Origin of the sequence: Streptomyces sp. LUP30, assembly GCF_001746365.1 — a bacterium.
In the GTDB taxonomy this organism is placed as follows: domain Bacteria; phylum Actinomycetota; class Actinomycetes; order Streptomycetales; family Streptomycetaceae; genus Streptomyces.
The window spans coordinates 56,881-112,715 of sequence record NZ_MJAJ01000001.1; the positions used below are offsets into that span (position 1 = coordinate 56,881).

53 protein-coding genes and 12 pseudogenes (2 of these 65 only partly in view) are annotated in these 55,835 nt (G+C 68.8%); 35 read left to right on the forward strand and 30 right to left on the reverse strand.

Translation table 11 applies throughout. From position 1 onward, the window contains the following. Nucleotides 1–1,583, reverse strand: partial view of a hypothetical protein gene (locus BG482_RS00275; protein WP_176741284.1) — the 5' portion only. Its footprint begins 1,144 nt before the window's first position; 1,583 of the gene's 2,727 nt are visible here — the first part of the coding sequence; it begins with the start codon at nt 1,581–1,583; the stop codon falls past the left edge of the window. Between the two features lie 563 nt (nt 1,584–2,146). On the opposite strand from BG482_RS00275, the gene BG482_RS00280 reads away from it, so the two are divergent. The 6 genes and pseudogenes from BG482_RS00280 to BG482_RS44675 all read left to right on the forward strand — a co-directional run bounded on the left by BG482_RS00280 (nt 2,147) and on the right by BG482_RS44675 (nt 5,825). Beyond that, nucleotides 2,147–2,839: a metal-dependent hydrolase gene (locus BG482_RS00280; RefSeq protein ID WP_069766750.1), complete on the forward strand. Its 693-nt coding sequence runs from the start codon at nt 2,147–2,149 to the stop codon at nt 2,837–2,839. Further along, the gene (locus BG482_RS00285) at nt 2,836–3,411 is read left to right on the forward strand and encodes a helix-turn-helix domain-containing protein (RefSeq protein ID WP_069766751.1); all 576 of its coding nucleotides are present in this window, start codon (nt 2,836–2,838) and stop codon (nt 3,409–3,411) included. Before BG482_RS00280 ends, BG482_RS00285 begins: the two co-directional genes overlap by 4 nt. Before the next feature lie 15 nt (nt 3,412–3,426). Then, on the forward strand, nt 3,427–4,485 hold the full coding sequence (locus BG482_RS00290; protein WP_176741263.1) for a low specificity L-threonine aldolase: 1,059 nt from the start codon (nt 3,427–3,429) through the stop codon (nt 4,483–4,485). 121 nt (nt 4,486–4,606) lie between these two features. After that, nucleotides 4,607–4,861 (forward strand): annotated as a pseudogene (locus BG482_RS40005) (ATP-dependent DNA ligase); the annotation flags it as partial. Between the two features lie 199 nt (nt 4,862–5,060). Beyond that, complete coding sequence (locus BG482_RS44670; protein WP_256096177.1) at nt 5,061–5,306, forward strand: hypothetical protein; 246 nt, start codon at nt 5,061–5,063, stop codon at nt 5,304–5,306. A gap of 219 nt (nt 5,307–5,525) precedes the next feature. Next, nucleotides 5,526–5,825, forward strand: coding sequence for a DUF6207 family protein (locus BG482_RS44675; RefSeq protein ID WP_256096167.1), 300 nt, complete (start codon nt 5,526–5,528; stop codon nt 5,823–5,825). Here the strand turns inward: BG482_RS44675 and BG482_RS00300 are convergent. Beyond that, entirely contained in the window at nt 5,794–6,645 is an 852-nt protein-coding gene (locus BG482_RS00300; protein ID WP_069766753.1) for an alpha/beta fold hydrolase, read from the reverse strand. The genes BG482_RS44675 and BG482_RS00300 overlap by 32 nt on opposite strands. Nucleotides 6,646–6,821: 176 nt before the next feature. Between BG482_RS00300 and BG482_RS00305 the strand changes: the two genes are divergently transcribed. The 4 genes from BG482_RS00305 (at nt 6,822) to BG482_RS40020 (ending at nt 9,691) form a co-directional block, all read left to right on the forward strand. Next, nucleotides 6,822–7,433: a TetR/AcrR family transcriptional regulator gene (locus tag BG482_RS00305; protein ID WP_069766754.1), complete on the forward strand. Its 612-nt coding sequence runs from the start codon at nt 6,822–6,824 to the stop codon at nt 7,431–7,433. Nucleotides 7,434–7,865: 432 nt separating this feature from the next. Then, nucleotides 7,866–8,039 carry a hypothetical protein gene (locus BG482_RS43625; RefSeq protein ID WP_176741264.1) on the forward strand — a complete coding sequence of 58 codons (174 nt, stop codon included), beginning with the start codon at nt 7,866–7,868 and terminating at the stop codon, nt 8,037–8,039. Between the two features lie 572 nt (nt 8,040–8,611). Next, the gene (locus tag BG482_RS00310) at nt 8,612–9,190 is read left to right on the forward strand and encodes a hypothetical protein (RefSeq protein ID WP_069767030.1); all 579 of its coding nucleotides are present in this window, start codon (nt 8,612–8,614) and stop codon (nt 9,188–9,190) included. 324 nt (nt 9,191–9,514) lie between these two features. Next, the gene (locus BG482_RS40020; protein WP_218108750.1) at nt 9,515–9,691 is read left to right on the forward strand and encodes a hypothetical protein; all 177 of its coding nucleotides are present in this window, start codon (nt 9,515–9,517) and stop codon (nt 9,689–9,691) included. A gap of 406 nt (nt 9,692–10,097) precedes the next feature. Here the strand turns inward: BG482_RS40020 and BG482_RS00315 are convergent, their stop codons facing one another. Next, nucleotides 10,098–11,558, reverse strand: coding sequence for an MFS transporter (locus tag BG482_RS00315; RefSeq protein ID WP_069766755.1), 1,461 nt, complete (start codon nt 11,556–11,558; stop codon nt 10,098–10,100). Nucleotides 11,559–11,732: 174 nt separating this feature from the next. Here BG482_RS00315 and BG482_RS00320 point away from each other — a divergent pair, with 174 nt between their 5' ends. Continuing rightward, nucleotides 11,733–12,383 carry a TetR/AcrR family transcriptional regulator gene (locus tag BG482_RS00320; protein WP_069767031.1) on the forward strand — a complete coding sequence of 217 codons (651 nt, stop codon included), beginning with the start codon at nt 11,733–11,735 and terminating at the stop codon, nt 12,381–12,383. Nucleotides 12,384–12,965: 582 nt separating this feature from the next. On the opposite strand, the gene BG482_RS43630 is transcribed toward BG482_RS00320, so the two are convergent. From BG482_RS43630 to BG482_RS00335, 3 genes are all read right to left on the reverse strand, one after another. Next, nucleotides 12,966–13,187, reverse strand: coding sequence for a hypothetical protein (locus tag BG482_RS43630; RefSeq protein ID WP_069766756.1), 222 nt, complete (start codon nt 13,185–13,187; stop codon nt 12,966–12,968). Nucleotides 13,188–13,511: 324 nt separating this feature from the next. Then, nucleotides 13,512–14,180, reverse strand: a complete 669-nt coding sequence (locus BG482_RS00330; protein ID WP_176741265.1) for a hypothetical protein — start codon at nt 14,178–14,180, stop codon at nt 13,512–13,514. Between the two features lie 19 nt (nt 14,181–14,199). Next, nucleotides 14,200–14,538, reverse strand: coding sequence for a hypothetical protein (locus tag BG482_RS00335; protein WP_176741266.1), 339 nt, complete (start codon nt 14,536–14,538; stop codon nt 14,200–14,202). 542 nt (nt 14,539–15,080) lie between these two features. On the opposite strand from BG482_RS00335, the gene BG482_RS00340 reads away from it, so the two are divergent. The 5 genes from BG482_RS00340 (at nt 15,081) to BG482_RS45900 (ending at nt 20,742) form a co-directional block, all read left to right on the forward strand. Further along, the gene (locus BG482_RS00340) at nt 15,081–16,166 is read left to right on the forward strand and encodes a polyprenyl synthetase family protein (RefSeq protein WP_069766757.1); all 1,086 of its coding nucleotides are present in this window, start codon (nt 15,081–15,083) and stop codon (nt 16,164–16,166) included. Nucleotides 16,167–16,381: 215 nt separating this feature from the next. Next, nucleotides 16,382–17,482, forward strand: coding sequence for a hypothetical protein (locus tag BG482_RS00345; RefSeq protein WP_069766758.1), 1,101 nt, complete (start codon nt 16,382–16,384; stop codon nt 17,480–17,482). 30 nt (nt 17,483–17,512) lie between these two features. Continuing rightward, nucleotides 17,513–18,625 (forward strand): aromatic ring-hydroxylating dioxygenase subunit alpha, encoded by a 1,113-nt coding sequence (locus BG482_RS00350; RefSeq protein WP_069766759.1) that lies wholly within the window; start codon nt 17,513–17,515, stop codon nt 18,623–18,625. A gap of 514 nt (nt 18,626–19,139) precedes the next feature. Further along, a complete protein-coding gene (locus tag BG482_RS40030; RefSeq protein WP_079141457.1) occupies nt 19,140–20,111 on the forward strand; it encodes a Rieske 2Fe-2S domain-containing protein in 972 nt (323 codons plus the stop codon). Further along, on the forward strand, nt 20,047–20,742 hold the full coding sequence (locus BG482_RS45900) for a saccharopine dehydrogenase C-terminal domain-containing protein (protein WP_079141458.1): 696 nt from the start codon (nt 20,047–20,049) through the stop codon (nt 20,740–20,742). Before BG482_RS40030 ends, BG482_RS45900 begins: the two co-directional genes overlap by 65 nt. Nucleotides 20,743–20,833: 91 nt before the next feature. Here BG482_RS45900 and BG482_RS00355 read toward each other — a convergent pair. From BG482_RS00355 to BG482_RS00365, 3 genes and pseudogenes are all read right to left on the reverse strand, one after another. Beyond that, nucleotides 20,834–21,096 (reverse strand): annotated as a pseudogene (locus tag BG482_RS00355) (IS3 family transposase); the annotation flags it as partial. A 530-nt stretch (nt 21,097–21,626) separates the two neighbouring features. Continuing rightward, entirely contained in the window at nt 21,627–22,463 is an 837-nt protein-coding gene (locus tag BG482_RS00360) for a hypothetical protein (protein ID WP_069766761.1), read from the reverse strand. Nucleotides 22,464–22,561: 98 nt separating this feature from the next. After that, nucleotides 22,562–23,344, reverse strand: coding sequence for an MBL fold metallo-hydrolase (locus BG482_RS00365; RefSeq protein WP_069766762.1), 783 nt, complete (start codon nt 23,342–23,344; stop codon nt 22,562–22,564). Between the two features lie 256 nt (nt 23,345–23,600). Between BG482_RS00365 and BG482_RS00370 the strand changes: the two genes are divergently transcribed. The 3 genes and pseudogenes from BG482_RS00370 to BG482_RS45905 form a co-directional block, all read left to right on the forward strand. After that, nucleotides 23,601–24,461, forward strand: coding sequence for an AraC family transcriptional regulator (locus BG482_RS00370; protein WP_256096132.1), 861 nt, complete (start codon nt 23,601–23,603; stop codon nt 24,459–24,461). Between the two features lie 172 nt (nt 24,462–24,633). Further along, a pseudogene (locus BG482_RS44680) lies at nt 24,634–24,793 on the forward strand (phosphotyrosine protein phosphatase); the annotation flags it as partial. Next, nucleotides 24,790–24,936, forward strand: a pseudogene (locus tag BG482_RS45905) (FAD-dependent oxidoreductase); the annotation flags it as partial. The pseudogenes BG482_RS44680 and BG482_RS45905, both read left to right, overlap by 4 nt. Nucleotides 24,937–25,468: 532 nt before the next feature. Here the strand turns inward: BG482_RS45905 and BG482_RS00380 are convergent. Then, nucleotides 25,469–25,678, reverse strand: coding sequence for a hypothetical protein (locus BG482_RS00380; RefSeq protein ID WP_069766764.1), 210 nt, complete (start codon nt 25,676–25,678; stop codon nt 25,469–25,471). Between the two features lie 203 nt (nt 25,679–25,881). Between BG482_RS00380 and BG482_RS00385 the strand changes: the two genes are divergently transcribed. Both BG482_RS00385 and BG482_RS00390 read left to right on the forward strand, forming a co-directional pair. Continuing rightward, the gene (locus tag BG482_RS00385; RefSeq protein WP_069766765.1) at nt 25,882–26,421 is read left to right on the forward strand and encodes a hypothetical protein; all 540 of its coding nucleotides are present in this window, start codon (nt 25,882–25,884) and stop codon (nt 26,419–26,421) included. A gap of 201 nt (nt 26,422–26,622) precedes the next feature. Continuing rightward, nucleotides 26,623–27,054: a hypothetical protein gene (locus BG482_RS00390; RefSeq protein WP_069766766.1), complete on the forward strand. Its 432-nt coding sequence runs from the start codon at nt 26,623–26,625 to the stop codon at nt 27,052–27,054. A gap of 131 nt (nt 27,055–27,185) precedes the next feature. Here the strand turns inward: BG482_RS00390 and BG482_RS40050 are convergent, their stop codons facing one another. From BG482_RS40050 to BG482_RS00395, 4 genes are all read right to left on the reverse strand, one after another. Then, nucleotides 27,186–27,473, reverse strand: a complete 288-nt coding sequence (locus tag BG482_RS40050) for a hypothetical protein (protein WP_079141459.1) — start codon at nt 27,471–27,473, stop codon at nt 27,186–27,188. Between the two features lie 198 nt (nt 27,474–27,671). After that, nucleotides 27,672–27,830, reverse strand: a complete 159-nt coding sequence (locus tag BG482_RS43635) for a hypothetical protein (RefSeq protein WP_176741268.1) — start codon at nt 27,828–27,830, stop codon at nt 27,672–27,674. Then, complete coding sequence (locus tag BG482_RS44690) at nt 27,802–28,008, reverse strand: hypothetical protein (RefSeq protein ID WP_370745727.1); 207 nt, start codon at nt 28,006–28,008, stop codon at nt 27,802–27,804. The genes BG482_RS43635 and BG482_RS44690 overlap by 29 nt, the downstream gene beginning before the upstream one ends. 121 nt (nt 28,009–28,129) lie before the next feature. Continuing rightward, nucleotides 28,130–28,975 carry a transposase gene (locus BG482_RS00395; RefSeq protein WP_256096168.1) on the reverse strand — a complete coding sequence of 282 codons (846 nt, stop codon included), beginning with the start codon at nt 28,973–28,975 and terminating at the stop codon, nt 28,130–28,132. Between the two features lie 274 nt (nt 28,976–29,249). Between BG482_RS00395 and BG482_RS00400 the strand changes: the two genes are divergently transcribed. Further along, the gene (locus tag BG482_RS00400) at nt 29,250–29,654 is read left to right on the forward strand and encodes a hypothetical protein (protein WP_069766768.1); all 405 of its coding nucleotides are present in this window, start codon (nt 29,250–29,252) and stop codon (nt 29,652–29,654) included. 174 nt (nt 29,655–29,828) lie between these two features. Here the strand turns inward: BG482_RS00400 and BG482_RS40060 are convergent. Then, a pseudogene (locus BG482_RS40060) lies at nt 29,829–29,966 on the reverse strand (IS5/IS1182 family transposase); the annotation flags it as partial. A gap of 43 nt (nt 29,967–30,009) precedes the next feature. Next, entirely contained in the window at nt 30,010–30,921 is a 912-nt protein-coding gene (locus tag BG482_RS00405) for an immunity 49 family protein (RefSeq protein ID WP_069766769.1), read from the reverse strand. 195 nt (nt 30,922–31,116) lie between these two features. On the opposite strand from BG482_RS00405, the gene BG482_RS00410 reads away from it, so the two are divergent. Continuing rightward, nucleotides 31,117–31,431, forward strand: coding sequence for a hypothetical protein (locus BG482_RS00410; RefSeq protein ID WP_069766770.1), 315 nt, complete (start codon nt 31,117–31,119; stop codon nt 31,429–31,431). 290 nt (nt 31,432–31,721) lie between these two features. On the opposite strand, the gene BG482_RS00415 is transcribed toward BG482_RS00410, so the two are convergent. Then, nucleotides 31,722–32,573: a sugar nucleotide-binding protein gene (locus BG482_RS00415; RefSeq protein ID WP_069767032.1), complete on the reverse strand. Its 852-nt coding sequence runs from the start codon at nt 32,571–32,573 to the stop codon at nt 31,722–31,724. 276 nt (nt 32,574–32,849) lie between these two features. On the opposite strand from BG482_RS00415, the pseudogene BG482_RS00420 reads away from it, so the two are divergent. The 3 pseudogenes from BG482_RS00420 to BG482_RS00425 form a co-directional block, all read left to right on the forward strand. After that, nucleotides 32,850–33,125: pseudogene (locus tag BG482_RS00420) on the forward strand (transcriptional regulator); the annotation flags it as partial. Between the two features lie 89 nt (nt 33,126–33,214). Next, nucleotides 33,215–33,408: pseudogene (locus BG482_RS44695) on the forward strand (XRE family transcriptional regulator); the annotation flags it as partial. Then, nucleotides 33,407–34,049: pseudogene (locus BG482_RS00425) on the forward strand (transposase); the annotation flags it as partial. The pseudogenes BG482_RS44695 and BG482_RS00425, both read left to right, overlap by 2 nt. A 153-nt stretch (nt 34,050–34,202) precedes the next feature. Here the strand turns inward: BG482_RS00425 and BG482_RS00430 are convergent. The 3 genes and pseudogenes from BG482_RS00430 to BG482_RS43640 all read right to left on the reverse strand — a co-directional run. Beyond that, entirely contained in the window at nt 34,203–34,742 is a 540-nt protein-coding gene (locus BG482_RS00430) for an SRPBCC family protein (protein WP_069766772.1), read from the reverse strand. A gap of 158 nt (nt 34,743–34,900) precedes the next feature. Continuing rightward, nucleotides 34,901–35,818: a ketopantoate reductase family protein gene (locus BG482_RS42130; protein WP_069767033.1), complete on the reverse strand. Its 918-nt coding sequence runs from the start codon at nt 35,816–35,818 to the stop codon at nt 34,901–34,903. After that, a pseudogene (locus BG482_RS43640) lies at nt 35,810–36,352 on the reverse strand (DUF6817 domain-containing protein); the annotation flags it as partial. The gene BG482_RS42130 and the pseudogene BG482_RS43640, both read right to left, overlap by 9 nt. A 182-nt stretch (nt 36,353–36,534) precedes the next feature. Between BG482_RS43640 and BG482_RS00440 the strand changes: the two are divergent. Both BG482_RS00440 and BG482_RS00445 read left to right on the forward strand, forming a co-directional pair. Then, nucleotides 36,535–37,446, forward strand: a complete 912-nt coding sequence (locus BG482_RS00440) for a LysR family transcriptional regulator (protein WP_069766773.1) — start codon at nt 36,535–36,537, stop codon at nt 37,444–37,446. 193 nt (nt 37,447–37,639) lie between these two features. Next, entirely contained in the window at nt 37,640–38,137 is a 498-nt protein-coding gene (locus tag BG482_RS00445; RefSeq protein ID WP_069766774.1) for a hypothetical protein, read from the forward strand. 8 nt (nt 38,138–38,145) lie between these two features. On the opposite strand, the gene BG482_RS00450 is transcribed toward BG482_RS00445, so the two are convergent. Then, nucleotides 38,146–39,744: an ISL3 family transposase gene (locus tag BG482_RS00450; protein WP_069766775.1), complete on the reverse strand. Its 1,599-nt coding sequence runs from the start codon at nt 39,742–39,744 to the stop codon at nt 38,146–38,148. Nucleotides 39,745–40,003: 259 nt separating this feature from the next. Here BG482_RS00450 and BG482_RS00455 point away from each other — a divergent pair, with 259 nt between their 5' ends. After that, nucleotides 40,004–41,035 carry a hypothetical protein gene (locus BG482_RS00455; protein ID WP_256096134.1) on the forward strand — a complete coding sequence of 344 codons (1,032 nt, stop codon included), beginning with the start codon at nt 40,004–40,006 and terminating at the stop codon, nt 41,033–41,035. Nucleotides 41,036–41,454: 419 nt separating this feature from the next. On the opposite strand, the gene BG482_RS00460 is transcribed toward BG482_RS00455, so the two are convergent. Both BG482_RS00460 and BG482_RS00465 read right to left on the reverse strand, forming a co-directional pair. After that, entirely contained in the window at nt 41,455–42,225 is a 771-nt protein-coding gene (locus BG482_RS00460; protein ID WP_079141461.1) for a MerR family transcriptional regulator, read from the reverse strand. 4 nt (nt 42,226–42,229) lie between these two features. Then, a complete protein-coding gene (locus tag BG482_RS00465) occupies nt 42,230–43,051 on the reverse strand; it encodes an alpha/beta fold hydrolase (RefSeq protein WP_069766778.1) in 822 nt (273 codons plus the stop codon). 214 nt (nt 43,052–43,265) lie between these two features. Between BG482_RS00465 and BG482_RS00470 the strand changes: the two are divergent. The 4 genes and pseudogenes from BG482_RS00470 to BG482_RS40080 all read left to right on the forward strand — a co-directional run. Then, nucleotides 43,266–43,890, forward strand: a pseudogene (locus BG482_RS00470) (ISAzo13 family transposase); the annotation flags it as partial. 1,119 nt (nt 43,891–45,009) lie between these two features. Continuing rightward, entirely contained in the window at nt 45,010–45,852 is an 843-nt protein-coding gene (locus BG482_RS00475) for a hypothetical protein (RefSeq protein ID WP_370745728.1), read from the forward strand. Nucleotides 45,853–45,948: 96 nt separating this feature from the next. Continuing rightward, nucleotides 45,949–46,260: pseudogene (locus BG482_RS40075) on the forward strand (hypothetical protein); the annotation flags it as partial. Nucleotides 46,261–46,321: 61 nt separating this feature from the next. Continuing rightward, a pseudogene (locus BG482_RS40080) lies at nt 46,322–46,583 on the forward strand (transposase); the annotation flags it as partial. Nucleotides 46,584–46,599: 16 nt separating this feature from the next. On the opposite strand, the gene BG482_RS00485 reads toward BG482_RS40080, so the two are convergent. The 3 genes from BG482_RS00485 to BG482_RS43645 all read right to left on the reverse strand — a co-directional run bounded on the left by BG482_RS00485 (nt 46,600) and on the right by BG482_RS43645 (nt 49,771). Beyond that, entirely contained in the window at nt 46,600–47,376 is a 777-nt protein-coding gene (locus tag BG482_RS00485) for a hypothetical protein (protein ID WP_069766780.1), read from the reverse strand. Nucleotides 47,377–47,868: 492 nt separating this feature from the next. Further along, nucleotides 47,869–48,363 (reverse strand): hypothetical protein, encoded by a 495-nt coding sequence (locus tag BG482_RS00490; protein WP_176741269.1) that lies wholly within the window; start codon nt 48,361–48,363, stop codon nt 47,869–47,871. 76 nt (nt 48,364–48,439) lie between these two features. After that, the gene (locus tag BG482_RS43645; RefSeq protein WP_069766782.1) at nt 48,440–49,771 is read right to left on the reverse strand and encodes a hypothetical protein; all 1,332 of its coding nucleotides are present in this window, start codon (nt 49,769–49,771) and stop codon (nt 48,440–48,442) included. Between the two features lie 615 nt (nt 49,772–50,386). Between BG482_RS43645 and BG482_RS00500 the strand changes: the two genes are divergently transcribed. Both BG482_RS00500 and BG482_RS00505 read left to right on the forward strand, forming a co-directional pair. After that, complete coding sequence (locus BG482_RS00500; RefSeq protein WP_069766783.1) at nt 50,387–51,325, forward strand: ADP-ribosylglycohydrolase family protein; 939 nt, start codon at nt 50,387–50,389, stop codon at nt 51,323–51,325. Between the two features lie 774 nt (nt 51,326–52,099). Then, nucleotides 52,100–52,813, forward strand: coding sequence for a hypothetical protein (locus BG482_RS00505; protein ID WP_079141465.1), 714 nt, complete (start codon nt 52,100–52,102; stop codon nt 52,811–52,813). A 37-nt stretch (nt 52,814–52,850) separates the two neighbouring features. Here BG482_RS00505 and BG482_RS44705 read toward each other — a convergent pair whose 3' ends face one another. The 4 genes from BG482_RS44705 to BG482_RS43650 all read right to left on the reverse strand — a co-directional run. Next, the gene (locus BG482_RS44705) at nt 52,851–53,417 is read right to left on the reverse strand and encodes a hypothetical protein (RefSeq protein ID WP_256096135.1); all 567 of its coding nucleotides are present in this window, start codon (nt 53,415–53,417) and stop codon (nt 52,851–52,853) included. 40 nt (nt 53,418–53,457) lie between these two features. Further along, nucleotides 53,458–54,423 (reverse strand): M48 family metallopeptidase, encoded by a 966-nt coding sequence (locus BG482_RS00510; RefSeq protein WP_176741270.1) that lies wholly within the window; start codon nt 54,421–54,423, stop codon nt 53,458–53,460. Between the two features lie 183 nt (nt 54,424–54,606). Next, nucleotides 54,607–54,810: a hypothetical protein gene (locus tag BG482_RS44490; RefSeq protein ID WP_141746508.1), complete on the reverse strand. Its 204-nt coding sequence runs from the start codon at nt 54,808–54,810 to the stop codon at nt 54,607–54,609. Between the two features lie 379 nt (nt 54,811–55,189). Continuing rightward, on the reverse strand, nt 55,190–55,835 hold the final stretch of the coding sequence (locus BG482_RS43650) for a peptidoglycan-binding protein (RefSeq protein WP_176741271.1). It continues 4,124 nt past the right edge of the window; 646 of the gene's 4,770 nt are visible here — the last part of the coding sequence; the start codon falls outside the window, past its right edge; it ends in the stop codon at nt 55,190–55,192.

The window sequence follows — 55,835 nt, forward strand, 5'->3', positions numbered from 1 at the left end:
ACGAAGTGCGGTGACGATCCGGGGTTCTCCGGGTCCAGACAGGCCACGGCCGGGTCGGGGTCGATCGCCGAACACAGCCGGGCGCCGGTCACCCTCGCCCCGCCGTCCGGCAAGAAACCGCCGCCGCGGCGGCCGCCCACGGCGTGGGTCAGTACCCGGGCCGGGTCCGCGGATGCGGCCCGCCTGCCGGAACCGTCGAGCAGCGGACGCACTCGGTCGTCCCCGTTGAGGAAGAGCCGGGCCGCGGCGGCGATGTACGTGGCGCCCGCCTTGCGCTGCTGGGCGGCGGTCAGCCGAGTGGCGGCATCCGGTGCGCACACCGGGTCGGGCTGCTCCGGGTCGGCCCTGAAGTCGTCCCTGGCCGGTGCGACGGCCTCGCCCGGCGTCCACTCGCCGTTGAAGTAGTTGTGGTTGGCGCCGATCAGGTACACCGCGCTGTGCAGTGCCGTGCCCCGGCCGATCCCGCGCGTGCCGTCGACGAAGTCCTCGCCCTGCAGGTCCGACACGTCGCCGTCACAGCCCGGCAGGAGCGTCACGGACGGCACGTCGGCGACGGGATTCTGGCCGAAGATCGTGGGTGCGATCAGCACGGTCCCGCGCACCTTCCAGCGCACCGGGCCCGGGGAGCCGTCCTCGGCGGGCGGCGGCGGGTAGAGGCTGTCCATGGCGGCCCGGTTGACGCCCTCGCCGCCGCGCGAGTGACCGACGAGCAGGACCCGCGACAGGTCGGCCTTCGGTGCCCCGCGTATGACGGCCGGGGCGGAGGAGCGATGGGCGGACCAGTCGGCCCAGTGGGCGAGGTGCTGCCGTACGAGCGAGGAACGCGCCTGAGCGCCGGCGTCCTCGGTCTCCGAGTCCTGGGCGTTGATGCCGTTCGCGGAGATCGACACCGTCACATAGCCCTGCGAAGCCAGCAGTTGCTGGTCGCGCAGGTAGCCCAGATAGCTCGGAATGGGCTGGTAGCCGTTCGCGCAGGGCCAGTCGGCGTTCACGTCGTCCCCGGAGCCCGGCTTGTAGCAGGTGTCGTGGCGACCGTGCAGGAACAGCGCCAGCGGCCGACTGCCGGTCGCCCCCTTCGGCGCCACCACTTGGGCGCTCATCTCCACGGGGGAGGCGTACCCCGGCAGGCGGACCGGGGCGAGGTCGTACGCGCCGGTCACCGTCCGGTACGAGCCGGGTCTGCCCGGGTCCACGCCGTTCGCGGGCGCGGGCACGGGCGTCCGGCCCTTGTACGAGGGGAACTTTTGCATGCCGTCGGGCGCCGCGTCCAGTCGGCGCCCGGCGGCAGTCACCCGTAGGCCCGTCAGCCGCTCCGTCCGCATCTCGCCGAGGGCGAGCCGGAAGGTCCGCCCGTCCCTCGCCTGCTCCGGCGCCCCGAGCAGCCGGTCACCCGCACGGAACTCGACCCGCGCATCCCCCAGGGGGACGGTCTTCGGCGCACGCCACACCAGCTCACGCGTCCCGCCCTCCCCGTCGATCCGCCAGCCCGATGGGAGTGGCTCGGCCTTGGTCGTCGTCAACGGCCATGCCTGTCGCGGCAGTTGTGCGTGTGCCGGTCCGGGCGAGCCCGCCAGGGCCGCCATCACCGCCACGGCGGTCGCACATATTCGCCGGGCACGGATCAATGATCCTCTCCTCACAACCCTGTGCGCAGACGTCCCGTCGGTCCCGGGCGTCTCTCGCGTCACCTAGGACGGGGAGGGGTGCGCCGGGGTTGTCTGCGCGGGGGCCGGAGGCCGGAGGCCGTAGGCCGACGAACCCAGTCCGGACGCGCGCCTGCCGCCCGGTGGGCACAGCCCGCAGATGTCCCGCTGGCGACCGATCTCGTCCGACTCGGCGCGGGTCGGCGCCCTGGTCGCGGTTGCCGTCCTCGCGTACGGCGTCCTTCGAGCGGCGGCCCCCGCCTGACGTCGCCGCCCCACTGACGGCGGCTTGGCGCGGCGGTCCCGGCCGACGCGCAATCGGCTGAGCGCGCCCCGATCCCCGGCCGCGGCCGCTCCGCCCATCCGGCCCCGCCCTTTCCTCCTTCACTCTGGCCAAGGGACATGAGCAGAGCAGCCGCTGACGCTCGCGAAGGAAGCCGCGCTGGACAAGGCCATGGCTGCCCGCCAGACCTGCCCCGGCCCCTGCGGCCGGCGCTGAGCCCATGCAGGTCCCCGCCTACTACGCGAACACGTACGAGGAGCAGGCCCATACCCAGGTGGCTGCCATAGGCGAGCGCGACGGTGCGCCGTGGGTGGCGGTGAGGCACTGTTTGTTTCATCCGCAGGGCGGGGGCCAGCCCACCGACCGCGGATGGGTGGACGGCCACGAGATCACCCCAGTGCGCGACCACGATTCCGGGCTGGTCGTGGCCGTGGCGGCGGGGGAGGCCGCGCTGCCGGTCTTCTCGGTCGGGCAGCCGGTCGAGGCCCGCATCGACCTGCCGCTGCGTATCGCGCATGCCGCGCTGCATACGGCTGGTCACCTGATCGAGGCGGCCGGGCGAGAGCAGGGGTGGGTGCTGGCCGCGAACAACCACTTCCCGGGCCAGGCCCGGATCGAGTTCGCCGCGCCGACACCCGACGCCCGCCTGGACACACCGGAGGGCCGAGAGGAGGCCACCGAGACCCTGCGGACGGCGGTCGCCAAGGCCATCGCGCAGGACCTGCCCGTGACCTGGGACAACGACACCGAGGGGCGGCGCATCGTGCATCTGTCCGATCCGCACTCGGCGCCGTGCGGCGGGACCCATGTGCGCAGCCTCGGTGATCTCGCTGACGTCGTACTGCCGACTCTGAAGGTCAAGAAGGGCCGGATCCGCGTCTCCTACAGCGCCGCCCACCGGGAGCGCTCATGACGCCGCCGCCGGGTGAGCGCCGGCCGGCCAGCAGTACCGCGATCGCGGTCGGGGCGCAGATCAGCCGGCGCCGCGAGCAGCGCGGGATGAGCGGTGCTGAGCTGGCCCGCCGGGCGGGCCTGAGCAAGGCGACGCTGTCTCAGCTGGAGGCCGGGCGGGGCAATCCGACCATCGAGACCCTCGACGCCCTCGCGGTCGCCCTGCGCATCCCGCTGACCGACCTCCTCGCCCGGGACACCGACCCGGCGCCGGTGTTCGTGGCCGGCACCGACCTGGCCGACGGAGAGGTCGGACGCGAGCTGCTGCGCCGTATCAGCAGCGGCAACAGCCTGGAGATCTGGCGGCTGCGCATGCCCCCCGGCACGCATCTGGACGGCGTGCCGCACGCCACCGGCACCATCGAGCACCTGCTCGTCTCCTCCGGTCGCCTTACCGCCGGACCCTCCGAGGCCCCCACCGACCTGTGCTCCGGTGACCTGCTCGCCTTCGCGGGCGACGCCCCGCACATCTACCGCACCGGACCGGAGGCGGCCGACGTCACCGTCGTCATCGCCTCCCCGATCATCAGCTGAGAGACACCCCTGACCATGAGCATCACGGCCCCCACCGCACTCCAGCGGATATTCACCAGCGACAACACCGCCGGCGCCTCGCCCGAGATCGTCCAGGCCCACGCCGCCGCGGCCGCCGGACAGGACCTGCCCTACGGCGCGGACCGTCACACGGCCTCCGCTCGGGCCCGCTTCGCCGAGATCTTCGGACGCGACGTCGATGTGCTGCCCGTCTCCACCGGGTCCGCGGCCAATGCCCTGAGCCTGGCCGCCCTCACCCCGCCCTGGGGCAGCGTGCTGTGCCACCGCGACAGCCACATCAACACCGACGAATGCGGCGCCCCGGAGTTCTTCACCAGCGGGGCCAAGCTCGTCGGTCTGCCCGGCGACGACGCCAAGATCGACGCGGAGCAGCTGCACGCCGCCGCCAGCCGCAAGGTGGGGGATGTGCACAGCGTGCAGCCCTCGGTCGTCAGCATCACCCAGGCGACCGAGACCGGCGCCCTCTACAGCCTTGACGAGATCCGCAGCCTGGGCCTTCTTGCCAAGGACGCCGGCCTGCGGGTCCACATGGACGGGGCCCGCTTCGCCAACGCGGTTGCCGCCCTGGGCTGCACGCCGGCCGAGCTGACCTGGCAGGCTGGCGTCGACGTGTTGTCCTTCGGGGCGACCAAGAACGGCGCCATGACCGCCGACGCCATCGTCGTCTTCGACCCTGCCCTGACCCCGGAACTGTCCTTCAGGGCCAAGCGCGCCGGCCAGCTCACCTCCAAGATGCGCTTCCAGTCCGCCCAGCTGGATGCCTACCTCACCGACGGCCTGTGGCTGCGCAACGCCGCCCACGCCAACATGATGGCCGAACGCCTGGGCACCGGGCTCAAGGCCATTCCCTGCGCCGGTCTTCTGCACGCCGTCGAGGCCAACATCCTCTTCTGCCGCCTCCCCCAGACGGTCATCGACCAGCTTCTGGCCGAGGGATTCACCTTCTACCACGACCGCTGGGAGCCGGGCGTCTGCCGCTTCGTCACCTCTTTCTCCACCACCGAGCACGACGTCGACACTCTCGTTGAGGCCGTACGCCGTCTCGCCATCTGACGCTCGGCAGAGTGGAGGCCCCGGGTCACCATCGTGCCGGCATGCGAGGCGGTGGTGATCACCAAGCCCCACCGCTCCTTGCCGAGTCTGTGCCGGACAAACCCGCCGCCGAACCAGCACAATGCGACCGCTGGCGCGCAGGTTCATCCTCCGAGACGACCCGGATTCTGAGATCCCGCCCGCTTTCGCGTTCGATCTGCTGCGCCTCTCTGGGACGGACACCACCTCCTGGCCGTATCGGCAGCGCAGGGCCGCGCTGGAGTCCGTGTTCGCCGCCCGCCAGCTCATCGCGCCGTGGGCGCTGTGTCCGTCGACCACCGAGGCCGACATCGTGCGCGAGTGGCTGACGTGGGCCTCGGTCGGGATAGAGGGAGTGGTCTTCAAGAGGCTCAACGACGCCTACCACCCGTCGGCGAGGAGCTGGCAGAAATACAAGGTCCGCGAGACGAGCGAGGCGATCGTCTGCGCGATCACCGGCCCTCTGGCCGTTCCCCGCACGCTGCTGCTCGGCAGGTACGACGACCAAGAACGCCTTCAGTACGTCGGCCGCACCACCACCCTCGCCCGGACGGCAGATGCTGCGGTCGCCGGCCCGCTCGCTGCAGGGCGGCGCGGTCATCCATGGACAGGCTGGTCGTTCTCCGCCGGGTGGGGGCAGCCAGGAAAAGCTGAACGTCACGCTGGTGGAACCCGAGCTGGTGGCAGAAGTCGGCGTCGACGTCGCCCGCGACGCCTCCGGCCGGTGGCGGCATCCCGCACGCTGGCACCGCGCCCGCCCCGACATCACCCCCGCCGACGTCCACACCTTCACACCGCTGTAGCACGACCTCCGGGCTGCACCGCCCCGCTCACGCACGCGCCATCAACCACCAGCGCATCGACCTGCCTTGGTCGGGTCTGTGGTCGGGGTATCCACCGCCGTGGTCGGGGTCGCCGCGCAGCTTCTCTGTAGCTGGTCGGTGCCGGCACTCCTACACAGACGGGTGAAGGCCGCCCGAGCCGAGAACCTTGACCGGTGCTGGCGCGTAATGCCGTACATGATGCCGATTCATCCCACCCACGTGGAACAGCCCGGCCTGGCCGTCATCGAGGTCGCGGCCGCCGACGACACCACCGCCTGGGCCGTCCAGGACCTGCTCGCCAAGCACTGTGCGATCGCGCCGGCCGACCGCACCATCCGCGAACCCGGCGAGCCCGGCGTCCGGCGTCCGGCGTCCGGCGTCCGGCGTCCGGCGTCCGGCGTCCGGCGTCCGGCGTCCGGCTGCGCATGTTCCTCGACCTGCGCCAGTTGCCCGACACATAGCCCCATTACTCGGCGAGGAAGTTGGTCACCTGGGTGACGAACTCCTTGGCGTACTGGAAGAGGAAGGCGTGGCCTGCGCCGGCGTAGAGGACGAGGGTGGCGTTCTGCAGGTGCTGGACTGCGACATAGGAGGCCAGGGCAGGGATCATCACGTCGTCCACTCCGTTGGCGTACAGCACGGGCTGCGTGATGGCTTCCAGGCCAGCCTGCACCTGCTCCCACGGGGTCGACCCGCTCTTGGCTAGGGCGGTGAGCTGGCCCGCGGCCGCCTCTTCGGATACATAGGGGCGCCCGTTGGGGAACCGGGTGGAGACGTGGGCGATGTGCCGCCGGCCGGCGGCGGTAGCCGCCTCGGTCTCCGGGTAGAGCAGGTAGATCATGTCGTCCGCGTCAGCCTTCGGCTTGGTCGCGATGCCGAGGACCTTCTCGGTCAGCTCCGGCACGCCGGGCACCTGGCCGCCGGGGGTGCTGCTCGCGACGATGAGCTTGCGCACCAGGTCGGGACGCTTGAGGACGACGTGCTGGGCGACGATGCCGCCCAGGGACCAGCCGAGCAGGTCGGCCTGGGCGAGGCCGAGGGCCTCGATGAACTCGATGGCACCATCAGCGAAGCCCTCGATGGAGTCACTCGGGGTGCCGTCGGTGTAGCCGGTGCCGACGTTGTCGAACAGGATCACGTCGTGGTCGGCGGCCAGGAGGTCCAGGAACTCCGGGTCCCACCAGTCGAGGGTGCCGCGGAAGCGGTTCAGCAGGACCAGCGGGGTGCCCCCCTGTGGGCCCAGTCGCCGGTAGGCGAACGACGCGGAGGAGCTCTCCACGGTCAGATCGTCGGCCTTGTCTGCCAGAAACGTGCTCATGACCTGGTTCTCTTTCCTGTCTGGCGCACTTGCCGGTGGAGGTGAAGGGGGGTGGTCGTCCGCTCGCGGCGACGATTGCGCATCCTCGGCCCACCGATTAAGTAAGACGCTCGGTTTACTTAAGGGGACCGTAGCACGCGCGTCGGGCTATGTAAAACGATCGGTATCCTTAAGCCATGACCGAACCCATCCCCGTACGGCGGCGCCGCGGTCGCGGCGCCCGCGAGCGGATCCTCAAAGCGGCGACCGAACTGTTCACCGCCCAGGGGATCAACGCGACCGGAATGGACCAGCTGTCGACCGTCGCCAACGTCTCCAAGCGCACCCTGTACACGCACTTCCCCAGCAAGGACGAGCTCGTCCAGGCATACCTACAGGCACTGGAGGACAGCGACCTCCCGCCCCTTGGGTACCCCGACGGGCCTGCGCTGGACCCGCGAGCGCAGCTCCTCGCCGTCTTCGACTGGGAGCCGCCGGAGCCGACCGCACCGCTGCGAGGCTGCCCGTTCCTGAACGCCAGCATCGAGGTGCCCGACCCCGACCACCCCGTGCACCAGCTGGCCGCGGCGCACAAGAGAGAATTCGCCCGCCGCATTGCCAGCATGGCGCGACATGCCGGGATCTCTGACCCGGAAACCCTCGGCGAGCAGCTCGCCCTGCTCTACGACGGCGGGGCCGCCCGCGCCGTAGCGCTCAACAGCGGTCAGACCGCCGCTTGTGCCCGATCCATCGCGGAGCTCCTGATCGACACCGCCCTTGCCGCCGGTGACCCGGCATCTCCCCGATGAGGCCGACAGCCTGCGCCCGGCCACGTGCGTGGCATGACCAGCGCCCGCAGAAAGTGCGGCGGCCGGTCTCGGAGCCGTCGCCGACCTGGGATTCGTCGGGCGGGACGACAGCGCCCCAGACACCGACCCGCCGGTGCTCACCGGCTGCAAGGCGGCACGGAACAGGCGCCTGACTCGTGGTCAGAGGCTGTCCTACAAGGCGCTGGCGGCCGTGGGGGCCCCGGTCGAGCACGGCTTCGCGCACGTACTGTCCGGCGGCGCCCGGTTCGTCGTGCTGGGAACGACAAGCTGCCGAGCAGAACACGGCTGAGGCCGGGCATCCGGCCTCAGCCGTTCGCCACAAGCCCAACAGCTCCTCTCCCCGGCCCGTCCGGCGTCCTCGGACACCAGACCAGCCTAGGGCCACAAGGCTACTGAGAACCGGGGATCAGATTGAGCGGGAACGCCTCGGCCGCCGTGGCGCTGGTGGTGGGTTACCTGGTGGGCCGGGTGCGGCCGTGGCGGCGGCTGGACGACTGGGCTGAGGACCAGGTGCGGTTCATCGGAGCATGGGTGCGAGGCGGCACGGTCCGCCAGGCCATCGTCGTCCTGGTCCCCCCGGCTTGACCTGGCCGACCCCGACCTCACCCACCGGACACTTGCGGTACGCCGAAGTGAAGGCATTCACCTCGTCTACCTCGACGACCTGAGAACCGACCTGGTGGCCGACTGGCTGCGCGAGCGCCGCCGCCGCTGGCCCCAGGCCACCAATCCGCACCTGCTCATCACCTCCCAGACCTACCGGCACCCGGCCTCTCCCCAGATCAGCTACTGCGCGATACGGGCCGCGTTCGACCAGATCGGGCTACTGCCACGGCAGGAGTGGATGCAGGCACGATGGGATTCCCAGCGCCATGCCTGGCGGACGCACGGGAGCGTGCAACGGCCAGCCAGCGCAGGTGGCCCCAACTGGGCCCCTGTACGCCTGCGCAGGAAGGCTGAGTTAGCTGGTCGACACTCCAAACACGCCCAGTGTGTCGACGGTCAGGTAATTCCCCACCGTGAGCGTCAACTTCCCCGACCGCACGTTCGAGCGAGGCCGAGATCTCCTGCGACGGGTGATCCGCATGTGGTTCGCTCCGGTCGGCTCATCTGATACGAGCTGGCTTGCGTCCCGTCTCATGCCTCAGAATCTCGGCGTGGCAGACACGGGACCTACCGAAGAAGAGACACCGGACGGGCTGTTGGGCTGGTGCCTGGTCGCGAACGTGGCGCGAGAAACCGCGCACGGTGAGAGCGGCCTGGACATCCAGCGCGGCACGAAGCACTTCCCGGTAGGTGCCCTGCTGTGGATTCCGCCTGTCCGCTGGGACCCGGGCCACTGCCGCTGGCCTGCGGTGGGCCGACACCGACGCAACAGCCGCCGGTACATCAACATCGTCGTACGCGCGCAGGACCTGGAGAACTTCCGGGTCAAGGGTGTCTACAGCGAAGGTCTGGTCCGCAGCCTGAACGGTCACCTGCACGACCCCGCGACCCCGCGGACCCTGCAGAACCCGTGGACCCGTGAGCGGGCCCAAAAATGGGCGGACGGCTGGAACCAACCCCGGGAGCCCATCCGCATCGACGGCCACTCCCACCCGTGGATCTCCGTTCCCAACCCTCCGCCGGCAGAGCTCCAGGTCGACGGTGAGACCCTGCACCTTGCCCACTACGGCACCAGGGGAGCCCACTACAGCCGCACCCCCCCTCCCATGGAAGGGAACCTCGAGCCCTGAGCGAGACCTTCGAACCTGCGATCGGGGAAGTTGACGCCGTTGGTGGGGAATTACGTGACGTTCCACAGCGACAGCCGAGGCCCGCATGTCAGAGGGCGGGACGGTCCCGTGGCAGCTGAAGCAGACGAACTTGGGGCCGGCTCGCTGGCGACGAGGACTTCCATGACGACGGTTAAGCGTGGACAGCGCAGACGCTGTGTCCGCATAGTCGGGATCGTCGGCACGCGGGATCACACGGGGCACGACGTGGTCTGACTGCAGGCCGGGTGCTATTACCGGGTCGGCGAGCAGCGCCGCCGGGAGGCCATCGACAGGATCACCGCGATGCAGTTCGACCGGCACGGTAACCGGATCTGGCGGAGGGCGAAGGCCCTGCTGGATTCCGAGCACGGCCGCCACGCGGTCGGGGAGGTCGCCGTGCCGTACGGGGTGTGCACCGAGCCGTCGAGCGTTGCGGCCGGGGGGCACGACTGCCCCGTCCGCTTCCCCAGTGTGGGCTGAGGGCAGCGAGCGCTCCCGCGCACCCTCGCTTTGGGGCCGCCGGGCTTCCCTCTCCTGGCTTTTGCCGAGTTGCGGGTGCGGCGGCGTTGACTCTGTCATCCACGCGGGCAGCTGGTTCTCGCGCTGCTCCAAACTCTCCTCATCAATGTCCACCACGGCTTCGGTCTGGTGCAGCATGTTCCCGATCAGGAGGTCGGTGTCGATGGCGCGGCTCTGCTCGTTGTCCGTCATTCCTGCTGCCGGCGCGCCCCCACGGACTCGAAGAGGCGTCAGGGCCCGGAGCGCGAAACGCTCCCGGGGCAGAGGCCGAAGCACGTGCACACCAGGGTTCCATCTACGCGGCCGGGGTGGATGGGTCGGCGTCCGGCCGCCGCACGCTCGCTCGACCGGCCGCGGCCGCGATGGTTCAGGCCGGCTCTTCGACGGAGTGGGAGTCGGTGAGCGTGAGCGCACCGCCTGCCGCGATCAGACCGACGATCACCGCGAGTACGGCGTACGTGATCCGCTCGCCTCGGAAGAAGGACTGCACGAGGTCGCTGCTCCATGCGCCCGCGGGCAGTTGGGTGGTGACTAGTGCGGCGATCAGGGTGCCGACGACAGCGGTGCCGACGCTGGTCCCGATCTCCTGAGCGGTGTCGTTGAGGGCGGTGCCGATCGACGTGCGGTTGGCCGGCATCGCGTCGACCAGGGCGATGGCACAGATCGTCATGACGGTGCGCAGCCCGATCGTCATCACGACCATGGAGACGGCGATGGCGGCGTACCCGTGGTCGACGCCCCAGGCGAGGCCGGCCAGGGCAGCGGCCAGGCAGGCCGCGCCGACCAGGCAGGCGACCCGGTGCCCGAACCGCTTGCCGAGCCATTCCGACAGCGGCGTCGCGACGATCATGGTCACGATGATCGGCAGGTTCGCGAGGCCTGCGCGTACGGGGCTCCAACCGTAGGCGTACTGGAAGTGGAGGATGAGCCCGAACATCACGCCGGCCATCGCGATGGACGTGCCGGTCTGGGCGATGGCCGCGCCGCGGACGGTGCCGCTGGAAAAGATCTTGAGGTCCAGCATGGGCGCTGCGCTGCGGCGCTCGTGCCACACGAACGCGACGCCCGTCGCCACGGCACCGAGGATCGACGTGACGGTGGCAGAGGAGAGCCAGCCGTGCTCGATGCCGCTGGTCAGGGAGTAACAGGCCAGGCCGATGGTCAGGAGGCTGAGGACGGCACCCGGCAGATCGAGCCGGTCCCTGGTCAGGTCCTCGGGCCGGTCGGCGGCTACCCCGAGGCGCACGCCGATGGCCGCGACCAGCGCGATCGGCGCGTTGACGACCAGCAGCCACTCCCAGCGCACATGGGCGAGGGCCGTGCCGCCCAGCAGCGGGCCGAGGACGAAGCCGGACATGCCGACGACGATCATCAGGGTCATCGCGCGCATGCGCAGCGCTTGGTCGTCGAAGAGCCGGAAGACGAGGGAGTTGGTGATGGGCGCCATGGCGGCGGCGGCGATGCCAAGCCCTGCACGCAGCGCGATGAGCTGCCCTGCGGAGTTGACGGCGGCGACGCAGAGGCTGAGCAGCCCGAACATGGCGAGGCCGACGAGCAGCACCCGCCGTCGCCCGAGCCTGTCGGCGAGCGACCCTGCCGTGAGGAGGAGGCCGCCGAAGGTCAGCGAGTAGGCGCCGGTGACCCATTGCAGAGCGGTCGTGCCGCTGCCGAGGTCGCGGCCGATGGTGGGGAGCGCGATCGAGAGCAGCGTGTTGTCGACCATCTCGACGAAGAAGGCCAGGCAGAGCGCGGCCAGGGGGACCCAGGCTGCGCGCAGCGACGGATAGGTGCGGCTTGAAGGTGGAGCGAAATCGGTGACGGCGGTCATGGCCGGCCCCCTCCCTGAACGTCGCAACGAACGACGTTCGATATTGGAACGTGGTTCGATACTAGAACGACGTTCGATATGAGGGCAAGCTGTGATTGGATGGATGCCATGACAGGCCCGCGAATGCTCCCCTCCGAAGGCTCTCCCCGTGGGCGCAAGCGTGCTTCGCACTCGCTGGAGGCTGTCCTCGGCGCAGCCGTGGCCCTGCTCGACGAGGCGGGCGCACCGGCACTGACCTTCCGCGCGCTCGCCGCCCGTCTCGGCACCGGTGTCGGCACCATCTACTGGTACGTCTCAAACAAGGAGGAACTGCTCGACCGCGCCACCGACCACGCGATCGGGGAGGCCCTGGCCCTCGTCGAGGGGCATCCGGAGAGCGACGACCCGATCGCCGACCTCCGTGCAATGGCCATCACGCTGTTCGACGCGATCGTCGACCGGCCCTGGCTGACGGCGTACTTCATGCGCAACACCGACGTGCAGGGCAACTCGCTGCGGCTGTACGAGAAGCTCGGCCAGCAGACCCTCCGCCTCGACCTCACGCCGCGGCAACGTTTCCACGCAGTGTCGGCGATCACGGGCGTTGTCATCGGCACGGCCGCCGACCTGGGCGCGGAGATCCCTCAGGAAGTGCTCGACGGCCACATGGACCGCGACGCGTACCTCGACCGCTTCGTCGAGCAGTGGCGGTCGCTCGACAGCGTCGAATTTCCGTTCGTGCAGCAGATCGCCGACGAATTCGCTGGGCACGACGACAGGGACCAGTTTGTCGCCGCACTGGAGCTGACTTTGTCAGGCCTCCGCCTTCAGGCCGGAACCAAGTGACCCAAAACCTCGCTGAGCCGCCGTTCGCGCGCCGGCCCGACCACCAACCTGCACCCGGCCGTCGAGCAGCGGCAAAAGTTCATGCCGATCGTCATCACCGTGAGGCAGCGAGGTGATTCCCCACGCTCCGAGAGTAGGAGCGGCCCCCACCTCCAGCGCCTGGTCGCTGCCACCATGGATCAGTAGGGCCGAATCGACGTGCTGGTGAACAACGCGAGGCGTTGAGGGATGCGGGGCGGAGCATCGGCGATCCGCTCGCTGACCGTCGGCACGGAGGTCGCCCCCCGCCAGAACGGCGCACGCGGTCAGTGCGAGCACGATAACCAGAGCGCGCGTACGCCGCCTGGGTCTCTGGCCGGGAAGCGATGGGTGCGTCTGCGGGCACGGTCTTCCACGTCGATCACGGGGCATGGAGAACCCCATGATCTTGGAAGCCCTGCCTGTCACGTTCCGGTGGCACAACCGAGGACAGATCGTCACGAACCAGGCGTTCCAGTGGTCGGGGCGACCACCGCGAAATCCGGGTAATCCACAGGCCGGAACGTGATCGGTAGTTCCTCCGTACGCTGCTGCCCGAGTCGATCACACGGGGGTGTGCAGGATGCGGTACGGCGTGGTGGTGGATGAGCTCGCGGTCGAGGTCTTGGCGCAGCTGCCGGACAACCGGGCCCGCCAGGAGGTGATGGCGCTCGTGAGGTCGCGCGGATGGACCCGCGGACCTGGCCCGACGTACGGGACCCGGGATCCGTGGAGGAGATCCGGCAGGCGTTCGGCCGACAGTGCTGAATCCAGTACATGCCGCATGCCGGGGCGATCGAGGTCCGTGACATCGGGTGGGTGGGCTGACGCCTGGCCCCCTGCTGACGCGAGGGGCCCACGCCACTGACACGGGGCGGGCCAGCCGCTGACACGAGAGCGAGAGAGCCGCGGCTTCAGCGCAAGCGGTAGCCGAGGAGCGCGAGGCGGCGACCGCTGCGCGGTGCTGGTAGGCGCGCAGCCCTCAGCGGTGGCGGAGTTCCTCGGACCAGGTACGGAGCTGGTCTTCGAGGGTGAGGTTGTCGCCGCGGGCCACGGTCTGGAGCAGCTGCGCGCACACGGTCGCTTCGGCGGCTAGGCCGGCCGGGCTGCTTAGGGCGGGGAAGGCGGCGCGGACGCGGGCGGCGACGTCCTCCTGGAGCAGCGTGTAGGCGTAGAGCGTGGCGGCGTCGAAGCCTTCCGGAGCGCGCCCCAGCCCTCCCAGTCCAGAAGCCGCAGGGGCGCCGCGGTGAGGTTCGCCCAGTGCAGGTCGGAGTGGGCGGCGCTCCAGCGGGTCACGGCCGGGGCCGGGATGCCCACGAACTCGGGGATCGCCCGGTCCATGTACTGCTGGCGTACGGCGACGCGGTCGGTGTCGACGGCCGCCACCTTCTCCAGTGCCCCGGCGAGGTCCTGCCACCAGGAGTCCGGCAGTTGGAGGTCGTGCTGGAGGACCGGGTCGTCGGACAGGACCGGCTGGTCGACGCGGGCCGACAGTTCTGCCCGGTAGGCGGTGGTGTCGTCGACGGCGTCGTGGACAGCCAGGAGGGCGGGCCGGCGCCCGTCGAGGTCTCCGAAGGCGTGCTGTGCGTCGAGGGCTCCGTCCCACAGCTTCCCCGACGCCTTGTCCTCCGGTGAGGACACACGCCGCAGCCACGCTCGTTGCCCGGTGGCGGTGCGGGCCGGAGCACCCAGGGTGCGCCCGGCCCAACCCCAGAACTCCCCGCCCGGCTCGACTCGTACGTCCAGAGCCTGGGCAGCGCGGGCGTGGCGGGCGCGCATCCGCTGTTCGGTGCCCGGGTCAGGGGGAGGCGAGTACACCAGTGATCTCCCACAACTTGGCAGCGTTCAGCGAGGGTTGGGCGACGGCGCTGGCCGCCTGACTCCAGTGTGGCGCACCGGAGGCGGCCACAAGGACGTCCGTCACTCCTGGGCATGAAGCGACCGCGAGGACGCACGCCTGTGCGGGAGTCAGGCCCGGACGGATGAGGTCGGCGAGCTCCTGGTCGACCATGCCGGGGAGCTCACCGCCGTGCAGCGGCGCCGACGCCATCACCCGCAGACCCGCCCCCGCTGCGGCCGGGAGCGGCCCCCGGCCGTCAAGGGCCTGGACGATCGGCGCCATCATCACCAGGCTCACCGGCGGTGAAGGCACCGCGGGTGAACGACAAGCGGGTCGACGGCGAGACGGGCGAGCGCAAGCGGTTCTCGTCCAGGATCCTCGCTCCTGGTGCCGGAAGGTCGAAACAGCCCCGTGCATGCCCACCAGTCATGCTGCCGCACTGGGAAATTCCGAGATCCCCGACAAGGTCGAGCTGAGGGGGCGTGCACTACCGCAGGGCGACATGGACTTGGGCGCCGGAGCACGAACTGAGGCTCGGCTCTTAGCCGTAGGAGTTGAGTGCGTCGTGTGCCCCAACAACGCGCCTGTCGCGCACGCAATGCCGAGGGGATCCTTCGGTTGTGTCTCGGAGACGAGGGGATGGGTTCCCTCTTGGCCATGTGCACTGCGCTACGCCTCCGCGTGCTGCTGGTGACGCTCCCGCTGTCGAGAGGGTGTCCGGCCGGAAGATGAGCTGAGGTGCAGGGGGAGTCAACCGGCGACCCGTGAGCTGGAGCAACTACCGGATCTGCCGTTGCGGCGCCGGCATCGCCACGATGCCTGGAGGAGAGTGAGGGCACATGACCGGCACCGCCGTGATCGCCGAACCGCCCCAGTCGGCCGCCATCCGCAGATGGGTCGCCACGGTCCTGGACGACTTCTTACGGTGCAAGACCCGCGCAGCCATGGACCTGCGGATGCCCGCCGAGGTTGCCTGGACGCTGCGCGACTTCCTGGCTGCTGGCGGAAAGAGGCTGCGGCCCCTGCTGTGTGTGATCGGCTGGCAGGCCGCCGGAGGCCACGGCACCCCCGCGTTCGTGGTGAAAGCCGCCGCGTCGTTGGAGATGTTCCATGCCTTCGCCCTTATTCACGACGACGTCATGGACAACAGCGACAGCCGCCGGGGTGCCCCTACTGTCCACCGCCGCCTCGCCCGTCACCAGGATGTCTCCCGCAACGCTCCATCCGCCGAGCGCCTCGGTACCAGCTCGGCCATCCTCATCGGTGATCTCGCCTTGGCCTGGTCGGATGAGCTCCTGCACAACGCAGGACTCACCTCCAGTCAACTGGCCGCCGTGCTGCCGCTGCTCCATGTCATGCGCACCGAGGTGATGTACGGCCAGTACCTGGACGTCACCGCCGCTGGCCGCCCCACGTGCGACGTGGATCGCGCGTGGCAGATCGTCCGGTATAAGACGGCCAAGTACACCATCGAGCGGCCTCTGCACATCGGAGCCGCCCTCGCCGGTGCACCGCCCGCGATGCACGAAACACTGAGCGCTTACGCCCTTCCCCTCGGCGAGGCCTTCCAACTGCGCGACGACATCCTCGGCGTGTTCGGCGATCCGTCAACCACCGGAAAGCCCTGCCTCGACGACCTGCGCGATGGCAAAAACACCGTCCTGATCGCCCTCGCACTGCAGCGCGCAACTCCTGGGCAGCGGAGCACGCTGCAGACCCTGCTGGGCAACCCGGAACTGGATGGGGCCGGAGCCGACCGCATCCGCCAGGTGCTGATCTCCAGCGGTGCACGGGACGAGTTGGAACGGATGATCAATGGTCGGCGCGCGCAGGCCGTGCGCGCGCTGGATGCGGCGCCGTACCCACTGGCCGCCACCGCTGCCCTGCGACAGCTGGCCCATACCGCCACCGCGAGGACCTCATGACCACTCCACCTTCGCCACTCGCTGCAGCGACCTGCCCGGTGAAACGGACGGCCAACTGCCTGGGCGGGACCTGCCCTGCCGCCGGGGCGAGAGCCGGTGGAGGAGGTGATGCGGAACCGGCGGCACAAGACCTTGACCCCCGTCGATGAGGCAGGCGTGCCTGCGGCCGACCTCGCGACGCTTGGAGCGTTCCTCATGACCGGAAGGGCTCTCCCATGACGTACGACGACGCAAGATTGGCCATCCCGCCTTTCTACTGCCCCATCGAGGGGGGCCGCCACCCCGAAGCAAAAGCGGTCGAGCAACTATGCACCGAGTGGATCGACGCGTTCGGCTTCTGCCGGAACGAAGCGGAACGCACCTGGCTCCTCGCCACCCGCTCTGCCGACTTCTGTGCCCGCTTCGCCCCTGCGAGCACTGCCGAGGGGCTGCTGGTATACGCGCTGTGGGTGTATTGGGCGTTCGCGTTCGACGATGCGTTCTGCGACGAGGGGCCGATGAGCCACGACCCAGGTGCCTTCGGTATCTACGCCGGGGAAGTACAGCGCGTGTGGGAGACCTCACTGTCCGCCGTCGCCGCACCGCCGCTGTCCACCGACCCGTACAAGGCGGCCCTCTGCGACATCGGGCGGCGGACCCGGGTCTTGTCCACTGCCACCCAACAGCGGAGGCTGATCGACAACCATCGTCGCTGGCTGTTCGGAGTGCAGTGGCAGATCGGGAACCGGGCGGCAGGGCAGACCCCAGACCTGAACGGCTACTTGGGGATGCGGCTTGGCTCGTGCGCCGGAGCACTCACCATCGGGTGGACGGAGATAGCCAACGGCGTCGAGGTGCCACCGGAGGAGATGGACTCCGCTGCGGTGCAGGCTCTCACCGAAATGGCCGGAACGATCGCCGCGATGGACAACGACCGGCACTCACTGCCCAAAGATGTACACCGCAACCTGGCCGACCAGAATTTCGCCACTGTCGTGGCGCGCGCTCACAGCCTGCCGCTGGAACGGGCAGTTGGAGAAGCGGTCGCGATCCGCGACCGGATCATGTTGCGGTTCCTGGAACTGCGTGACCATATCCAGCCCGTAGCCGGCCCCGCACTGCGCCAATACCTGGATGATCTCGGGCACGCCATCCGAGGAAATGCCGACTGGGGTATGCGGGTGACCCGCTACCACAACCACGCCAGCCGGGCCGAAGTCCCCGAACTCCTCTACAACGAGGACCCCATCGACTGGGCCGACGAACCGGCCAGCAGGCGCGCAGACCCGTTGCCTTATCCCACACTCTCCTGGTGGTGGGACGACCTGCAGGTGTGACCGACGGCTCCGCTTCAAGGGAGGAAGGCCATGTTCTGGTCCACAATCCGCACGCACCACATCCGCTCCCATCCCGCATCGCCCGCATATACGGACGGCGACAGCCCGCTCCCCTACCCTGACGGCTGGTTCTGCATGGGCCCCTCCTCCTCCGTCAGGACGGGCGGGGTCATCACCCGGAAGCTGACCGGGCAGGACGTGGTTCTGTACCGCACCCGCAGCGGCCTCCTGCACGCAATCCGCCCCTACTGCCCGCATTTGGGCGCCCACCTGGGGCGGGGAGGCACCGTGGAGGGCGAGGACCTCGTCTGCCCCTTCCACAAGTTCGCCTACGGTCCCGACGGCGCCTGCACGCGAACCACCTACGAGGGCAAGACACCGAAAATCTCCCTGACGGTACTGCCGGTGCGGGAGGCGACGGGCCTGATCTGGGTCTGGCACCACCGCGACGGCGCTCCTCCCACGTGGGAGATCCCCGACCTGCCGTACGACGGGTACACAGCCCCGGTCTGCTCGGTCACCGAGCTCGCCGGACATCCACAGGAGATCGGCGAGAACGTCTTCGACACCGGACACGTCGCCACCCTTCACGGCGGCATCGCCGCCGCGGCCAGCGCCCCCTTCCCGCCGACCGAGGAAGGCCCGTCCTGCCGGACCGTTCTGCGCCTGACGATCCGTGTCCCCGTCGTGGGGACCGTGCGGACAGAGGATTACAAGATCGTCCTGCACGGGTTGGGCGACATCATGGCTGAGGCCCGGATGCCGTTGGGTATCACCTTCCGGTTCTGGGGCAACCCCACTCCCGTTGCCCCATGGCGGATCCACTTGTGGCTTGCGGTCAGCGTCCGCGTCCCCTGGCCCTGGTTTGTGCCCCGGCCGCTGCGGGGTCCTGCTGCTCGGCTGATCGCACGGCTCGCCCTGTCGTTCCACGCGTCGCAGTTCACCTATCCCGAGCAGCGAGGCGATGTCCCGATCTGGAGTACGAAGAGGTACTTGCCCCGCCCCCGGCTCGCCGAGGGTGACGGGCCGGTGATGCACTACCGCAGGTGGGCCGCGCAGTTTTACCCCCAAGCCCCCGGGCAGAATGTGCGAGAGAGCGCCGGCGAACAGGTGCCCCTGGACTCGGGCAAGGCAGCCTCATGACCGGGCGGGATGACCGGGCCGGTCTACCCGTTCACCGCAGCAGCCTGCCGAGACGTCCCGGCACTCTCTGCAGGGCAGGTGCGGTCCGGGTGCGGCTCGGCAGCGCCCCGACCGGCACGGGAACTGCGCGACCAGCCAGACAGCGCCAGCAGGCTGAGTGCCGAGCCTTCCCGCGGATCGCTCAGCACGACCGTCAGCAGCTCATGGACATGATGCAGTTCCCCGCGGAGGCGTCCTGAGCCCGCAGAAGCAGCCCGCCCCCAGAGGCGCGCTTCGGTAGATAGTCGCCTACTGAGGACTCGCCAACAATGCTTCTGGGCGTCCTCAATGCAGACCTGAACACGCCGCCAGTGCATGACACTGGTTTTCCAGAATCTGACACCCATAGAGGGAAATGCCAAACCGGAGAGGCCCTTGGCATAATCTGGCGAGCCGTCAGATTACGCGTCCTCCGGAAATCAATCAGAGGTCAGACGACTCTACGCGAACGGCATAGTGGAGGGGTAGAGATAGCATGACGGAAAACAACATCGCCACCGGATATCCCAACACCTGGTACGGCGTCGAACTCAGCAATAAACTCAGCCGGGGCCAGGTACTGAATACTGTTGTCGCTGGCCGAAAAATCCTTCTGTACCGCACGGCCGACGGAAAAGCCCGGGCTGTCGACCCCGTCTGTCCTCACCTCGGCGCAAACATCGGCGTCGGCGGTTTTGTCGACGGCGCCGATATCGTCTGCCCCTTCCATCACTTCGCCTACGCTCCCGACGGTAGTTGCGTCCGGACCGGAGTCGGAACCCGTCCCCCCAAGGCCAGACTCACCACTTATCCGACCAGTGAAAGCGGCGGCCTCATCTATGTATGGATTCACTCCAACGACGAGGATCCCGCGTGGACCGTCCCCGCATGTGACGTCAGCGGCTACTCCGCCGGCCACGCTTGGACGAAGAACCTCCAAGGGCACAGCCTCGACGCCATCGAGAACGCCCATGACTACACCCATTTTCAGTTCGTCCACCACACGCCTCCACCCGAGACCTTCGACCCTCCCAAGATCGAAGGCCACATGGTTACGACGCACTTCCAAGTGGCCGGTTTCTGGTTCAATACTGAGAAAGCAAAGGTCGACCTCACCATAACTTTCTACGGACCGAACGTATTCGTCGCCCATCTGGAAGTCCCCGGAATCAACTTCCATGCCATCGAGGTCGCCGCCTATACCCCCCGCCAAGAGCGCGACGCAACATTCATGAAAATGGCATACGCCAAAATTGTAGTACCGAAAGGAGTTCCCGCAGCAATTTCCCGTAGCATGAACAAGGCCCTCGCCATCCTCACCGGCCGAAGCTCGGGTCGGCAAGTCATGAACGACGCGCCCATCTGGGGGAGCCGGACCTTCCTTCTTCATCAGCACACCACCGATGGGGAACAGCACATTCCACTCACCCGTCGATGGGCTCATCAATTCTATACGAATCTCTCGTAAGTGTTTTGTCGTACACCGCGGCGGGTTCCCATTTCACCGCGTTCTGCGGCGGCGATCCCGTCGTGCCAAGCCACTCCCGCTACCGCTTCAGCTGGGCACCGTACGGCGTGCTGGCCGCGCTCGGCTTACGGCCCGTTTCGTGGAGGGAGGCCGCGAGCGCACCGCGCAGCATCCATGGGAGGCCACTCGGCAGCTGGCCCTGGCCGCAGAGGAGTTCGAGATCTATCCCAACCGCGACAGCATGCCATTCGTCCCCCAGTACGGGATTCCCGGAGGCTGGCATCTGGATACCTTCATCCGCGGCACACTGCGCAACGCGGGCTGGCGCGCGGCCTGGGCTGAGGTCTCCTCGACCGTGCGCGCCCGGGACGATGCGCGGATCCGGCGCTCGCCAAAGAGCTGGCGGACAGGCATCCGACGGGGGCGGCCGACCGGGACCGGATGGTGCTCTCCGTCGCTCTGGAGTCGCGCGGGCCGGACGGCGGCACCCAGTGACCGGGGGGAGCAACTGCTTGACGTGACGAGGGAGGAGCGGGAAAGCGCGATGGCGAAGTGTGTGTCCCTGCCGTTGGCCTTCGGGCTGACCCGGGTGCTGGAGGGTGCGCTGTCGCCGTCTGCACCGCGCGGCTGAATCGGCGGTGGAGGCGAACCGATGGCTTAGCTTCCTCGACGGGCAGGGACTTCGCACCCGGGACTGCTGCATGATCGGGTGACAGCGGGGTCTATGCAGCCAAGGCTGCGGCTGGGGTCATGATGGTCTCGTACTCGACGGGGGTCAATCGGGCCAGCGTCTCTGACGCCGGCGTCGATGGTAGGTGCGCTCGATCCAGGTGACGATCGCGATCCGCAGCTCCTGGCGGGTGGCCCAGGCACGGCGGTCGAGGACGTTCTTCTGCAGCAGTGCGAAGAAGCTCTTCATGGCCGCCTTGTCGCCGGCCGCACCGACCCGGCCCATGGAGCCGACCAGGTCGTGACGTGCGAGAACGGACACGACCTTCGCCGAGGCAGTCACGCCACGGCTCACACCCCCACTGCGGCCGCCCTCTGGGACGAGATCAACGCCCACACCGTCTCTCTCATGAATCGGGCTCAGCGCGAGGGGCTGCTCGCCCCGGACGCCGACCTGGAGTGGACGCGGCAGGTGTACTACGCCCTCCTGAGCGAAGCCATCAACAGGCCGGGCGCGGAGCAGGACCCTGCCGCACAGGACCCGGACGCACTGGCCACGCTCGTCATCGACACCCTCCTGCACGGCTCGGGGGCCACGCGGCTGAGCCGCAACGGATCGACCGAACGCGGAATCCATCCGTCGGCTACCGACGCCGCCGAAGCGCGTCGGCCGGCCGAGCCCGTGTGCACTGGAGTTCAGGTGGCGCGGCCGACTCATGCAGGGCCCGCTTGCCCTCGTCCGTCAGGACCTCGCCGACGGCGCGCTCGTCGGCTTGGTGCGGCGCGGAGCACCCGCCATCGCCTGTCACGGGCTGTGGCTACTACGAGGGGAGCCCGTATGCCGTCTCAGGGGCGGGGAGGCGTGTCCAGGAACCGGTGGAGGGAAGCCGTCATGCTCTCCACAAAGGAGTCACGGGTCCGTTCGGGGACCAGGTCCAGGGACAAGTAGGGGTTGAGGTCCTCCAGTTCGACGAGAAGCAGTTCGCCGTCCTGGGTGCGGCAGGCATCCACGCGCTGGATGCCGTGGTCGAGGGTGTTCCAGTCGATGAAGCGCCGGGCGAAGCCGAGGTCCGCGTCGGTGGGCTCGTAGGGTTCGAGGACCCAGCGCCGCTCGGGGTCGGGGGCGTGGAGGGCGTACTGGAAGGCGTCGTCGACGTAGTAGAAGGACGCCTCGTAGCGGAGGTCGACGCGCGGCTGGACGAGGATGTCGCCATAGGCGAGGTCGTCCAGTTGCTTCCGGGGCAGGAAGGTCAGGCCGATGGAGTCCGCGCCGGCCTTCGGCTTGACCGCGTACTGGCCGGCCTCGGGCAGCAGGTGCAGGTCCTCTGGCCGGTCGATGGTGGGGATGACCGGGTATCCGGCGGCGGTCAGGTCCAGCAGGTACTGCTTACCGGCCATGTCACCCCGGCCCGACAGCGGGTTGTAGATCCGGGTGCCGCGGGCTGTGGCCTGTTCCCGGAACGCGTCGTACTCCTTCTGGTAGTGCAGTACAGGTCCGCTGTTCCGGACCACGACCCCGTCGAAGGCGTCCATGAGTGAGGCGGCATCCAGCGGGTGGCACAGGGCGATGTCGAAGGCGTCCCGCAGCCGGGAGGTCAGGAAGATGTCCTCGTCGCAGTAGCGCCGCCCGCGGGCTTCGTAGGCGAGGTCGGTCACGAACAGAACTTTGCGGCGGTCGGGCATCACGGATCTCCTCGGGGCGTGCAGCGAATCTGTCGGAATGCGGGTGTGCGACCGGTTCGGCGTCGCGTGCGGCGCGATCCGTAGGACTCGGAGCAGACTCAGTTCTCGGGGCCGAACATGTAGGCGTTGGCGACGTCGATGAGGGCCGCGCCCTTGTAGGCGGGGTAGCGCGCGGTGATGGCCTTCTTGTAGGCGTCGCCGTCGTCGCCGAGCAGCTCGCGGCCGGCGTTGACGTAGTCGGTGAGCTCGGCCCAGATGGCCGGGGTGGTGGGCTCGCCGTGGCCGGGGAGGACGGTGTCGTACTCGGTCTCGGCGGCGAAGCGGTCGATGTTGGCCTGCCAGCCGTCGAAGTCCTTGTCCAGGAACCACAGGTGGGTTCGGTTGTAGACGACGTCCTGGGCGACCAGTACGCCCTGTTCGGGCAGCTTGATCACGAGGGTGGTGTGGATCTCGCCGCCGGTGACCTTCTCGAACACGAACGGGATGCCGTCGATGACCTCGGTGCCCGGAGTGATCTCCACGGTCGGAGTCATGTCGGCGAGCGGAATCGGGGTGCCGGTGGGCAGGTCGGTCTTGGGACCCACGGCGACGATCTCCGCGATGGTCTCCTTCAGCGCGTGCACGGGGACCCCAAAGCGGGCCGCGCCCTGGTAGTGGTCCGGATGCGCATGGCTGACGACGAGGCGGTCGAGCGGCTTGCCCAGGCTCTTGGCGTAGGCGACGACCTCGTCGGCGTAGGCCAGCACGAACTGCGCGTCGACGGCGATGATCCGCGACGGCGTCTCGATCAGCTGGGTGTTGACGTCCAGGCCGTCCTCGGCCGCGCCGTAGCTGTGGATGCGGACCGGGCCCTTGTCGATGACCGTGAGGGTGCCGTGCATGGCTGTGCTCCTGTCGAAGTGCGGATGAGCGGTGAAGGGACGCGGAAAGGGGCGGATCGTTGATGGCCGTTTCGCGACCGATCATCGGCCGCAACGGACACGGCCGGCCTTCCTGCCCAGGGCGCTGACCACCGCTGGGAACAACTCAATCCTGGGACGGATCCGGAGGTCCTGCGAGGTACGCTGCGGTCTCGTGATGGTCCACAGGCGACAAGTACGGCAGACGCCCGATCGGCGGGAGAGGGGACTGCCGAAGGTGGTTTTCCAGCCTCCGGCCGGAACCCCGGCGGGCCTGGAGGTCATGACCCTGGCCGACTTCCGCGACCGCACCCGTGACTGGCCCTGGCACATCGCCACCCCGCACCGGCAGGACTTCCACGCCCTGATCCAGGTCACCGCCGGCACCCTGCGCCACCGCGTCGACTTCACCGGGTACGTACTACCGCCCGGCTCCTGGCTGTGGATCCGGCCCGGTCAGGTGCACCAGTGGCAGAACCCCGACCAGGCCGAGGCCATCTTCATCCTCTTCCAGGAGGACTTCGTCGCCCCCGAGACCGCAGAACTGGCCGGACTCGGCACCAGCACCGCCCCGATGCCCCTGTACAGCCCCGATCATTCGGAGGCCCCCGTACTGGCAGCCGCGGCCGAGCAACTGGCCGCGGAGTTCTCCCAGGCAGACCGCCATCCGCTGCCGGTGCACACCGCCCTTCTGCACCGCCTGCTCGACGTCGTACTCCTGCGCCTCGCCCACCTGCAGCAGCACGGCCAGGCCGCGGAATCCGCCCCGGAGCCCTTCCTGCGCTTTCGTGACGCTGTCGAGCGAGGCTTCTCCCGCACCCACCGCATCGACGACTACGCCCGCGAACTCGGCTACTCCACCCGCACCCTCACCCGCGCCACCCAGACCGCGGCCGGCCTCAGCGCCAAGGACTACCTCGACCAACGCCTCGCCCTGGAGGCCAAGCGGCTCCTCGCCCACGGCACCGAACCCGCCTCCGCCATCGCAGCCCACCTCGGCTTCACCAGCGCCACCCACTTCAGCAAGTTCTTCCAACGCCACACCGGCCGCACCCCCCTGGCCTTCCGTGCCTCCCAACGCGCCTTGCCACCTGCCTAGCCGCCCACCCCACCATGTGCTGTGCCGGAGGTGCCCGGCCGGCTCCGCCCCAGGACGTGATTCCCTTGCTCGGGACTCCCCCCTGTGCGCGGACTCGACGGCCTCCGGCATCGGGGGCCGTTCCCTGCAGGCCGGTGCTCGGACTACTCCGTCCTGCCGGTCTCCGAACCGAGGCGACGCCTGCCCGATCTTCCCCGGCAAGAAGTACTTCGACTGGGCCCTCGAAGACCCAGCCAGCAAGGGGCGTCGAGTCCGTCCGCCCGTTCCGCGACGAGATCAAGACCCGCATCGAGGCCCTAATCGCCGAGATGGACGCGAAGCAGGAGCCATGACGTCCGTGACGGACACCGGCATACGCGAGGTCGTCGTCATCGGATCTGGTCCCGCTGGATACACCGCTGCCCTCTACACGGCCCGCGCCGAGCTCAAGCTGCTCGTCTTCGGCGGCGCGATCTTCGTCGGTGGCTCGCTGACACGACCACCGAAGTCGAGAACTCCCGGCTACCTCGGCGCCCGCCTCCAACCGTTCCTACCCGAAACCGCGCTCCGGATCCTGCTGGGCACCCTCGCCGGCAGCGTCGGCGCACCATGCCTCTGGGGGACCGCATCACAGCGTGAGCGACGGCGGCCCCGCGGCTGGTTGCCTCACGCAGCAGAGGCTCCCGACAACCCGCCCTGCCTCTGCTGAACGACTGCTCCGCACCGTCCCGGAGACTGGACTGGCCTAGCGCGTCCGTGGCAGCGCTCTCTACGGTGGTGGCCACGGATCTCCTTGGAGTCCGTCGCGACCGGGGCAGGGAGGTCAAACCAGGCCCCGGGCGCCAGCCGCCACAAGGCAGGAAGTGATCCAGCCGTCCGGCGGGCGATCGACGCTTCGCGACAATTCCGCCGGCTGAAGACGTGACTCAGAGCCTGCTCCTGAGCATGACATGCCGAGGCCACTGACACTCTCGTCCGGCTTCGGCTGGCCAGCTGCGGTGGACGTCTCGAGGACGTCTACCCGATCTTCACGAGCCTTGTGGCTCCGTGGCAACACAGAGACGAACGAGCACGCCCTGCACCAGCGCGTTGACATATGTGCGGGGCGGGAGGTCGTGCATGTCGATGCGGCTCGGAGGGGCGTCAATCTGCCGGCGCAAGACGTCCTTGGCGCCGTTGCGGAAGTCGGTAGTTATCAAGCAACGTTCGCCCTCAATGGTGCTGATCTGGTCCACCATCAGGAACAGGGCAGCAAGCTCCGCCGCTACCTCGTCTGGCGAGACAGCACGGCGCCGACGGACGCCTCCGCCAAGTCGTCGCCAGGGGGAGCGACGCCTGGCGCAGCACTGAAGGGCCTGTCTCGCCGATGCAGCCGGCCCGCAAGCAAGACAGTGCGTAAACTTTTGTTTCCATGCACCGATTTGGGAACTACAGTTGTCTCATGATGGCCTTTGAGATCACCCCGGAAGAGCAGACAGAGCTCGACAAGGCGCTGTACGACGCCTTGAATCCGCTGGCCTCGGCGATTCGCTCCCGACAGACCGGGCGGCCCGCAGACCGTACGTGGGAAGCGGATCCCATCGAAGTGACACTGTCCGTCCTGGCCGCCTGGAAGGTGATGGATGCTCAGGTCAGGCGGCTGACCGCGCGCGCGGCAGCAACCGCTGGCTCCTACGGCGCCAGTTACGAGCAGATGGGGGCTGTCTGGGGCATCACCCGACAGGGCGCCCGTAAGAAATGGCCCGACGCCGTCAGCCGCTCAGCGCCCGCGACAGCAAGAAGGAACACGCTTGCGCTTTTCGGGGGGACTGCCGAACTGGTGCAGGTGCCTTCCGGTGACTGGAGTTGGACAGGCGTGGGCGCCGATGGAGCATCCGCTGCGGTCACCGATGGGACACGCCACCCGACCGCGGAAGAAGCAGCAGCCCATGCGGGCGCTTTCCTCAAAGAACACACCCTCGACGCCCCCGACGGTTCCTAACCTCAGGCAACGTTCGCCCTGTCCACGACCTCGCGGAGGCGTTCGTCGGCGTCGTGCTTGTTCCGCCTCATCTTTGTTGGTGACTTCGACGAGACGGACCTGGCCACGGCAAGGCGTGCTTATCCAGGCTGTCGCCCGGTGTTCAATGCCGACGGCGGCTTGGAGGTCCACCCAGCCGCACCCGGGCAGCCTGCGCCGCTCATGGGTGGTCCGGGCCTCTGCCGGCTGCAGCAGATCAATCCCGACGTCGAGACCGCTTCCATCGACCCAGGTGACTTCACCACCCGCGTAAAGCAGCGGCACAGCGCCGACAAGAGATTCGCCGAGAGCTCGGTCGCCGGCACCCCCAAGGTGGCCACCAACGTCGCGCTGCTCCTGGCCCTGCGCGACCTCGGCGTCCGCGTGCCCCCGCTCCTGATCATCGATTCGCCGCTGACCGGCCTCGGAGCCCAGGGCCTGGACCACGCCAGCGGGATGCGACTGATCGACACACTCATCGACATCGCCGACGACGCCTCCCCCGACGGCTACGCCTGCCAGGTCATCGCCGCCACCCCCTACCCGGGCGTACGGGAAATCCGCATCGACACCGACAACCGGTTCTTCGACCACGCACCACGCCGCACCGTTTGATGCCCGTGCTGCGAAAAACAGCAGGGCGGAGAGCACGCTGTGGCCGCTCGTTCTGGCACAGATCGTGGGGAGCTGTCGCGGAGGGTATCGGTGTTGTTCGATTACAGGGAAGGGAGACGAAGCCGGGTCCGTCAGCGTTCACGTAGCCTGGTCCACCACCAGCCGTCCATTGCCCATTCGATGGAGTTGGGTTCCGGCAGGGTGCGGTGTTCGAATTCCTCATCGATGCGTGTGATCAGTCGACCCAAATCCCGTTTGGCTCCGGGAGGAAGGTGCAGCATCGCCCGCTCCAGATCGTCACGAGCGTCTTCCACCTCTATCCCAGGCGAACAGGCCTCGGAGGCGTTCAGGTAGCGGCCATGTTGCTTGAAGGCCCACTCGAAGCGAGAGAGCGCATTCGCGATCGCGTTGGGCCACATCTCCTGGTCTTCGACCCGGCGGATCGCTGCACGAGTCCGCGCGGAGACACCGCGGACCCTCAGAACCGGATACTGCCATCGTGGCCGCCACCGCTCTGCACGGACGGCCTTGGGGCGCCTACGCGGCATCGCCCTTTCGGATCAACATGAGGCCATACTGCCACGGTTGGGCGCCTTCTTGGAGGGCGTCTCGGAGCGTTACTGGAGCAGGATCATCTTGCGGAGTGGTTCGAATCCGACTCGGCCGTAGAGCTGTCGCTTGATCTTCTTGATGCGGTTGACGGCGTCCTCGATGCTGCCCGGCTTCAGTACAGGGTGAGGGCTGCGGTTACGGCCCGTGCACGCGCTGAGCAGCAAACCGTCGGCCGACCTGGCGAGCGGTGCTTGCCCGGAGCAATCGTGGTCGACCTACCCCTGGCCCGTGAATTCCCGCAGGTATAGCCGTCATCCCTTCACCAGCTTCGATCACGGTCGTCACCGTGCACTTCCAGTCACCGGGAAAGAAGCCGGACCGAAGAGTCCAGTTCACATACACATGCCACCCGAGCCGAAGGCCGACGTCAGGACCAGGTGGTTGTTGGTCCAGACTCGCTCCCTCTAACGAGCTCGTGCACGGTAGGCGGTGAGGCGTCGAGGACTGCGGCGGGACTCAGTGTTCACATCTGCCGTGCGGAGGTCAGGTCCGCAGTTTGCTGGTGGGACAGTAGGCCGGCAATGGCTTGGACCGTGTCACTGATGTGTTCGCGGCGGCCGAGGTGGCGGGCCAGTGCCCGCCAGTTCTTCAGGTGGGCGATGCCGTGCTCGACGCGAATGCGGCGTGAGGAGTGCGCCTTGCGCTGGCGTTCGTGCATCTCCTCGTACCAGTCCGGGGCGTTCTTCTTGAACTTGCGGTGCGGTGGCGTCACCACGCGCCCGCCGGTCTGGGCGCCCAGGCCCTGGTAGCCGGCATCTGCGAGGATCTCCAGTGCGGGCCCGCCGTCCAGGAGCTTGACCAGTCCTAATTGGCGGGCGTGGCTGATGTCTGCGCAGCTGCCGTGCTGAGCCGGACTGCAGTAGAGGACGCGTCCGTCGCCGTCCGTGACGACCATGGTCTTGACCGCGTTCTGCTTGCTCTTGCCGGAGATGAACTTGTCCCGGTCCTTGCGCCCTGCGGCCGGGCGCCTGACGCGGATCTCGGTGCCGTCGATGATGCCGGTCTGCCCGCTGGTTCCGAGGTGGTCGACGACCTCGGCCAATGTCCGCAGCCGTACATCCGGGCTGATGGTGCACCCTCGCTCGGCGAGTAGTGGCCGCACCTCGCCGATGGCACGGGTGATGGTGGAGCGGTCCACACCGAACCAGCAGGCCAGCACGTCATGAGTGACGGCATGGCGCAGATGCACGAGCGTGGCCAGGAGCCGGTCGACGAACACCAGCCGGTGCTTCGCACCCGCGCCCACAGCCCGCTTCCGCGGCCTGGAGGCGAGCTTGGCGTGGTGTCGCTCGTGCCACAACGGTCCCACCTCAGCGACGAGTTCAGCGATCACGTCAGCCGACAGGCCCGTGATCCTCCGGTCACTGACGATCGCTGCACGAGACGCGTTCCCCACCACACAACCATGATCGACGATCAGGATCCCGACGCGTCACCGCCTACCGTGCACCAGCTCGTTAGCACATCGAGTGCTTCGTTGTCTTTTGCTTCGGTCAGCGTCGAAAAGCATGGCTGGTCCCAGTGGCTTGGTGCCACGATGGCCGGGTCCACCAACGGGGGTGGCAGTACCGGAAGGACACACGATGAAGCGCATGCTTGCCTCGCTCGGCGCCGCAGCGGTGCTGGCGGCCAGCGCGGTCGCCCTGACGCCGACGAGCGCGTCGGCGGCGAGCGGCTGCTGGGGGAACGCGGGCCAGAAGACCGGACCCGGCGGCCAGACGTACAGCACCCGCTACTGCCACAACTACCAGGGGAACACCGTCGGACAGGGCAACCGGCTCACCGGCTACCTGTACGCCGGTGACAACTGGTTCGTCTGCCAGACACAGGCGGGCGAAAACGTGCCGGTCGGCAACGCCCGTAACAACTGGTGGCTCTTCACCCAAGGCGATGAGGCCTACGACGACGGAGGCTGGGGCTGGTTCCCGGCCAACAAGGTCTCGGGCGGCAACAACTACGAGCCCATCCCGGGTCTCAACATCTGCTGACGCCCAGCTGACGGCGGGGTTCCGACTTCCTCGGAGGGGAGCCGGAACGCCCGCCTCCGTGCTTTGCCACGCCGTTGTATCCCGGAGGCCGCGCCCGAGACATGGGCGGGAGCTAGAAGGGTGTTGCACAAGGCCTTGCTTGGGCAGGTCAGAGCCGTGATCGCGGTCTTCTGGTCATGATGCGAGGGCGAGGTTGTGCATGTGTGCGCCGGCCTGGATCGCGTGGTGGAGGCCGTCGCCGCGCTGCCGGCAGTCGCGCAGGATCTTGTGGTTCTTCATCCGGCCGATCACATGCTCCACCCGTGCACGCCCCTCGTGCCGGGCACGGCCGCTCATCCGGCGTGCTCAGCGTGGTTCACTGCGCTGGGGCGTTCACCAGTGCCTCGGGCAGGTAGGCGGAGTGGACGTGGAGCTGCCAGCCGTGTGCGGTGTGGGCGAGGGCGGCCAGCGTGACGGCTGCCACCGGCAGCAGGCTCTTGGCGGCCGGCTCGGCGCCGACGCTCTCGCGGTGCGCGACGAGCCGGTCGTGGAGGGCTCGCTCGAAGGCGGCTTGATCGTCGTCGAGCAGGACGCGCAGGAGTCGCTGGTCGGGCGTGAGCGTGCCGGCCGCGTCGAGCTGCTGTGCCGTACGCGTGCGGTGGGCTGCGTCCGGCTTGGCCAGCGGCGCCGGGGACGGGTGGGCGTCCTCGGGGACGTCGAGGTAGCCGCACAGGGCGTCCATCTCGGCGAGGTCGGCGGGTGCGGAGACCGATTCGCGCTCCGAGTAGGGAACGCCCTCCCGGATGGCGGGTGCGTAGTCCCGGAGCAGCATGGGGCCGATGAACCGGTCTTTGTGTCCTATCAGTCCGCTGATGACGGACCACTGGAACGCGTCGGTCCACGTCCGCGCCGTGGTCGGCGGGTGGGCGGGCTCGTACGTCTCCTCGTAGTGCAGGTCCTGGTTGCTGAGGGTCCTCGTCGCCAGTGGGAGGGGGATCTCGAAGTCGCCGTCGGGGAAGCAAGCCAGGCTCAGCACGCCCAACGCGCATTCGGCGGCCGTGAGCAGGGCGGTGCGCGAGTCGGGCGTGTGCAGGGCGGGGTCGGACACGGTGCGTGCGCCGAGGTGGTCGGCCAGCTCCTCGCCGAGTTCCCTGAGCCCGCGCCGCAGCGGGATCGGGTTCCAGACCATGTCGTGCCACCGGTTGAAGGTCCGGCCGGCCATGTCGTCGAGGGCCTGCTCGATGCGCTGTTCCGTCACGTTGTGACGCGTCACTTCGTTGATCGTCATGCGAGCCATCCTGGCAGTGACCACCGACAGTCCAGTTCCCATCGATCCGCACCCTCTGGTTCGTACACCTGTGCTTGGGGCTGTCGTCGACGGACTCCAGCCAGAGCCGCGCTGTACAACCGCCTTCTGGCTCCGGCTCAGCGAGTACGTCAGGCGGAATGCCCATCCGAAATCAGAGCCTGGATCTCGTCTTCGGTGAAGCCGCGGTGGAAGGGATCGGCGTCCGGCTTCCTGCTTACGCCGGGCTGGTCGACGTACACGAGCGCGCAGAAGGGCCGCCTGTACATCCATGCGGCAGGCCGCGCCCACCGCGAGACGCTCGAGTTGGCAGCCACCTTCGGCCTGAGGCTCCCGGAGGACGCCGTCTCGTCGGCGATCAACGGTCACGTCACCCTGGTCGACGTGGTCACTGGCTCCTTCCCCTGCGCGTCGGCCAGCACCCAGTGGTGGTGGCCCCGCATTGTCCACCGGGGGAATACGACCAGCCGCTGCCGCGCCGGGGGCGGCTGAGCCAGTGGAGCTACGAAGTGCCCGCCGAAGAGCACGCCGGCCGTCCGGGTGACGTCGGTGCAGATCCGTAACCTCGCCGCTCTGCCCCCGTTCTCCCTACACACTGCGACTCGAAGTAGCGCTCGATACTCGGCGGCAGCGACGACCCCGGCCCGGCACCCGACGACGTCGGGGCGTTGAGTCGTCCGCCCGCACGATGGGCTGAGCTTGCCCGCATGGACAAGACGCGCCCGATGAATTGGACCGGCTGGAGTCCGTCGACGACAGCCCCAAGCCGTTCTCCTGGCGGCTCATAAGGCCGGCGAGCTAGGCAGCCGGGGTGCCGTGCAGAACTCGCGAGCACCGCGCAGTGTGGTACGCAGGTTCCGCTGGGTCGCCCGGCTGTCGAGGCGTACGTCGAGGGCGCCGGGCAGAGTGCTGTGGGCCCGTAGGCCCTCCGGCAGCCGGGAGGCGTCCAGGCCGTCGCGCCTGGCGATCAGGGTGCCGAGCTCGTGCCGGCTCAGAGCGTCGGCCCCGGCGAGGTGGTGAATCCCGGAAGTGTCGCACGTCGCCAGCTCCAGCAGGGCGGCGGCCAGGTCGGTGACGTGGACCGGGCAGCGGATGTCGTCTTTGAACAGGACGCCGTCGCGGGTGCCGACGGCGAGGTCGTGCACGGCGCGCTCATGTACCGAACGCCCGTGGCCGATGATCAATGAGGTGCGGGCGACCACTGCTTTTGGGTACACGACGCGAACTCCGGTCTCCGCCGCGGCTTTCGCTGCTCCGTACGGCGTGACCGGGTCAGGGAGACAGGTCTCGTCGTAGTGGGCGCGGGCGCCGGAGAACACCGCATCGCTGGATACCTGGACCAGACGGCTTCCGTACTTCGCCGCGGCCATCGCGACCCGCACAGGGCTCTCCGCCGTCACCGCCCAGTCGCCTTTGACGCTCGATGCGTTGACGACGAAGTGGGGGCATAACTCGGCCATGACGGCGTCCAGGCGTGCGGCGTCCCGCAGATCAAGGGGGCGCCAGGCGACCTCGGAGGGGTCGTCGGGCTTGGTCGCGTGGTACGTCGCGGCTGTGGCGTGCCCGGCGGCTCTCGCCTGCCGGACCAGCTCGGCCCCCAGGAAGCCGCTGCCACCGATGATCAGAGCTTTCATGTGCGCCACGGTAGACGGGTCTGCATACGTACCGGCGGAGTCGGGTTCCGAGCCTCCGGGCCGGGGGACGGTCCCGGCCGCGGCGCACCACGGTTCGACGACAAAGGCGGTCACCCCCGAGTTCGGGTGACCGCCCTGTCAGCGTGTCCGGTCTGGTGCCGGCCGCCGTGGCCTAGTTGTTGGGCCCGGCGGGCGGCGGGCCGCTCCCCGGGGCCTGGCCACCCGTCTCGCCCGGTGCCGCTTCTGCTGGCTGCCAGATGTAGCGGATGTCTGGCTCTGCGCAACATGGCCACCATGACCGGCCTGTACCCACTCGCCGTACTCTCCGACTGCGTCGTCTACCCCTCCCCCGGCGACAACCCCCTCACCTTCCTCCCCTACGCCACCTCCGGCAAGCCCCAACCCGGCGCCTTCCGCCTCGGCCCCACACCCGGCCTGGCCAAACTCGAAGGCGCCCAGACCATGCTCTGGGCCGTCGACCTCATGGAACAAGGCCACAACCCCGCCCGCCACATCAAAACCGGCGACGCCCTCCACCACGAAGGAGAGTAGGCAAGTGCCTGACACCGGCCCGCCGCACAGGACCTGGTCCGCCGGCCGACACGCGCGACCAGGACCCGACCGTCGAGAAGGGCTGAGCTGTGGCAGAGATCGAGGACGCCATCGAGCGAGCCGACCGGGAGAGATTCACCCGCCAGCCCCCCAAGACCCTCAAATGGCCAGATCGGCTACCTTGATCCGGCAGTTGGGCAGCGCGAAGGCCGTCGCCGAAGAGATCGGCGTCACCGCCGACTCCGTCAACCGCTACCGGCGCGGCGCCCGCAAGCACGCCCGCCACACGGCTGACGAAGGGGCTGGCCAACCGCAAGGTCCGCAATGCCAGAGCTCTGGCCGAGACGGCCGCCGAGGCCGCCGAGCGCCAGCACACCCGCAGTCCCCGGGGAGAAGACCGTCGCCAAGCTGGTCCACACCCTGACGGAGGAGGTGATGGCCCTCAACGAGCAGATCCGCGAGATGGACAAGCTCATCGAGGGCCGGTTTCGCGAGCACGAGCTCGCCGACATCGTCCTGAGCGTCCCGGGCGTCGGCACCGTTCTCGGTGCCGAGTTCATCGCCGCTGTCGGCGGCAGCCTGGACGACTTCGATTCCCCAGATGCCTTGGCGGCCTTCGCCGGCGTCACTCCCGCTCCCCGCGACTCCGGCAAGGTCAGCGGCAACCTCCACCGGCCGGTCGTCTACCACCGAAGACTTCAACGCGTCTTCTACACCTCGGCGCTGGTCAGCGTCCGCTATGACCCGAACTCGCGGAATTTGCGCCGAAGGGAAGAAGCACGCCCAAGCCGTGCTCGCCCTCGCCCGCCGAAGCGTCAACGTCATTTGGGCTCCGATCCGTGACCGGCGATGCTACGAAGTGACACGCCGGTGACCACGGCAGCGCAGCGCTCGCGTTCTACGTGCACGTCAAGGGCGGCATGACCGAATGGCGCGGCCACTACGCCTCGTTCCTGGGGCATCTCGGCGGCGGGCGCGATCCGGGGAGACCAGAACTCGGGAGCGTCATGCATTCGGACACGCTCTCCTCGTCGAGGGCCAAGAGCCAGCCACCTCGGGACGGGAAGAGGGCCGAGCTCAGTCGCTCCGCTGCCGCTGCTCTGCCGCCGCCTTAATTCCGTCCAGCGTGGCGTGCATGGCTTCGCGCAGCTCACCGAGACGGAGGGCCACGAGATACTCTTCCTTGTCAGGCATCCGGTCGATGGCAGCGCTCAGCCCTGAGCGTCCGGGGCCGAGTCGCACAGTTTGCCGAAGCAAGGTGCCTCCTGCCTCAGGCGTGAGCGTGAAGCGCCATGTTGCCATTGGCTCCGCAAGGCTCAGCGTTGCCTTCCCGAAGCGGCCGTCCGCATCGAGGACGCGCCACGCGAAAGCCCGCTCTGGGTCGAGTTCGGTGATCTGGGAAACCGTGCGCCAGGCACCGATCACGGGATGCTGGTTGTGGCCTGCGAAGCGAGCCCCCAGCGCGGGAGCCGTCGCGTCATCGAGCCATTCCGTGCGGTGCAGTTCACGACTCCAACGGGCTGGGACTTGAATGTCGATCGCGATCTCCCATACGGCCGATGTAGCCGCAGCAACGAAGGTCTCACATTGAGCGCCAGGCATATCCGTGTATCGCATCTCGTCTCCGTGATCCTGGGGTGCTCGCCACACCATTGCGGACATGGCAGGAAGTCCGGTGAAGTCGGGCAACTGTCGTTCAGCGCGCCGGCTTTCAGTCGAGTGCTGGCGCCGGCGCCCGGGGTGCTTCGGCAAGTCAGAGGGCTCTCCTGCCCTGCTCAATCGGTGGCCAGCTCGGTCACCAACCGAGTGACGATGGGTACGGCGACGTTGTGTCGACGAGCAGCCCGCAGCAGTGCCCCGCCGATGGCATCCAGTTCCAGCTGACGCCCCGCCTCCGCGTCGCGTTGCATCGAGGACTTCGCTCCGGCCGGGAAGGCGTCGTACAGCGCCAGAGCCTTCGCGGGGTCGGCGGGGGCGCCGCAGGCCCGACTGACAGCGGCGGCCTCCTCGACGAGCGCTACCAGTTCCTGCCGACGCTCGGTCCTGACGCCGCCCATGGTGAGTTCGTATCGCGTCGTGAGCAGTGCGAAGGGCGCGAGGAAGGCCAGTTTGGCCCAGAGCAGGGCGGTCTCGTCCTCGGCCACCCGAGCCTTTACCCCGGCGGCTTGCAACATGGCAGCCAGGTCCTCCAGCCGTTGTGCCGGTCCGGTCAGATCGATCTCGGTGAAGGGGCTGCCGTGTTCGATGATGCCCGGTGAGACGCGGGTCGACTCGACCCGGATGACCCCGGGCGCAACCCGGTTGACACCGTAACGTCGGCGCAGAGCTTCGGGATGCTCAAGGCCATTGAGCAGGGGCACCACGAGGCCGTTTTCAAGCATGGCGGGCGGGACCCGCTCCAACGCTGCACCCAGGGCAATGTGCTTGACGGTCACCAGACACAGGTCGACCGGTTCGTGCAGCATGGTGTCCGCCTCCACCTTGGCGGTGAAGTCGCCGAATTGCCGGCTGCGCACGCGCAGGCCGTTCTGGCGGAGTGCCTGCGCGGTTGTCTCGCCGGACAGGCAGACGACCCGGTGGCCGGCGCGAGACAGCAGCGCGGCGAGCAGGCCGCCGACGCCTCCGGGGCCCAGGACCGTCACGGTGGATCGGCGCGCGGTGTCGACGGCGGTGGAGGATGGGGTGGTGAGCACTGTGTGGCAGTCCTTCCAGGCGGGCGGACTCAGCAGCAATCGGAGGCGGGTGAAGAGGACGAGGAGGTCAGGCCCCCAGCGCTCGCGGAACGCGGGGTCGACTCGGGCGATGTCGAGTTCGTTGGCGGCGGACAGCTCGGTGAAGTCCTGCCGCAGCCCGAGGTCCGGGGCGAGGGTTCGGCCGGTGAACCGATCGCGGAACGCGGGGTCGGAATCGCCCAACGTCGGGTAGGAGGCGATCCGGTCGCAACTGGCGTAGAAGTACACCAGTGCTTCGGCTTCGGCGCCGATCACCGTGGCCAGCTCTCCGCGGCGGTCGAGGGGGAGCAGTGCGGTGGCGAATCCGTCGGTGCTGTAGAAGGCGTGGCACAGGCCCGCGAGTTGCAGGGCGGGGCGGGCGCCCCAGGCGGCGAGCTGCTGCTGGACCCGTTGCAGATGGGCGAGGAGGGTGCCGCCGGGGTGCTCGATGTTCGCGGCGCCGAGCCGGCGCAGCAGGTCGGTGGCCCGAGCTGTGGCGGCGGGCGGGGTGGACATGGCGGTGGTTCCTTTCGGCGCGTGGCGGGTCGGCGCCCGCCGTGCCTTCGCCTCACGTCCGGATCGTTGCGAAGTCAGGGCGGGTTACCGCCCGTGGCCCTGCACTGATGATCAAGCACCGCTTAAATCCAAGTCAATCCTCGTATTTGCTTGTCTATACCCAAGCGATACCTTGGGTGGCTGTGACTCTTGATGATCTTCGCGTCTTTGCCGCCGTGTGCCAGGCCGGCTCACTGAGTGCCGCTGCCCGCGACCTGATGTGCACACAGTCGGCGGTCAGCCAGCATGTGAAAAGGCTCGAGCGGGAACTGGGACTCAGTCTGCTCGAGCGGCAACCGCGTGGGGTCATACCGACTCAGGCTGGGCACGTCCTGCACTCCGCGGTCATCAATGGGCTCGGCAGCATCGACCACGCCTTGCGTCGCCTCGACGAACTCGCACGAGGAGACAACGGTGCGGTGCGGATCACCACAGGAGCCACCACCGTCCGGCACTTCATGTCGGCGGCGATCGTCGACTTCCGTCAGCGCTTCCCCCAGGCCAGCCTGGAGTTCCAGACTGAGACCTCCAGTCGCAGCTGCTTCGACGCACTCGCCACCGACGGACTCGACCTCGCCTGGATCACCCTCGGGCCCCCGGTCCGCGGTATCGAGCAGCGCCCGGTTGTCGAACTTCCCTGGGTGCTTGCTGTGACCGCCGACGATCCGCTGGCCGACAAACCCTTCATCGAACCCGCAGACCTGCAAGACGCGCGGCTCATCGGGCTCCCCGAGAACTCCACCTCCCGCTCGCAGCTCGACTCCTGGCTCGGGGAATCCGGTGTACGCCCCGTCTTCGACACCAGCGTCGCCGACTGGGACACCGCGGTCCTCCTGGCCGAACTGGGGCTGGGCCATGCCATCGTTCCCACGCTCCCCCGGTGGCGCGGCCCCGGCCACTCCGACCTGCGCCTTGTCCCCATCCCCGCCCTCCCTGCCCTTACTGCAGGGTGGGCCGTGCGCCGCTGGGACGCCCTATCACCCCTGGCCCGCACCTTCGCCGACAGTGTCGCCCACCACTGCGCGACGCAGCCTCCCGGGAGCAGGACCCGGTGACGTGACCCTCTGGCTTTATCGAGCAGTAGTGACGTCACTTGTCGATGGGTTTGGGAGGCGCCCGGTCCCACTGGCTTTGTCCACGAGTACGGGTTCTGGTCCAACTTCTGTGGAGCCCTCACACTCTGTAACCTGCCGGGACTGGATGGCCCCTTCGTCGCTCGCTGACAGACTTGTTTGGGATCATGCCCGCATGGACTTCGACCTCGCCCCACCAAACGGCGTTGGCTCGTTGCGGATCGGTATGACTCGACACGCGGCCAACACCGCGTTGGACTCGCTCCGCGTTCCTTCTGCGATCTCGGAGTCCGACCGGTCGGGACAGCACGTGTTCCGTCCCAGCGGGCTGATGATCAGCAGCCACTGCGCGCGCGACATGCTCGAAGCCATCGAGCTGGGAAGACCGTCGTCCCAGAGGGACCGAGTGTCGTTCCAGGGTGTGGACGTGTTCGCGCTTCCGGCCCGCGAGGTCGTCCGGCGCGTCGGTGAGCTCACCCCGATCGAGGAAGATCCTGACGACGACGCTTCCTTCATCGCCCCGGACTTGCTGCTGAGCTTCTGGCGTCCGTTCGCAGCCGACGATGAGCCGGAAGAAGAACAGGGCTACTACTTCAGCTCGGTCCTGCTGGCACGGCCTGGCTACTACGACACCCCCGCTCAGGCTGCGGAGCGACTCCAGCAGAGCTCGTGACGGTCCCGTCAGGATGCCAACAGGACTCGTTTCCGCAAGAGGCTGAAGCCGGCACGGCCGTACATCTGGCGCTTGATCATTTTGATCCGGTTGACGTGGCCTTCGACGATGCCGGAGCTCCACGGCAGCGTTAGGCCGGCGGTGACAGCTGCGAGATCTCGTTCGAGGCCGTTGACGAAGGCGTGGAGGCTGGGCAGGTGGTCAGCGCGAACCGCCTTGATCCATTGAGGGAGCTGGTCACCCTGGAGCTGGGTCAGCATCTTCCCGAACGCGCGGACGTGCCCAGTGAGGGCATCGAGTTCGGGGCAGCCGGCAAGGACGGATTTGAGCTTCAGGCGCTCGCTCTCCGGCAGGGTGTCGGGGTGAGTCAGGATCCAGCCGGTGACCGTGCGTAGGGACAGCGGACGGGTTGCAGGTGCGGTCGGGGATGTGCGGAACGGCTGGAGGTAGGCGCGGACGGCGCCGTAGCCGCCGGTGTAGCCGTGCGTCTTGATCTCTTCCCAGAGAGTCCAGGCGTTCGTGCAACCCTCAGACCACCGCTCGTGCAGGTAGGGCTTGAAGTCGTCGAGCTTCGTCCTGCGGTTCTGCCACTGCCCCTGGAACATGTCTTCCGGCCTGGCGGCGTCGGCCAGCCGTTGGACGGTGCGGTAGGTCATGCCGAGCTGTCGCTGGATCGAGCGTCGGCTGTGGCCGGCGGCCAGCAGCGCGTGGACGGTGGCGTGCTTGGCGCGGGTGCGGTCGGCGAATCGGTGCCCGGTGGGCCATGGCGACCCGCTCTCGGCCTGTTCCGGAGCCGGAGTCTTCTCCGGCGCCAACTCTGCGAAGGTCGCACGGAGGCACAGGCGGTGGCGGGAGACACACCGTTCGGCTGCTTCGCCGAGGTTGCGCCAGAGATGGAACCGGTCGGCGACCTGGACCGCGGTGGGCGCCCCGATGCTGGCGCCCTCGGCGAAGAACGGGGCGCGGTCGCGGCAGACGACCTCGATCCCCGGGCGCTCGGCCATCCAGGCCGCGACAGTGTTTGCCTCGCGGTCCGGCAGGAGGTCCACCGGTCTGCGGGTCTCGACGTCGACCAGCACGGTCCCGTAAATACGGCCCTTGCGCATCGCGTATTCGTCGACGCCGACCACACGCGGGGCCTGTGGCTGGGGTTCCGGGAGAGCGTCGACCAACCGCAGGACCGTGTTTCGGCTGACCCTCGCCCCGAAGACGTCGGCCAGCCGGGCACCGGCGCGACCGGCCAGGGCGAGGCCAACCTCGGCCAGCGCCGACCGCATTCGTTCGGTCCGCTGGCTGTACCGACGGGTCAGGCCCGCAACCTGCTCGACGAACGTCCGCCGCCCGCAGGAGACGTCCTGGCACGTGAAGCGCCGGACACGAAGCTGCAGCACCACCCGCCGTCCCGACATGGGGAGGTCAGCGGGAAACCGCAGGTAGGAGCCGTGCACCCGCCCCGACCAGCTTCCGCAGCCTGGGCACCGAGCCCCGGTCGTCCGGCATCTGACACCGATTCGGATCACCTCGCCATCGTCCTGCATCGACTCCACCTTGATCCCCGGATCCGCCAGGAAGAGCAGCTCTTCCAGCCGGAGCAGCACCTCGCGCACAGCCCAGAACCATCAGCCCGAACGCGGTCGGCACCGGCGGTTTCCAGACGATCTCGCGTGACTGAACGCGATGGGTGGCCCCTGAGCATTCCGATTGGCCCGACCGCATTTCGCCCTGAGAAGGGTGCCTTCCGGGTTCTCGGCGCTTCGTGGTGTGTCGGGATGTGCCCCTGGATGTCCGGCAGCCGACCGGCGGGGACGGACGGGCGGGCGGGCGGGCATGATCGAATCTCTGGGGATTCGATGGCGGGGGTGTGGTGTGAGGGATTGGCGGACCGATCCGGCGTTCGAGATGTGCCGGGCGCTGGTGGACGGAGTGGATCTGGCCTCGTTCGTGGGAGGCGGGTTCGATGTGCGGGCGGTGGTGGCCGGCATCCAGTCCGGGGCCCACAGCGGGTTGCTTCTCGATGCCGTTCCGTGGGGGAACTTCCCTCACGGGAACGATGCCCGGAAGGCCGTACATCTGCTGCACACGGGCGAGGACCCGGCAAGCCACGCGACGGACGTGTTGGGGGGCCTGTGTGCCAACGACAGTCGGGCCGCCGTCGCCCTCACCGTACCGTTCCTGATCCCCATCGCCACCGATGCCCACCACCCACACCGTGCCGCCGCCCTCGGCGTACTCTCCAGCCCGGCCCGCGCCCAGCACTTCGGCGTCGCCTCCCGCGATGAACTCCTACTCCATCGCACCGATCCTCTGCGTCAGGCCCCCGACGACTACGACGATTACGGCGTCGAGGTGACCGGCTACCCGGCAGGCTGGTCGGTGGCCGCCGCCCGCGCCGCGATCACCGCCGAAGCGCCCCTGCTCCTGCCCCTTCTCAACGATTCCGAGCCCACCATCCGCATCGACGCCGCCTACGCTCTGGCCACCGCCGCCGACTCCGACCACACGGTCCGAACCGCCCTCGCCACCAGGTTCGCCACGGAACATGACGGCATAGTCCGTGCCGCCCTGCTCCTCGCCGCCGCGGAGACCACCCGGGCCCACGCACATCCGCCGACCGTCTGGTGGCTCCGTGAGCGGTGGCAAGACTGGACAGAGGCCCCCGAAGTCCGCCTAGCTGCGGGGATCGGCTGGCTCTGCCTCACGGACGAACCCGCCCCCGAGGACCTCCACCAGACCATCAACAAGTTCGCCACAGACGAACGCGCGCATGCCATGGACGCCCTGCCGTGGATGAACGCCGCCGCCGGATCCGGTGAACCGGGACTCCGGCGCTGTATTCGCTGCATGCTCCACCCCCAAGAGCCCGAACCGTCGGACGACCCCTGGGCCTCCTCGCCTTGAGCGCCCGGCCTCGGCCCCGTTTATGCATCGAAGTTGTCCACCGGGGCCAGGTACGGTGCTCGGTCACATCTCGCGGGACCTACCAGCAAGGCCCACGGTCACAGGGAGTAGGCACGCCACAGAAGTTGGACCAGAACCCATTCTCAGGGACAAAGCCAAGGCGAAGAACGTCATCTCCATGGCATAGGCCCTGTTCTTCGCGCGGATGGTGCCAACGGGCAGCGTTCCGGGCATTGGCGAACGCGCCCCCGCCATGCTCGGCGCGCACCTCCTTGGCCCGCTCGAACTGCTTGTGTCGTGGCCGGGCGTTTGGGGCCACGGTGCCGCCGGTCAGGCGTCGGACGGGTCTATCGCGCGAGCTCGTGCTCAATTCCAGCCCACGCAGGATCAGGCCGGGAAGCCAGGCGGCGTTGAGTCTGTCATGGACTGTCGATGCTGGCCGAGCGCATCTTCTCCTCGATCAGGGCGGTCAGTCGGGTCCAGCCAGGCCGCTCGTCTTCTGCGTGGTGGGTGAGCAGTTCGTATCGGGACTTGCCGTCGTCGCGGTTCTCCAGGCCGGTCAGCGTGGGCAGCAGTGAGAGGTCGGCGAGGAAGTGGGCGGCCACTTCCTCAGCGAGTTCCTCGATCCGGGGGTCGTCGGGGTCCCAGTTGCCGGCACTCCACGTGAGTTTGATCATAGCGACGTGCCGGGAATCGTCGAGGCCGTGCTCGATCTGGGAGAGGTAGTCGTCGAAGCCCTCCGGTATCAGGGTTCTGACCAGGATCAGGCCCTGTTGTGCCGTTGTCACGTCGTCCGCGGTGAACCCGAGCCCGGGCATCCGGTCCAGTAGCGCGAGAGCACGGTCGGGCAGTAGGACCCGGTCGCCGTGGGTGAGTTGGCGCAACGTCTCGCGCCGCGCGATCAGCTCGTCGATCCGGCTGGTGAGGCTCTCTTCGACATCGAGGAGTGCGGCGGCGAACTGGTCGGGATCGGCATCGAGTATGGTCCCGATCTCGGCCAGCGGTACGCCTGCGCCGGCCAGTGTCCGAACTTGAACCAACCGGAGCAGTTCGGCCGTTCCGTAACGTCGGTAGCCGGAGCTGTCGCGGCGGGGCTCGTCGATCAGGCCGTTCTGGTGGTAGTGCCGGATGGTCTTCACTGTAACGCTGGCGAAGGCCGCGGCTTGGCTGATGGTGACTCCGTCTGTCATGGCGTCAGCTGACCCCACCATGCACCACGTCGGCAACTTCTCGAACGGTCGCGGCGATGGCACGAAAGTCCTTGCGCACGATAGTTGTGTGCTTGCTTCCGACCGTCGCGCTCACCTTCACGTTGGGATTCCGGGCGAGCACCGGGTCCAGCATGGCACGCATCGCCGTCAGCCCTTCCGCGGTCCCGCCGAGGCTGGCACCAGAGGCCACGAGGAACCGCATCGGGAAGGTCACGAGTTCGAAGACCGGATCGCTTGCAGCAACGATCTCGTTCAGCTCAATGTTGACCTCGGCGTGCTGATCGGCGCTCATCCGAGCGGCCATACCCAGCGGCCGGACCAGCGGCATAATCCAACCGAAGCGCCGGAACATCTTCCGGATGTCCTCCCGGTCGGCCTCTCGGCCGCCCTCGACGGTCGCGAGGTAGTCCCACGGGTAGCCGCCGTCAACCATGACCACACCGGCGACGCGTTCGGGGTTCCGGGTAGCCCAGTGCAACGCCAGTGCCGCCCCGTAGGACCAGCCCACTAGCAGTGGCCGCTCCGCACCGGTCGCCTCCAGGACGGCGTCGATGTCTCGGATGCAGGCCTCGAACGAGTAGTCCGCCGACTGTTTCGACCGGCCGCGGGCACGCTCGTCGTAGGTGATGTGCCGGTACTCGTTACCGAGTTCTGCGGTGACGCGCTGCCAGTTCTTCTGGGTGGCGTAGGAGCCGTTGAGGTAGACCACAGGCTGACCGGGCCCACGAGTATCAGTGACGGCAAGTGCCGTGTCCTCCACCGCCACCATGCCGGTCGAGGTCGAGTTCGGGTTCGCGTTCGTCATGCGTTTAGCGTGAGGCCTGACCTTAGGTCAAGGTCAACCCCGAGAATCCCGCGGTTCGCCATCCGAGCCGGTTATCTGTGCCCGACCAGTCGCTTGCTGTTCGCAACTATCCCTTGCCGTGCCACATGCCGCGCCGCAGGTCAGCAGGCACCGTGACAATCAACATCGCCCCGGCTCAGACGCCAACCTCGACGAGCGGCAGCGTCGTCTGCTGATAGGAGCGGAGGCCCGATCCCTCGGCCACGGCGGGATCAGAGCAGTCGCCCGTGCCGCCGGTGTCCGTGAGGCCACTGTGTCTGTCGGAGTGCGGGAACTAGGCTCCGGAGAAGCCCCCGTTGGGACGCATCCGTCGGCCCGGCGCCGGCCGCAAACGCGTCGTCGACCGGAACCCAGCCGTTCGGGAGGCACTCCTCGCGCTCGTCGAACCCGACGTCCGCGGAGATCCCATTTCTCCGCTGTGCTGGACCACCAAATCCACCCGCAAGCTCGCCGAGCGGCTGACCCGGCAGGGCCACAGGATCTGCGCGGACACGGTGGGCGACCTCCTGCGCGAGGAGGGCTTCAGCCTGCAGAGCAACGCCAAGAGGCTGGAAGGCAAGCAGCACCCCGACCGGGACGCACAGTTCCATTACCTCAACGAGCAGGTCCGCGACCACCAGGACTGCGGGGCTCCGGTGATCAGTGTGGACACGAAAAAGAAGGAACTGGTCGGCCCGTTCAAGAACAACGGCCGTGAATGGGAGCCGAGAGGCGAACCAGTGCGAATCGACACCCACGACTTCCCCGACCGCGAGCCGGGCAGGGTGGTGCCCTACGGCGTCTACGACGTCGCCGTGAACAAAACCTCAGTCTCCCGCACCGAGGGCAAAACCCGCTCCCCCCCCCTGCACCAGACCGCGGCCGGTTGAACTCATCAACCGGCCCCACCACTGGCCGCCCCGTCATCTCCTCGACCTCCCGACCATGCCGGGCCCGGACGAACACAAAAAAACGATGAACTGCGTGCGCCATCTGCCCCCGCGTCCCCGCCCCCGAACCCGAGCCGCCGCCAGCCGTGTGCCTCGAGCTCCCGCAGGCCGGTGCGTACCGCTCGCGTCCGTCCGGGCCCAGGCGGACGAGGTCGGTGACCGTCACCTGCCAGCCGTTCCTGTGCGTCGAGACGTACCCGAAGATGCCCTTCGCCTTGAACGACAGCCCGCAGTCACGAAACAGCGCGTTGGCGATCTGAGTGAACTGATCGACCGCCATGACACCCCGGCGGATCCCCGCCCCGAAGCGGCTCACCGCCCTGCCCCCGACGCCTGCCGAGCGCAGCGGCCACGGCGGCACACCGAGCCCGCCGAGACGGGGCGGCCGGTAGTCCTGGGCGTGCAGGCGAGCGTGTGTTCCATGGCGCCAGCCCACCCGCCGACCCCGACCAAGCCGCCCGCCACGAGCCCCGACCACCGGCCACGATCCGGCAACGCAGCCCTCTAGCAGCCGTGGTCGGCTCTCATGGTCGCACCGACCACGCCCGCCTTCAGCCCGGCGCTCAGTGCTTGCGCAGCCGACTGCGCAGCCCCGGAAGGGCGTTGCGCAATCGGGCTGCGCAACCGGCCCGGGGATCTGGCGCAGTCGAGTGGTGCCCGGGGAGGCTGCGCAGTCCGCCCGAGCTTTCTGATCTCTTCTTGCGCAGGTCCGTCTCACGTACTGCGCAGCGTCTGTCGCGGCCGGGCCGGCTTCCGTCTGCGCATTGGTATCCGGGCCTGATGTCCGGGCGGCGCGTGACCGCACGGCGGTCGCCAGTCCGGGCAACGCACGCCGGACGCGGTGGCCTGCCGCCGGCTCGCGGCTGACCCGTGGTCGGACTTCGTGTCGCCATCGTGACCATGGTCGGTGGTTCATGGTCGGTGGTCGGGGCGGGGGCGACGGGTTTTCTCGAGGTCAGCAACTACACGTCCTGACCTGGGAGTTTGACCATGTCCCCTGGCAAGCAGGCCGCACCGAGCGAGGCCGCTGCTGCGATGGCGGCCGGCGCCCGGCTGGAGGCGATGCGCCGCCGCGTACGCCTTCCACGCGTGGCGCTCTGGACCGTCATCGCGGCCGGCCCCCTCGCCCTCGCCCTCGCCGTCGCCGTTGCTTCCACCTCGACCACGGTCGCGGCAGCCCCCGCGGCCAAGCCCACCACCGCCGTGCGCACCGCGACATCCGCCACCGACCCGAGCGGCTATGCGCACGTGTTCATCGGCGCGTGGCTGCGCAGCGACGCGAACGACGAGACGAGTGCGCAGGCGCGGCTTGCGCACTCGATGGCGCCGGACGTCGAGCTGCCCGCCCCGGCCGCCGATGCGCAATCGGCGCCTCAGTCCGTGACGGCGGTGCACAGTGCGCAGCGGGCGGGCGGTGCGTGGTCGGTGACGGTGGCTGCGCAGTACGGAGGCGGCTCGGTGCGGTACTACGCCGTGCCGGTGGCCGCCGACCACGCGGGCTCCTCGTTCACGGTGACCGGTGCGCCCGGCGTGGTGGCCGGCCCGGCCCGGGCCGACAAGCCGAAGTCGTCGTACGGCGTGAGTGTCCCGGAGGGGGATCTGTCGTCCGCCGTCGGACAGTTCCTCGGCGCCTACCTGACGGGGGGCCGGGGAGGTGAGCTGCTACCTCGCGCCGGGCGTGCAACTCACCGCCGTCTCCCCCGCCCCGTACACGGCGCTCACCCTCCAGGAGGTGGCGGCCGCGGAGGAGGCCGCGGCCGCCGAGCAGGTGCCGGCGGACGGCACGAGGGTGCGGGTCCTCGCCTCGGTGGAAGCCCGGGACCGGGCCGGTAGGTGGCCGCTGGCGTACGAGCTCACGCTCAAGGCCCGCTCGGGCCGGTGGGAGGTCACCGCGCTGCAGTCCGGCACAGCCAAGGACGGGGGCGGGCGATGAACACCATGCACAGCCTGACGCTCGCCGGTCAGCTGGACGACCTCGGCAACAGCTGGATCACCATGTTCAAGGAGTGGGCGACGAAAGGCCTGCAGGCCGGCCTGATCTGCCTGGTCGTCGTCACCATGATCCAGAAGTTCTCACTGAAGGCGGGGATCGGCGCCCTGCTGTTGATGGTGATCGCGCTCGGTCTGTACAACGCGCGCAACGACCTGGCGAACAGGTTCACCGACGAGGTGAAGAACCCCTCCAAGGGCGCACCCGCCGCTCCCGGGATCGTCCGATCCGAACTCCCGGCCTCTCTTGTGACCAGCCGAAGGGGCCTTACAGCTCATTTCGTTTGGTGTGATCTTGCGGCATGCTGTTGGCGTGTCGAGCGAGTTGGTCGAGCGGATGGTGCCGGACGGATTGTGGGCGCTGTTTGAGCGGGTGGTGCCGCCGGCTCCGGTGCGACCGCAGGGTGGCCGTCGCAGACGCCACGGTGCGGGAGGTCCTTTCGGCCATCGTGTTCGTCGCCACGTCAGGATGCACGTGGAACCAGCTTCCGCCAGGTTTCGGCCCGTCGGGCGTCACGGCGTTCCGCCGAGGTGGATATCGCCTGTATCGCGGCTGGGCGGCCAGTCCGAGGCTTTGTCGGCCGGGACGGGTCAAGGCAGTGGCGATTCGGCAGGCACCGATCGGTCGGGCCGGTCACCGGTGACCGCGGATTCGTCCGCGTACAGATGCAACTGATCGCTCTCCAGCCGCACGAACGGATTGGTCCATGTCTCCGAGGCATCCGGGACCAATACGTGTGTCGTCCTCCGCCAGGCGTCGTGGATCACGAGCGAGAGAATCCTGTAGCCGAGCAGGCCGAGGGCGATCTGCTGATCGGGATGGTCTTCCGGGCCCGCTGCCTGCAGCACGTAAAACCGATCGCCCACCCAGTAGCCGGACTGATCCAGCCAGGCGTCCACCATCAGCCGAGCGCCGTCCACCCACACGCCGACCTCGCTCGAGCGGTTCCGGTCGCTCATGTGCACGGCCCGGTGGCGGTCGTCGGCGGAGAATTCCACATGCAGTTCCAAATCGCTCCAGCAGTCCACGAAGGAACTGCAGGCACCTGGCACCGGACCCACACGATACGGAGCGGCACTGGCGGCGGAGAGACCGATGGGATCCTGGCCGCAGGTCTCCGGCTCCCGGCACGACCGGTCGACACGGCTACTGCAGCCCAGGCCCATCGCGGCGCAGTCCCGCGGCGAGGCCCGGGATAGCAGGTCGACAAGGCCCTCCCGGTACGGCATGTCGCCGATACGACTGCGTATGTCGCCGCCATCCCACCACGCGACCAGGTCGACCCCGACCCGCGAACGCCGCAGCCACTCGCGCCAGCGCTCATCCCGGACATCCCACGAATGTGAGACAGCTTGCGAAGAGAACACATCCTCATGCGGTCCATCCCCGTCCCGGCGACGGCCTGCCTTCCTGCCAGGTCCCCAACGCACACTCGGCCTCCTTACGTCTTCCGGTTCCGGCACCATCCGACAACGGCAGGCCGAAGGGCTGGGGTGTGGGGTAGAGACCCACGGGCCTTGACTCCGAATCCTGGACACGGGTTATGCGGCTGGTGTCAGCGTAGTTGATGTTGTTTCGGACGCTGTCTCGTAAGTGATTGGGCTGCGTTGTCCGAGGCGGGAGGGACGGCGTCGGGTGTTGTAACGGTTAACAGGCCATTTCATTTGGGGAGTCTGCGGTAACAGATGAGGGCAGCTGCCAGCGCGGTGAAAGCCAGAAAGTGGTCGGACTTGCGGTGCGACTCCCAAGGAGGGCGCAGTTCCATCGTGTCGAGGCTGCGCTGCGCGACGACCCGCCACCCTGGGCCGCGCGGGCTCGCACCGGTTTCCCCGGTCTGGAGGACGACTCCGCACAAGCCGTTACGTCGGTCGCCTCTCGAGCAGCTCGTTGAGGACCGACATCTTGTCGGGCCGTGCCTCCAGCAGGATGAGGCCGAGCACGGCAACCGGGTCGAGCGCGGGATCGCTGCGGGTGACGTATGTGTGGACAGTGCGGTCGGGCCGGGACGTCTCCCTGACATCAAGGATGGTCCGTTCTGCGGATGTTACGGAGAAGTGCAGCTTTCTGCGGAATCGAGCACGGCGGATGCGGTACTCCAGTTCCCACAGCAGCACGGTGTTCCCATGACGCTCTCCCACCGGCTGTCCATGTGCCGACAGCAAGGGCTGCCCCTCATTGAAGTCGACGAGCAGACGCGGGTCGTCGCCGACTCGGTCCGTGCTGCCCAGCACATGCTGACGACCAGGGCCGTCCTGCGCCGCGAACGCTCCGACGGGTTCGCCCTCCAGCTGGAAGAACGAACTGAACGTCCACATCATCGACTTGCCCGGTCGAAGCCCACCGCTCGTCGTCACCGGCGCCTCACCCAGTTCCTGAAAAGCACGTTTCCACATGGTCGCTGAGCCCCCATCGGCTGCTGGGACATGACATTCACCAACGGAGACGTGAGCATTCCCGACGCGGTTCTTGATGTTGCTGCTGTGCCTCCCGTCGTGGCTGACGCGTGCGCGCACGGCGTCGCGCGTCACGCCGTGGAAGGTGCGGGTGGAGGTGAAGTGAGGAGCATCCGCAGGACACTGAATGAGCGGGGAGGACCGCTCTTCGGGCGGGTGTTTTTCGGGCGCCTTCCCTGGCCGCCGCGTCGGCCCTGTGGGCGGCTACTGGGTAGTCGGGTCCCTGGTAAGAACGTCCTGGTAGAGGCTCTCTGAGCGTGTGCCTTGGCCCCTCCCTTGCAGGCGCATCGCGACGTCCGGACGTGGCGTCCGGACGCTGTCCGGGCAGGTCAGCGGTGGTGTCCATCGAGCTCGCGGATGCCGTCCGGATGGCATCCGGACGGGCGTCCAGATCGTGTCGGGACGGATCGTCCATGACGGGGAGGAAGCCCGCGGCCGAGGCGGCGAGCGCCAGGTTCGACCGCTCGGCGACCGCGTGCAGCGCGGCCAGCAGCGGAGTCGAGTGGCCCGGCACGGGCACGGTCAGGACGGCCCGCAGCTGCCACGACCCATCACGGGCCTCCTTCAGATGGTAGGACGGCTGGCACGCCGCGAACACCGCCCGGTCCCAATCGCTGAGCCATGGAGCTGACGCCCCGCTGAACCACAGCCCCCGCTCGTTGAGGCCGACCGTGACGATCGCCCCGACGGTCCTGCTGTCGTCGAACTGGCAGGCAGCCGTCTCGCACTCGGCACCGTCCCGGTGATGACCCACGTTCATCGTCATCGCGCCGACCCGGGCGAATGTGCCGTCATCGAGCCCGGCGACGATCTCCAGGCGCGGCCCGTCGTCGCCGTCGAAGACGTCGCAGAAGCCCAGCATGTACGCGCCGGTCGTCGCCGGGTCGGCGTCGGGGTCGCGCCACAGGAACGCGCTGCCGAGCTTGTCCGGGTCCACGTCGCCGTTGTCGCCGGTGGCCCACTCCAGGACCCGGCTGCTGGCCTTGCTGCCGTCCCACTTCGCCTCGGCGTCGTCGTGCACCGGCAGGTCGACGTTCCCGGACATCGCGGCCGTCACCTCGTTGCCCTCGGGCAGGGTGGACGGGCCGCAGAACAGGCCGGGGGCGAGGCGGACGATCCGGCCGTCCTTCGCTGCGCCGTTGAGGTGCCCTCGGGCGGTGCTCATCGCCATGCCGAGCGCGTTGGAGACGTCCCGGGCGCCGACGGCGGCCGGCGAGGTGGACTGGCCGTACCGGGAGCTGCTGTCGCGGGTCGGCCCCGTGCCCTTCGACCGGCTGCGCGTCGCCTTCGGAGACGAGCACACCGACATACCTGGAGAGATAGTAGGTGCTCGTTGAGAGCTTCGGCGGGTGTCTTCCATCCGAGGGTTTTGCGGGGCGGCTGCTCCAAGCCGGTCGTCGCGGTGCTACCGCGCGGCGTCATCACCTGCTCCGCGTACAGACCGAGGAAACGGGCGAGCACCGCCGAGTGAAAGGTCGGTAGCTGCGGGGTGTCCTTCTTGTTCCACCCGGTCTTCGCCGCGGCGACGTCACGTTCCAGGCGGGTGCGTTCTTGGAGGTGGCCGTGGGCCGCTTCTCGCCCTCGATTGACTCGCGGCCATGGGCGTTCGGGTCATGGGTCCGCGACTCTGCGGGATCAGCTCGCAGACGCGGCGCGTTCGGCGAAAAAGGCCGGCAAGAAGTGATCTCGGACGCTGCCCGGTACCAAACCGCCGTTCCGCGGCCCACGCACGGGGAGCCGAGCGGTCCCGGGGCAGGGGCAGCTGAGGCCGAGCGCAATCAGTGCGGTGGTCCAGTCGGAGACGATCGCCTGTCGTGCCTGTGCGAGGGTGACCTTCCCGGGTCGCTGTCACGTTGTTGGGTGTAGCGCTGCCCAAGGAAATAGGGCCGCGCGGCCGTTGGCGAGGCACCGATAACCTGCGCGAATGAAGCGGATTCAGCGGGCCGCCGGCGCGGTCGTCGGCTCAGCCGTGGGTGACGCCTTGGGCGGCCCCTTCGAGTTCGGTCCCCAGGGCGCATTCTCTGCACGGTTTCCCGCGCCTGGTGCCGGTGGCGAGATGCGCGGAGGCGGCGGCTGGGACCCCGGCGACGCCACTGACGACACGCAGATGGCCGTCTTGGTCGCGGAATCGCTGCTGGAGCGGGGCGGACTGGACCTGCCGGATATTTTCGCCCGCTTCCAGCGGTGGGCGGCATCAGAGCCGAAGGACATCGGCTTGCAGACCGAAGACGTCCTGACCAACGGCATGCCCTGGGACCTCGCCGCCGCGATCCACTTCCAGGTCAACCAACGAGCGGCGGGAAACGGCTCCTTGATGCGGGCGTCGACCTCCGCAGTCCACTTCGCGGCCGCCGGCCAAGAAGCCACCATGGACGCGGCCCGCCGTATCGCTGCCCTCACCCACGGGGACCGCGCGGCATGGGAAGGCACCGCGATCTTCCACGAACTCATCCGCGTCACGTTCGAGGACACCGACCCCCTCACCGCGCTCCCGGACATCCTGGCCCTTGTCCACCCCGACCACCGAGGCCGCTACGCCACCGTCCTCGCGCCCGACTGGCACCCCGATCAGGCGACCGAGTTCAACGGTGCCGTCTGGCCCTGCCTGGGCTCCGCCGTCTGGGCCCTGCGCACCACCACCAGCTTCGAAGACGCGCTACGCGCGGCGATCGACCTCGGTGGTGACACGGACACCGTCGCCGCAGTGACCGGAGGCCTCGCGGGGGCGTACTACGGGCTGGACGCAATCCCAACCCACTGGACCCAGCCACTCCATGTCCCCCTCCCCGGCTTCGACGGACGAGTGCTGCACGTCGCAGATCTCCTCCACCTTGCACACCACCTCACAGAAGGGCTGCAATGAGACAGACGCGGTAGCCCACATAAACGGGAAACTGGTGGTGTGGGAAGAGGGCCGGCTGGCTTTCGAGCGACTCCAGCAACGCCTGCCACGGCGCGGCGGCGGCCGCCGCGCGGTGACCCGCCCACGCCTCACGAGCCGATGGGTCTCCGCTCCATCGCACCGAAGGAGCAGCGTCCATACTCACACCCCCTGCTCAACAGGCAGCTTCCATGGGCCCGAGGGAGCACGGGCCTGTTGTCCGACCGACATGTTCTCCGTGAACTTGCTTCCTGAGGACGTGTCCGACCGCCACGCCTTCACCATGACCGTCGAGTACCGCGGGTTCGGACGCTACGGGGTTTTCCGCGACGAACTGTGCTCCCTCAGTGCCGACGGTGAATGGTCCTGGGAGTACGCGTGGCCCGGCGGCGATCGCGAGCTGGCCACCGACGCCGAATGGGACGACTACCACGCAGGTCGTGACGCCTGGATCGCCTACCATCGCTTCAATCTTGAGACCGCGCCGGCCTGGCGAGCAGGCTGCTCCACACGTTCGGGTCATGAGCACCACCGCCACGCAGACGCTCACCAACTTCGTCGCGGAGCAGGAGCAGCCCAGCCGAGCGAGCTGAGATGGGGCGTCGGAGCCGAGTATTCATCTGCCTCCAGACGGGCTTGCTTTGGGAGTTCGGCTGTCCTCGCGGGGCGGAGCCGGCCTAGGCTCGGCGTGGGGATCCCGTCGCGCTCGCCTGTGCCGTCGTCGGTGTCACCGTCCTGCTGTACGGGGTGCCCGTCGTGCGCGACCGTCTGCGCGCGCGGCTCCGTTCCGCACTCGTCGACCCCTACCGCGCGGCCGCCGGTCGCTGCTTGACCGAGGACGACATCCAGGCGGCCGCCGCCCGGCTCCTGCTGGACGGCCTGGTCACCATCAACCATCGCGGCAATCTGGCACTGACCGGGACCGGCGCGGACGTGGCGCGTACCGCCAGGCACCCGCTACCGGACGCCCTGCTCGCTGCGCTGCGCCGGCGTTCCGCCGCCACGACGCTGGGCATCATCGCCTCCCGCGACCCCGTCTTTCGCGCCGCCCACGCCAAGTTCCACGGCGCGTCGCGCGCCCGACGGGCGCACACCGCCGGCGGTTGTCTGGCGGCCGCCGGGGGGCTGCTTCTTACCGGGGAGCTCGCCTTCGTGGGCGCGGCGCTGTTCGACCGTCTGCCCCAGGGGCCCGCGCAGTGGGCCGCGACTGCGGTCACCGGCCTCGCCTCGCTGGCCCAGTTCGGCTTCCTGGCGCGCTACGGAGGCACGCACGGCGTAGGCGGCCACCGCGTCGCGGCCGCTGAACCCTACGCCCCGCCCGCCCTGCATCCGGCTCTCGTGGAACTGTCCGAGAAGGCCCCGGAGGCCGCGGCCCGGCTGCGTTCAGGACGGCTGCGCACGACCCGTCGCCGCAACCGAGGACGCCGACGACGCCGCGGGCGCGGAACGGTCGCCGCGCGGTTGGACTAGGAGTTCGGCCGTCGGGAGGTCACCGGGGCGGCCGCGCTCACGGCCCCTGGCCGCCCGAGCCGATGCCGGCCAGGAGGGAACGCAGCAGTGCCGAGTCCGGGGTGTCGGCGACGGCCGCGTCGAGGGCGTCGTCCATGCCCTGCTCCCACTCCTCGGGCAGAGCGAGCCCGGGCCGGCCCGACCAGCCCATGTCGGGGGTGGCTCGCCCGGCCTCGACGAGACGCAGGTGGACCAGACCCGCGAGGCCGTCGAAGACCCGAGGCCGCATGAAGTTGCGGGCGGACGCCCCGGTCAGGCGTGCCGCCTGGTGGTGCTTGGGCATGCGGTCGGCGATCTCCGTCCACAGCAGGCCGCGGTCGAAGGCGTCCAGTACGGCCTCCAGCCCGGGCAGCGCATCATCCTCGACGGGCCCGGCCGGTGCGTCGTCGTGGGCGCCGGCCGTCGAGCGTAGCGCCCTGGCCACGGCGACCTGCAACGGCCGGGCCCACCCCTCCGCATCGACGACAGCGCGGGCCATGACGAGGTCGTCCCAGCCCAAGCGGTGTAGCCCAGCCGTTTCAGCGGCCAGCGTGCACGCCTCCAGCGCCGTGAACGTCTCCTCCACGTTGCGCAGCAGGGTGAGCGAGGACCGCTTGTCGTCCAGCTCACCGGCCCGGCCGTCCTCGGCCCACGCCTCGATCAGTGCGACACGTTCGGTGATCGGAGGGTGGGAGTCGTACGCGTGCGGGCGCGGCGGGCGTCGTCCGGTCGACAGTTCGGCGATGCTCTCGGATGATCGGGCGTCGATCATTCGGCGGAACCCGCCGTACACCTCTCCCTGCTGCGGCAGGGCACCATTCGCCCATGCCGACGTAGGCCGTCAGGTAGTGCTCGTGGGCCGCGTCGAGCACCGGGAGGGCGCGCAATGCGGCTGCGGTGGCGTCCCGCCCCGCGTGCCGGACGGCTGTCCGGTCGGCGGCGAGTTCCTGCTCACGTCCCACGGCCTGCGAGGTGCGCAGGAACAGGAGCGCGTAGTTGACATACAGCATGCCCACGGCCCGGTGGAACCAGATGTCATTCCGCCCGAACACGTCCACCGTGTGCAGCACGGCCGCCCGACCTCGCATGACCACGCCGCCGAGCCGGGTGTCGAGGTGGGCATAGTGCCCGAACTCGTGGGCGATCACAGAGCGCAACTGGGGGACCGTCGTACCCACGAGCAACGGCAGACCGATGTACATGCGGCGGCGACCGGGCAACAGGCCCAGCAGGCGGCTCTGTTCGGCCACGGCGGCGTTCACCCGCGCCTCGAGGTACAGCTCGTCCGGTGGCCGTTCCCTGGTCGCCTCGGCGGCGGCCCGAACCAGTCCCCACAACTCGGGCTGTTCGTCGGGGTCCACCGCGAGCGCGTGCCGCTCCGGCTGAAGACGCCCCGCCTTCAGGAAGGCGAGCATGCCCTGCAGGATCGCCAGGGCCAACACCACGGTGACGGTCAGGAGCGCCCCCTCAGCCCACGCCGCCCGATCGACGAACACCCGGGTCACTATCAGCCAGTCCAGCGCCCCCATGGCCGCCAGCAACACGAAGCCCATCAAGAAGAACCCGGCCAGCAACACGAACGCGCGTAGCACGCGCAACCGGAATCTCAACACAGTCCCCCCGCGGCAGTTCCCCGAACCCGCCGGCCCCATGGGCCCGACGCCGCGCGGATTGTATCGCCGGGCAGGAAGCTGGCCACCGCCCCCCTCACCCTTCACGGCTTCGTACGTGGCTCGACGTCACCCCCAAGCTGTGACTGCGGGCCGCCGAGCCCGTCACCCGTTCGACGTGCCCCGCCGGTAGGGGCTGTCGACACCCGCGGCGGCCGGTCTGGGGGCGCGGCCGGGCCAGCATCCGGCGAGGCACAGGTTGTGGCCGGCGCCCAGGGCACCGTGCGGGCGCCGGTCGAGGCCGAGCGCCGTCGGTTCGTGGTGGAAGAGCAGGAGCGGGTCCGCCGTGCGGAGGAGTCCCGTATCCACTGGGAGAAAGCGCGCCCGCGTTGGGCGGAAGACGATGCACCTCGGGCGCGGGAAAAGGGCAGGTCCGTCCACGGCGTCCCGGTGCGGCACTTGAACGCGATGGCGTCGATCACCTGGCGGTGATCACGCCGCCGCCCTCACCGCTTCGACGTCCGGTCCGGCAGCAGCGGCTCGATACGTGCCCACTGGGCGTCAGTCGACGACACACATCAACCAACGATCCGATGATCCCGGTAGAACGCAGACTTCGCCTGCGTCGTCACTGTGCCCGGTCCATGCCCTTCCGCCAGCAGCGCCTCCACTCGCCGAGGCAGCCGGCCGCCGCGACCGGGAGAATCAGCGCCGCCCGGCGTGGATCCGCCAACAGGGACGTGGCATGTCAGCGCGGGTCAGTGTGAGGGAAGCCGCCGAATCCACCGCCGAACCCGCCACCGTGGTGGCCCGGCCCATGGGGGTGGTGGCCGTCGTGGTCGCCATCCCCGCCATGGTCGCCGCCCGGGCCGCCCGGGCCGCCCGGTCTCCCTGCGAAGGTGACCGTGTCGCAGTAGATCACCGGCCCGGGTGTCGTGGGTGGGGTGGGGCTGTCGGAAGGGATGCCCTCGGTTTCGAGGACCACCAGGCGCAGAGGGCCGCGATGCCCGCGCGGTATCGGGAGCTGGCCCGTGAAGAAGGGGGTTCGGGAGGACTCCGCGTCGACGGAGGTGAGTTGGACGGTGGTGTCTTCGAGGGTCACCCAGCCGAGGTCATCGTCGTCGACCAGGCTGTTCCGGCGCTGCAGCGTGGCGGTGATCCGCGGCGGCGGGGAGTCGGAGGGGTCCCAGGAGGGCCCGGTGACGCTGACCGACAGCGGATCGCCTGACGTGACCCTCAATTCGCGGTCGGGCAGGGTGCGCACCAGGTCGGCGAGCACGACCTCCTTGGAGATCTCCGCTCCGGGGACGGAATCCGGCTGGTAGCGGACCAGAGCGAGCCGGACGAAGGGCAGGCATGCGTCCCCGGTATCCAGGTCCAGGTCGAAGAACCAG

Excerpts from the sequence above, each read along its gene's own strand:
- BG482_RS00465 (WP_069766778.1), bottom strand. The coding sequence starts at position 43,051 with ATGACGAACGCGAACCCGAACTCGACCTCGACCGGCATGGTGGCGGTG.
- BG482_RS00445 (WP_069766774.1), top strand. The coding sequence starts at position 37,640 with ATGGACTTCGACCTCGCCCCACCAAACGGCGTTGGCTCGTTGCGGATC.
- BG482_RS40050 (WP_079141459.1), bottom strand. The coding sequence starts at position 27,473 with ATGTGGCCCAACGCGATCGCGAATGCGCTCTCTCGCTTCGAGTGGGCC.
- BG482_RS00415 (WP_069767032.1), bottom strand. The coding sequence starts at position 32,573 with ATGAAAGCTCTGATCATCGGTGGCAGCGGCTTCCTGGGGGCCGAGCTG.
- BG482_RS00300 (WP_069766753.1), bottom strand. The coding sequence starts at position 6,645 with ATGAGCACGTTTCTGGCAGACAAGGCCGACGATCTGACCGTGGAGAGC.
- BG482_RS00360 (WP_069766761.1), bottom strand. The coding sequence starts at position 22,463 with ATGCCCGACCGCCGCAAAGTTCTGTTCGTGACCGACCTCGCCTACGAA.
- BG482_RS40030 (WP_079141457.1), top strand. The coding sequence starts at position 19,140 with ATGACGGAAAACAACATCGCCACCGGATATCCCAACACCTGGTACGGC.
- BG482_RS00315 (WP_069766755.1), bottom strand. The coding sequence starts at position 11,558 with ATGACCGCCGTCACCGATTTCGCTCCACCTTCAAGCCGCACCTATCCG.
- BG482_RS00385 (WP_069766765.1), top strand. The coding sequence starts at position 25,882 with ATGATGGCCTTTGAGATCACCCCGGAAGAGCAGACAGAGCTCGACAAG.
- BG482_RS44670 (WP_256096177.1), top strand. The coding sequence starts at position 5,061 with ATGCTGCGGTCGCCGGCCCGCTCGCTGCAGGGCGGCGCGGTCATCCAT.
- BG482_RS00390 (WP_069766766.1), top strand. The coding sequence starts at position 26,623 with ATGGGTGGTCCGGGCCTCTGCCGGCTGCAGCAGATCAATCCCGACGTC.
- BG482_RS43630 (WP_069766756.1), bottom strand. The coding sequence starts at position 13,187 with ATGCGGCATGTACTGGATTCAGCACTGTCGGCCGAACGCCTGCCGGAT.
- BG482_RS44675 (WP_256096167.1), top strand. The coding sequence starts at position 5,526 with ATGCCGATTCATCCCACCCACGTGGAACAGCCCGGCCTGGCCGTCATC.
- BG482_RS00280 (WP_069766750.1), top strand. The coding sequence starts at position 2,147 with ATGCAGGTCCCCGCCTACTACGCGAACACGTACGAGGAGCAGGCCCAT.
- BG482_RS00460 (WP_079141461.1), bottom strand. The coding sequence starts at position 42,225 with ATGACAGACGGAGTCACCATCAGCCAAGCCGCGGCCTTCGCCAGCGTT.
- BG482_RS00400 (WP_069766768.1), top strand. The coding sequence starts at position 29,250 with ATGAAGCGCATGCTTGCCTCGCTCGGCGCCGCAGCGGTGCTGGCGGCC.
- BG482_RS00290 (WP_176741263.1), top strand. The coding sequence starts at position 3,427 with ATGAGCATCACGGCCCCCACCGCACTCCAGCGGATATTCACCAGCGAC.
- BG482_RS45900 (WP_079141458.1), top strand. The coding sequence starts at position 20,047 with ATGGGGAACAGCACATTCCACTCACCCGTCGATGGGCTCATCAATTCT.
- BG482_RS00350 (WP_069766759.1), top strand. The coding sequence starts at position 17,513 with ATGTTCTGGTCCACAATCCGCACGCACCACATCCGCTCCCATCCCGCA.
- BG482_RS43645 (WP_069766782.1), bottom strand. The coding sequence starts at position 49,771 with ATGTCGGTGTGCTCGTCTCCGAAGGCGACGCGCAGCCGGTCGAAGGGC.
- BG482_RS00405 (WP_069766769.1), bottom strand. The coding sequence starts at position 30,921 with ATGACGATCAACGAAGTGACGCGTCACAACGTGACGGAACAGCGCATC.
- BG482_RS00345 (WP_069766758.1), top strand. The coding sequence starts at position 16,382 with ATGACGTACGACGACGCAAGATTGGCCATCCCGCCTTTCTACTGCCCC.
- BG482_RS00365 (WP_069766762.1), bottom strand. The coding sequence starts at position 23,344 with ATGCACGGCACCCTCACGGTCATCGACAAGGGCCCGGTCCGCATCCAC.
- BG482_RS00500 (WP_069766783.1), top strand. The coding sequence starts at position 50,387 with ATGAAGCGGATTCAGCGGGCCGCCGGCGCGGTCGTCGGCTCAGCCGTG.
- BG482_RS00285 (WP_069766751.1), top strand. The coding sequence starts at position 2,836 with ATGACGCCGCCGCCGGGTGAGCGCCGGCCGGCCAGCAGTACCGCGATC.
- BG482_RS40020 (WP_218108750.1), top strand. The coding sequence starts at position 9,515 with ATGCAGTTCGACCGGCACGGTAACCGGATCTGGCGGAGGGCGAAGGCC.
- BG482_RS00430 (WP_069766772.1), bottom strand. The coding sequence starts at position 34,742 with ATGCGATACACGGATATGCCTGGCGCTCAATGTGAGACCTTCGTTGCT.
- BG482_RS00475 (WP_370745728.1), top strand. The coding sequence starts at position 45,010 with ATGTCCCCTGGCAAGCAGGCCGCACCGAGCGAGGCCGCTGCTGCGATG.
- BG482_RS00330 (WP_176741265.1), bottom strand. The coding sequence starts at position 14,180 with ATGCGCGCCCGCCACGCCCGCGCTGCCCAGGCTCTGGACGTACGAGTC.
- BG482_RS00340 (WP_069766757.1), top strand. The coding sequence starts at position 15,081 with ATGACCGGCACCGCCGTGATCGCCGAACCGCCCCAGTCGGCCGCCATC.
- BG482_RS00380 (WP_069766764.1), bottom strand. The coding sequence starts at position 25,678 with ATGGTGGACCAGATCAGCACCATTGAGGGCGAACGTTGCTTGATAACT.
- BG482_RS00305 (WP_069766754.1), top strand. The coding sequence starts at position 6,822 with ATGACCGAACCCATCCCCGTACGGCGGCGCCGCGGTCGCGGCGCCCGC.